Source organism: Streptomyces cyslabdanicus, assembly GCF_052663305.1.
This window is the reverse complement of sequence record NZ_JBQRUW010000003.1, coordinates 1-57,671: the sequence shown is the minus strand read 5'-3', so window position 1 is coordinate 57,671 and position 57,671 is coordinate 1. Positions and strand designations below refer to the sequence as shown.

Below are 57,671 nucleotides of genomic sequence, written 5' to 3'. Positions count from 1 at the left end.
AAACCGGCCTCAGGTCGAGTCGCCCAGACCGGTCAGAACCGTCTGCGCGCGCCGCAGCGCGTCCGGCCCGGCGTCCAGGTCCGGGGTGATGCCGTGGCCGTCCACGGCGTGCCCGCCGGGGGTGCGGTAGTGCCCGACCGTGAGCTCGGCGACCGCGCCGTCCGGCAGCAGGCTCGGCATCTGCACCGAACCCTTGCCGAAGGTGCGGGAGCCCACGACCACCGCGCGGCCGCGGTCCTGGAGGGCGCCGGTGAGCAGTTCGGCCGCGCTCATCGTGCCGCCGTCGACGAGCACGACCAGGGGCCGGGTGGTGTCGCCGCCGGAGCCGGCATGCAGGGCGCGCTGGTCGCCGTCGACGTCGTAGGTGGCGACCAGGCCGCCGTCGAGGAAGACGGAGGCGGTGGTGACGGCCTCGGCGACCAGACCGCCGGAGTTGCCGCGCAGGTCGAGGACCATCCCACCGGCGGCCGGGGACCGGCGTACGGCGGTGCGGACCTCCTCGCCCACGCCCTTCGAGAACGCCGCGATCCTGACGACGGTCACACCGTCCGCCGACCGCTGTACCGTGACCGGGTCCGTCGACAGGCGGGCCCGGCGCAGCGACTGCGTCCACACGCGCCGGCCGCGTTGCAGGCCCAGGGCGACGGTGGTGCCGGCGGGCGCGTCGTCGGCGTCGCCCCGCAGCAGCGCGACCACGTCGGTGACCGGCAGCCCGTCGGTCCGCTCGCCGTCGACGCTGCGCAGCCGGTCGCCCGGGCGGATACCGGCGGCCGCCGCGGGCGAGCCCGCCCGGACCTTCGCCACCTCGACCCGGCCGTCCCGCCGACGCCGCGCCGACAGTCCGACGCCGGTGTACTGGCCGTCCAGGGCCTCCTGGAACTCCTCGTACTCGCCCCGGGAGTAGACGGCGCCCCAGCGGTCACCGCTGCGGCTGACGGCGCGTTCGGCGGCCTGCAGGGGGGACTCGCCGTCGGCCACGGCCTCGGCCGCCGCCCGGGTCACTTCCTCGGACCGGCCCACCGGCTGCACCGAACGGGCCTCGTCCTCCTGGGACTTGAGGTCGTCGTGGCCGGGCAGGGAGCCCGTCGCGGCGCCCGCCACCAGCACGCTCGCGAAGACCAATGTCAGGGCAGCCCCGGCGCGACCGCGGCGGGGCTGACGAAACAGGTCACGGCCTGACATGGCGGTGAGTCTAGGACAACGCCCCGAGGTCGCACGGTTGCTCGACCGTACGACCTCTTTGGCGTGCGTCACACCTTCAGGTACTTGCGCAGCGCGAAGAACGCGGCCAACGCCGGCATCAGCACACTTGTCGCGAGGATGAGCGGCAGCTTCGTCAGCACCGCGTCCCAGCCGATGAAGCTGATCAGATTCAGTTTCTGCGACAGGGCGAGACCGTGGTCGATGATGAAGTACCGCGCGGTCACCAGGAATCCGCAGGCGACTCCGCCTCCGATCACGCCGGCGACCGCCGCCTCCATGATGAACGGCGCCTGGATGTAGAAGCCGGAGGCGCCCACCAGGCGCATGATCCCGGTCTCACGCCTGCGGCTGAACGCCGAGACGCGCACGGTGTTGACGATCAGCATCAGCGCGACGACCAGCATCAGCGACATCACCGCGCGCGCGGCCCAGTTCATGCCGTTCAGCAGCCCGAAGAGGTTGTCCAGGATGCCCTTCTGGTCCTGCACGGACTGCACCCCGTCACGCCCGTTGAAGGCGCTCGCGATGACCTTGTACTGCTCCGGGTTCTTCAGCTTGATCCGGTACGACTCCTGCATCTGGTCCGGCGTGATGGTGCTGGCCAGCGGCGTGTCGCCGAACTGCTCCTTGTAGTGCTTGTACGCCTCGTCCTGGGACTCGTAGGTGACCTTCTGCACCACCGACATCTTGTTCAGGTCGGCGGTGATCGTCTTCTTCTGGTCCTCGGTGACCGCGCCCTTGGCGCAGTTGGGGTCGCTCTGCGCGTTGCTCTTGTTGCAGAGGTAGATCGAGACGTTGACCTTGTCGTACCAGTAGCCCTTCATCTGATTGACCTGGTCGCTCATCAGGAGCGACCCGCCGAACAGGGCGAGCGACAAGGCGACGGAGACGATGACGGCGAAGGTCATCGTCAGGTTGCGACGAAGACCGACACCGATCTCCGACAGGACGAACTGGGCGCGCATGGCGTCTGGTCAAGCCTTTCCGTCGTGGACTGGTCAGTGCTGGTAGCCGTAGACGCCGCGCGCCTGGTCGCGGACGAGGCGGCCCTTCTCCAGCTCGATGACGCGCTTGCGCATCTGGTCCACGATGTTCTGGTCGTGGGTCGCCATCACCACGGTGGTGCCCGTCCGGTTGATGCGGTCGAGCAGCTTCATGATGCCGACGGAGGTCTGCGGGTCGAGGTTGCCGGTGGGCTCGTCGCAGATGAGCAGCTTGGGCCGGTTGACGAAGGCGCGCGCGATGGCGACGCGCTGCTGCTCACCACCGGACAGCTCGCCGGGCCTGCGGTCCTCCTTGCCACCGAGCCCGACGAGGTCGAGCACCTGCGGCACGGACTTGCGGATCTCGCCCTTGGACTTGCCGATGACCTCCTGGGCGAAGGCGACGTTCTCGGCGACCGTCTTGTTGGGCAGGAGGCGGAAGTCCTGGAAGACCGTGCCCAACTGGCGGCGGATCTGCGGGACCTTCCAGTTGGAGACGCGTGCGAGGTCCTTGCCCAGGACGTGCACCTGACCGTGGCTGCACCGCTCCTCGCGGAGGATCAGCCGCAGGAAGGTGGACTTTCCGGAGCCGGAGGAGCCCACAAGGAACACGAACTCGCCCTTCTCCACCTCCAGGGAGACATCCCTGAGGGCCGGATGGGTCTGCTTGGGGTAGACCTTGGAGACATTGTCGAATCGGATCACGGATGCACCACGGATCGCCGGGGGTAGATGAGCGTGACCATACGCGAACCGGGTAGGGGCGCGCAGTCGCCGGTTGGGTTTGCGTAGGGGTTGTGTGTTTTTGTACGGGGCATATTCTCGCGGAGTTGATACGGAACCCACGCTTGCGGAGCGACCCGCGCGCCGTTCAGGCGAACCTGGCATGGTGGGAAGGGAACGTTCGCGCGCGCGTGGGCGTTGACTGAGTAGAACCGGTGCAAGGAGGGCGAGCGCATGACGTACGACCGGCTGGTGTGCGCGAACTGTGCGGCGCCCGTGAGCGAGGGCCGGTGCCCCGTGTGCCGTGCGAACCGCGAGCGCCTTCAGCAGGAGAACTTCTTCGCGGGCCTGAACCCGCTGGCGCTGATCGCGCTGCTGGTGGTGCTGATCGGCGCGCTGGCGCTGCTGGCCCACCAGACGGTGTAGGGCGCCCCCGAGGACTACGCGGACGACACGCAGGGGGCCCGGAGCTTGCCGCTCCGGGCCCCCTGGTCATTCACTCACCCGTACGCCGCGCACTGGACGCCGCGTACCGTGCGTGTACCGGTCGCCACGCTCAGGCAGCGGCGCCGCCGCGGCCCTCCATCAGACGCGGCAGGAACCGGAAACCGATACCGCCGGCGATCATCGTGGCGGCGCCGATCAGCAGGAACGTGGTCTCCGCGGCACCGGTCTCGGCGAGCTCCTTGCCGTTGCCCTGCGCGGACGGGTTGCTGTCCGCGCCGGTCTCGGTCAGGGCCGAGGAGCCCTCCTCCTGCGGGACGGTGTTGTTGCCACCGTTGGGGGTGGTGCCACTGTTGCCACCGCCGTTGTTGCCGGCGTTGCCGCCACCGTTACCGCCGGTGTTGCCCGAGTGGTCGCCGCCGCCCGGGTTGCCCGAGTTGCCGCCGCCCGGGTTGCCCGGAGTGCTGCCGCCGCCACCGGGGTTGCCCGGGGTGCTGCCACCGTCGCCCGGGTCGCCCGGGGTGCTGCCACCGTCGCCCGGGTCGCCCGGAGTGCTGCCACCGTCACCGGGGTCGCCCGGAGTGCTGCCACCGTCACCGGGGTCGCCGTTGTCGTCTCCGCCACCGGGGTTGCCCGGGTCGGGGCAGTCCGGGCCGGCACCGATGTCGCAGGGGTCGCCGTTGTCGTCGCCGCCCTCGTCGCCGCCCTGGTTACCGTTGTCATCGTCGCCGGCCAGCGACACGTTCGCCTTGATGCCGGTGCCGCCGATGCCGGCGTTGACACCGAGGTCGAGGGCCGAGGCCGCGCCCGCGGCGGTCAGCGAGGCGCCGGCTGCGATCACGGCGCCGGCCGCGATACGCGCGACACGAACCCGCGTCTTCTTCGTCATATGGTTGCTACCCCCAGTAGCTGAATCGTCTTCGAGCGGCGCGTGGGGCCGTGATCAACGGGGGTCGTTGGCGCAGTTGCAGATCCCCCCGGTTCACATGCGCCCCAGAAATGCGCATGCCACGTTTTACCCTTCCCGCTTTTCAGGGGACCGTCAAGGTCGTTGCGGGCGTGATGTCCAACTGTGCCTTGTTTGCACATGGTTGGAGTCTGTGAGTGTGACGTAAAACCCGGACATCGCCCAACAGAAAAGGCAACTACCGCTGCAGGAGCGGTAGTTGCCTTGTCGACAAAGAGTCGGCTGCTGGTTTCCCGGGCTGCTACTTGCCCTGGTCCTGCTGCTTGCGCCAGCGAATACCGGCCTCCAGGAACCCGTCGATCTCACCGTTGAACACGGCCTCGGGGTTGCCGACCTCGTGCTCGGTGCGCAGGTCCTTGACCATCTGGTACGGGTGCAGGACGTAGGAACGCATCTGGTTGCCCCAGGAGTTGCCGCCGTCGCCCTTGAGGGCGTCCATCTTGGCCTGCTCCTCCTGGCGGCGCCGCTCGAGCAGCTTGGCCTGGAGGACGTTCATGGCCGTGGCCTTGTTCTGGATCTGCGAGCGCTCGTTCTGGCAGGAGACGACGATGCCGGTGGGGATGTGGGTGATGCGCACCGCGGAGTCGGTGGTGTTCACGCCCTGGCCGCCGGGTCCGGAGGACCGGTAGACGTCGATACGCAGTTCGGACTCGTCGATGTCGACGTGGTCGGACTGCTCGACGACGGGCAGGATCTCGACACCGGCGAAGGAGGTCTGGCGGCGCCCCTGGTTGTCGAAGGGGGAGATGCGCACCAGGCGGTGGGTGCCCTGCTCGACGGAGAGGGTGCCGTAGGCGTAGGGGACCTGCACGGCGAAGGTGGTCGACTTGATGCCGGCCTCTTCGGCGTACGACGTCTCGTAGATCTCGGTCTTGTAGCCGTGCTGCTCGGCCCAGCGCAGGTACATGCGCTGAAGCCGCTCGGCGAAGTCGGCGGCGTCGACGCCGCCGGCCTCGGCCCGGATGTTCACGAGCGCCTCGCGGGAGTCGTACTCCCCGGAGAGCAGCGTCCGGACCTCCATCTCGTCCAGCGCCTTCTTGACGTCGGCCAGCTCGGCCTCGGCCTCGGCGCGGGTGTCCGGGTCGTCCTCGGCCTCGGCGAGCTCGAAGAGCACGTCGAGATCGTCGATCCTGCCGCGCAGGGCCTCCGCCTTCCTGACCTCCGCCTGGAGGTGGGAGAGGCGGCTGGTGATCTTCTGCGCCTCGTCCGGGTTGTCCCACAGCGAGGGCGCGGCCGCCTGCTCCTCGAGCACGGCGATGTCTGCCCTCAACTTGTCGAGGTCCAGAACGGCCTCGATCGACTCCATGGTCGAGGAGAGGGACTTCAGCTCTTCGGATACATCGACGACTGCCACGCAACCAGCGTAACGGCTCCGCCAACCGACAAACGCCGCACTCCCCTGCCCTCCCGAGGCACACCGCCCCCTCACGCCCCACCAGGTACCGGGCGCCCCGCCCACTGGGCCCCCACACGCCGGTCGCACCCGCTCACTCATAGGGCCGGCGCCGCCGCGCACGGTGGTGACGGCGGCTTCGACGACCGCGAGGGCGCGCGGCCGGGGCGTCGAGGATCACGTCGAGCTGGTCGCGGGTCGGTCTGCGACGCCGTTCGCTGCTGTCCTTCGTCATCGCGACCAGGCGATCTGAGGGTGCCGGCGAGGCGGGTGGGTTTCGCTGCGGCTGAAATGTGGTCATTCGTGTGGCGGAGTGCGGTGCGCGTCGGCTTGTGTGAACAGGCCGCGCCCGATTGTCTGCGTCACGTCAGCCAGCATGTCCGCTGTCAGCCAGGTTGTCCGCTGGCGGGCGGCTACTTCGGGAGTTACCGTGCGCGCACGAAGCCTGTCTGTCGCAGCCGCAACCGCTGCTCTCGTCCTGGCCCAGCAGGGCCTCGCCGTCGCGGCGGACGACCCCAGCACCACAGTCACGTTCGCCGTCACCTCCGGCGCATTGACGCTGTCGGTACCGGCCAGCGCCGACCTCGGCTCGGGAGCGCCCGGCACCGAGATCAGCGCGCCGATCGGTCCCGTGACCGTCAGCGACAACCGCGCCCTCGCCTCGGCCTCCTGGGTGGTGACCGCGACGGAGACGGACTTCACGAGCGGTACGTCGACGATTCCCGCCACCAGCGCTGCCTATGCGGCCGGGACGGTGACGACGACCGGTGTCATCACCATCACCACAACGGACGTGACGCTGAGCAACTCCGAACAGACGGTAGTCACCGGGACCGAAGGTGTCGGAGACAACACCGCGACCTGGAACCCGACAGTCACCGTCAACGTGCCCCCCGGCGCCATCAGCGGGCTCTACACCGGAACGCTGACCCAGTCCGTTGCCTGACAGAACGAAGAGGGCGCGCCGGTACTGGGTCCTCCTGCTGGTGCTGGCCTTCGTGCAGGCGGCCGGGGTGACGCCGGCGGCGGGGCACGGGGCGCCCGGGGCGCCCGCCCCCCAGGACCCGGCTGCGGGCAGGACCATCGGTATCAAGCTGCTCGACGCTCCGGAAAGCCGCCGTGCCGATCCCAGGGCGCACACCTACATCGTCGACCACGTCGCGCCCGGCTCGACCATCGAGCGGCGGGTGGAGGTCACCAACGAGTCGTCCACACCGATGCACGTCAACGTCTACGCCGCGGCGGCCACCATCGCGAAGGGTGGGTTCACCTTCGCGCCGGGGCGCACTCCCAACGAGCTGACCGGCTGGACGTCACTCGACAGGGCGGGCCTTGAGCTGGCGGCCTCCGGAAAGGCGCGGGTGCGCGCCACCATCCGGGTGCCCAGGGACGCCGCCGCCGGGGAGCGGTACGGCGTCATCTGGGCGCAGACGGGCGCCCCCGCGGACCGCTCGCACAACATGACGATGCTGGCCCGGGTGGGCGTCCGCATGTACATCGACGTCGGTCCCGGCGGTGAGCCACCCTCGGACTTCAGGATCGAGCGGCTCCATCCGACCCGAGCCCGCGACGGGCGGGGGGAGGTTCGCGCCCGGATCCACAACACGGGGGGCCGTGCCCTGGACATCAGGGGGGCACTCTCCCTCTCCGACGGGCCGGGCGGACTGCGCGCCGGACCGTTCTCGGCCAAGACGGGCACCACACTGGCTCCGGGCGACCTCGCGGAGGCGGTCGTCCCGCTGGACGCACGGCTGCCGGACGGCCCGTGGACCGTGGCGTTCACGCTCAGAAGCGGCCTGGTCGAGCACACCACGCGCGCCGTCATCACCTTCCCGGCGACTCCCGGTAGCGCCGGAGCGGTCGCCGCGTCGACCGCCCGGCAAGGGCACTTCCCCACCCCTGTGGTCGCCGGGCTCTCAGCCCTCGTCCTCACCGGTCTGTGCCTTCTGCTCTCCCGGTTCCTCCGGCGCCGGCCATGACCGTCGTGTCGTATGCGCGAACCCCCTCGCGAAAGCGTAAAGTGATCTTCTTGTCACGATGAGTGACTACGGCTTGTTATCGACGGTTTGGAAGCGGAGATGTCGATGTTCAGGCAGGGGAGAGGGCGGGCCGGAGCAAGCCGCGACACGGGAGGTGGGGGCGGCATGTCTCGATTGCGGCTGAGGGTGCGGGCCCGCAGGACGGGGACGGTCATGACGGCCAGGCTGGCCGTCCTGGCGACCGTCCTGGCCACAGCCTGGACCGGCACGGTTCAGCGCGCCTACGTCGCCCAGGTCGACGACGAGCCGGTGCCGGTGATCGGCACCACCACCACGGGCCTCACCGAACCCAGTGGCACCGCCACCACTGACCCCGGCGGCACCGACAGCGCCGACAGCACCGGCAGTACCGGCCTCACCTTCACGGTCCTCCCCGTCAGGCGACCCTCCCTGACCATCACCAAGAGTCACGCGGGCACCTTCACCCGGGGCGAGGACGGCGTGTACACCATCACTGTGGGTAACGCCCCCGCGGCCGGCCCGACCCATGGCACCACGGTCACCGTCCACGACATCCTCCCCGCAGGTCTTCGGGCCGACAGGATCACCGGCGGGGGTTGGCACTGCGTTCCGGCCACCCTCACCTGTACACGCCGCGACGTCCTGCCGGCCGGACACCGCTACCCGCCCGTCACCGTGAAGGTCGACGTCTCCTGCAACGCCCGTGCACGGGTCACCAACACCGCTACCGTCACTGGAGGCGGTGACACCACCACCCACACCGCCCACGACACCACCACGATCAAGAACCACGGGCACCACCGTGACGGCCACGACGGGCGTCATGACCGCTGCTATCGCCACGACCACTGAGGCCGGTGGGAAGCCGGGGGAATCACGGAGACGCCGACTGCCCCGGCACCCCCGACGTCCCGTCCGCCCCATCCCCCGACGACGCCCACCACACCCCCGCCCCGAGCACGCCGGCGACCACCACTCCCGCGATCCCCAACGTCACCCTGCGCCGCCGCGCGGCGGCGCGATGACGCGCGGCCGAACCGGGCCGCGGCGCCCCGACCGCCCGCGGCACCCGCGCCGTCCCCCGCGCGCCCCCCGCCAGCTCGTCCGGCGCCGGCACCCGCATCGACGTGTGCGTGTCCCGGTTGGAGTCCGGCCTCGCCCCGGGCACCAACGGGACCGCTCCCCGTCGCCGTACCCGCTCCCCGGCCCCGACCTCAGACCCGGCCCCGGCCGATTCCGCTGCCCGGCCGGACAACGACTCCCCCGGTTCCGGCTCCTGCTCCGGCTCCGCACCCGGCTCGTCCACATCCAGCGGCGGCATCCCCACGAGCATCGGCTGGAGCTCTCTGAGCCGGGCTCCCAGCTCCGAGGCCCGCAGCCGCGACGCCGGTGCCTTGGCCAGGCACTGCACGATCAGCCGCCACAGCTCGTCCGGGATGCCCGGCAGCGGCGCCACCGTCTCCGTGACGTGCCGGCGCAGCACCGCGCCCGGATGTCCGCCGCCGAACGGGGTGAAGCCCGCCAGCAGCTCGTACAGGACCGTGGCCAGCGCGTAGATGTCCACGGCGGCCCGCGGGGGCAGCCCCTCCACGATCTCCGGCGCGAGATAGTCCGGCGTACCGATGATCTTCGTCGCCCGGGTCCGCTTCGGCGAGTCGATGAGTTTGGCCACACCGAAGTCGGTCAGCAGCGCCGGATGCGCACCGCCGGGGCCCAGCGGCCCCTCCATGTCCAGCAGCACGTTCTCCGGCTTGACGTCCCGGTGCACGACCCCGGCCGCGTGCGCCGCGGCGAGCCCGTCCGCCACGTCGGCCACGATCGCCACGGCCGCCTCGGGCGCCAGCCGCCGCTCCCGCTCCAGCCGGGTGCGCAGGTCCGTACCGCGGACCAGGTCCATGACGAGGGCCAGGTCGTTGCCGTCGACCACCAGGTCCCGGACGGAGACCACGTTCGGGTGCTCCAGACCCAGCAGCGCCGTCCGCTCCTGTACGAAGCGGCCCACGAGTTCCTGGTCGGACGCGAGGTCCTCGCGCAGCAGCTTGACGGCGACGGGGCCGTCGGGTCCTTCGCCGAGCCACACCGTGCCGGCGCTGCCCCGCCCCAGGATCTGGTTCGCGGTGTACCGGCTGCCGATCTTCCGTGCCAAGACTGCTCCTACAGACGCGTGTTGCCGACAAAGCTACGCGTCCGGCGAGCCAACCCTCACCACGGAGCCGGAATTCACCCGCCGGCTGTCGACAAATCCCCAGAACCGCGTCTAGTTGCCACTGCCGCTGCCACCGCCCAGTTCCTTGACCCAGTCGCTCACGGCGCCGGCCCAGGAGCTCAGCTGGTGCCAGTAGCTCTCGCCGTCCCCGATCCAGCGGTGCAGCGGCGTCAGATCCCAGATGAGCCAGCCGGCCACCACCAGGATGATGATCGTGAACAGGCAGCCCTTGAGGCAGCCGAGCCCGGGGATCTTCATCGGGTTCGCGCTCCGCTGCCGCGGCGGCCTCGGCTCGCGTGCCGGCTGCCGGGGCTCCGGCCGGGCGGGCGGCGCGTACCGCTGCGGCTGTTGCTGCTGATAGCCGCGACCGGGCTGCGCCTGGGGACGCGGCTGGCGCTGCGGCTGCTGCTGGGGCCGGGCGACCTGCCGCTGGGGGCGGCGGCGCAGCGGGTCCTCGCCGGGGTCCAGGTACTGGACCTGCGTCTGCTCGTTGCGGTCGCGGGCGGCGCGCAGCTGGTTCTGCCAGGGGTGCGGCTGCTCGGGCTGCTGGTCCCCGTACGGCCCGCCGCCGGCGCCGTTCATGTCGCCCGGCGCTCCCTGCGGCATCGGCGGCATCACGCGCGTGGAGTCGGCGCCGCCGTGCGCGGGCAGCACCGTGGTCGGATCGGCCGCGCCGGGCGGGCCGGAGTGCGGCAGGACGCTGGTCGCGGCGTTCGGGTCGTACGACGCGGCGCCCTGCGGCAGCACCTGTGTGGGGTCGGCGGCGCCGGGGACGTCGGGGGCGGGCACGGTCGCGGGCGCCGGGTCGGGCATCAGCAGCGCCCCCACGGCCTCCGCCGCGGCGATCTGCGCGGGGTTCGCGTGCACGCCCACACCGTCGGCGACGACGCGCAGCCCCCGGGCGAGGTTCTCGGCACTGGGCCGCTCGTCGGGGTTCTTGCTCAGGCAGCGCTCGATGACCGTCCACAGCGGGTCGGGGACGGTGGACGGGCGGCGCGGTTCGGCGCTCAGGTGCTGGTGCAGGACCTCGAGCGCCGAGCCGCCGGAGAACGGCGGCCGGCCGGTGACCAGCTCGTACAGCAGGATCCCGGCGCCGTAGACGTCGACCGCGGAGGTCTGCGGCCGGCCCTCGGCGGACTCGGGCGCGACGTACGCGGGCGTGCCGACGAACTCGTGGGTGCGGGTGAGTCCCGGGGAGTCGGCCAGACGGGCGATGCCGAAGTCGGTCAGCATCGGGTGCATCTGCCCGCCGTCCTGCTTCAGCAGGACGTTGGCCGGCTTCAGGTCGCGGTGCACGACCCCGTCGGCGTGGCTCGCGGTGAGCGCGTCGGCGATCTGGGCGGTGAGCAACGCGGCGGCCACGGGCGTGAGGGGGCCGTTCTCCCTCAGGTAGCGGTGCAGGTCGGGGCCGTCGACGAGGTCCATGACCAGCGCCAGCAGATCGCCCTCGACCACCAGGTCGCGCACCCGCACGATGTTCGGATGGGTCAGCCGGAGCAGGACGGACCGCTCCCGCAGGAACCGCATCACGATGTCGGAGTCGTTCGCCAGCTCCTCCTTGAGGACCTTGATGGCGACGGTCTCCCCGGGCTGCCCGGGCACGGCTGCCTCCGCGCCCGCCGCCTCCCTCTGGCGGGCTCGCCAGACGGTCCCGGTGGCACCGCGTCCGAGCGGCTCCTCCAGGAGGTACTTGCTGCCTACCGGCCGCACGTCATGCGCTCCCTGTTGCTTGCGTAGCTTGCGTTGCTTGCGTTGCTTGCCTGAAGTTGCTTGCCTGCGTGAACCCGAGCTTCCGGGGCGTCCCGCGGGTGCCGGGACCCGCCACGCGGGTGTTCCGACCCACTTTAGTTTGCCGCCCCCCGTGGCGCCGGACGGTCGAGCTGCCGCGCCCGGTCCCGCGCCCGGTGCCGTCCGCCCGCGCCGCGCCGGCTCCGTCCACGGCGACGTACGCACGGGCCTCCGTACATGTTCGATGGAAAGACGCTCGGCTCGGGTCGCTTGGTTGCCCGGTACGGACGTGAACGATCTCAAGCAGGCATCGAACGGACATCCGCCGAGCATCGGCCGGGAACTTTTGCGGGCAGAGCCGACCAATCAAGATCACTTGCCGGTGGGTGGCGGGCGCGGTGTCGGTGGCAGGTGCGAGGATGCCTCCAGAACTGGCCGACGTGCTCGTCCGGCGATGGGGGAAAGTCCGCGGTGGGGGACCGCGGGGCGGTTTCGCCCCACGCCGGTCGCGGGCGCCCGCGCAGAAGGGACCGCTGACGGCGATGCAGATCCGGCTGACCGTCGTAGATCCGCAGGGCCCGCCCTCCCCCACGGTCTCGGCCTCGCAGGAGCAGGCCGGCCACCCACCGGCGCGGAACCGCTCCGCGCGCTGCGACGTGCTGGTCACGGCGCCCGCCGGCACCGCCCTGGCCGCGGTGGCCGCGGCGCTGGCCGCGACGGTCTGCGGCGAGGGGACCTCGGCGTCCGAGCGGGGCGGCCGGGAGCGGGGCGCGTCCGGCGGCCGGGAACCGGGGACGGGTCCCGTGGTGCTGTGCGCGGGCGCGGAGCGGCTGGACGCCCAGCGCTGCACACTCGGCGAGCCCCCGCTGCTCGACGGCGCGGTGCTGTCCCTGGGCGCCCCCGCCGACCCCGAGCCGCACCCCGAACTCGACGACGCCCCGACCCAGCTGCACGTGGTCGCGGGACCGGACGCGGGCGGGGTGCACCTGCTGCACGGCGGGCAGATCACGGTCGGCCGTTCCGCCGACGCCGACGTGCCGCTGGACGACCCCGACGTCTCGCGCGTGCACTGCGCGGTGACGGTCGCCCCCGACGGCGGCGTCTCGGTCGCCGACCTGGGCTCCACCAACGGCACGGTGCTGGACGGCAGCCCCGTCGGGTCCCGCCCGGTCCGCTTCGCCCCGGGGGCGCTGCTGCGCATCGGCGAGTCGGCCCTGCGCCTGACACCGGCCGCGGGACCGGACGCCCGCGTACGCACGACACCCGACGGGGAGGGCCATGTGCGGCTCCCCTCCGAGGGCGCGCCCGCCACCACGGCCACCTCCCCCGACACCTCCTCCGCTCCCGCCCCCGCACATGAGCGCGTACAGGACGGCGCGGGCGACGGCCACGGCAGCGGTGCGCGCGGCGCGGACCCGCACGCGTACGGCGATGCCACGGGCCCGACCGTGACCCACCGGGGAACACTCGCGCCGCACCCACCGGGAACCCGGGCGTCCGGATCCGCAGAAGCCTCCGCGGCCCCCGCGGTCCCCGCGCAGGCCGGCGTGGACCGGACCGAGAGCGGCGACGGGGCTCCCGGCACGACGCCCGCGCCGGTGTCCTTCGCCATCACGGCCGACGGCGGCACCGGCGTACCGCAGGTCCTGCGGCGGCGCGGCGGGCTCGGCGCGTGGGCGCGGCGGCTGACCGGCGGGCGCGGCGAACAGGGGGCCGACCGGCGCGGGACGTACGACGGCACGGCGGCGGACGTGCGCGCGCAGGACGCGCCCGCGTGGCGCACCGCGCCGCAGCTGCCGGACACCTGGCCGGACCCGGCGGCGCTGCTGCTCGCGGCCCTGGGCCCGGGACCGCGACTGTGGGAGCGCGGGCCGGGGCACCCGGAGGCGCTCACCGTGCGGCTCGGCACGGCCGACCGGCCGGCCCCCGACGGTTCGGGGCTGCTGCCCGCGGTCCCGGTCACCGCCGACCTGCGCGAGGTGGGGGCACTGGGCCTGGCCGGACCGCGCGCCCGCCTGTCCGGGCTGGCCCGCGCGGTGCTCGCCCAGCTCGCCGCGGCGCACTCCCCGGACGCGCTCGAGATCGTGCTGGTCAGCGCCGATGGCGCCCGCCCGCTGGAGGAGCGCACCGCCGAGTGGTCCTGGCTCGGCTGGCTGCCCCACGTCCGCCCGGCCCACGGCCAGGACTGCCGCCTCCTGCTCGCCTACGACCGCGAGCAGGCCGCGGCCCGCACGGACGAACTCCTCCGGCGCGTCGAGGACCGCACGGCGGACCACCCGGGCGGCGCCCCCGCTTCCGGGACGCGCCCCGCGACCGGCGACCACCGGGCCCAGGACGCGCGCGACGACGCCCGGTCTCCCTTCTGGGTGCGGGACGAGAACCCGGTGGACGAGCCGGGCTTCGCCGGGCCGTACACGGTGGTGGTCGTGGACGGCGACCCGGGCGGCGCGACGGTGCGCGAGGCGGTGGCACGCCTGGCGCACGAGGGCCCCCGGGCCGGGATACACGTCGTGTGTCTCGCCGAGACGACACCCGCCTCGCCCGCGTCCCCGGTCACGGACACCTACGAGGCGGCGTGCGCGGGGTCGCCGGCGTTCGGGGCGTGCGGAGCCGTCGCCCTGCTCAGCGGCGACGTGGCGACGGCGCTGCGGCTGATGCGCGTCGCGGGACACCCGGCCGCGGCGCACCGGGACAGCGGATCCGAGCGGTTCCGGCGGCGCGCGGACGCCCTGCGCGCTCCGCGCGCCGACGCACCCGCCCAGGCCCCGGCGGCGCGGGCCCCGCACCGCACCCCCATATCCCCCGGCACCGTCGCCGTCGTCGACGCGGTGTCCCTCGCCTGGGCCGAGCGGTTCGCGCGGGCCCTGGCTCCCCTGCGGACGGACGGGCCCGGAGCGAACCGGCCGGCCCGGGTGTCGGCGCCCCTGCCCCTGTCGGCGCGGTTGCTCGACGAGCTGGGGCTCGCGCGGGCCACCCCGGCCTCGCTCCAGGCCCGCTGGGCGGACGCGGCCGACGACACGGCGGCCCTGGGCGGGCGCGCCGGGGCGATACTGGGCGCCGGTCCGCGCGGGCCGGTCTGCGCCGACCTCGTGGCCGACGGACCGCATCTGCTGATCGAGGGGCCCGCGGGCAGCGGCCGTACGGAACTGCTGCGCTCCGTCGTCGCCTCGCTCGCCGCCGCCGAGCGGCCCGACCGCCTCGGCATCGTGCTGGTGGACGGCCGGGACGGCACCGGCGCGGGCGGCGGGCACGGCGACGGCCTGCGGGTCTGCACGGACGTGCCGCACGTGACCACCCACCTCACCGCCAACGACCCCGTCCGCATGCGGGAGTTCGCCCAGTCGCTGAGCGCCGAGCTGAAACGCCGGGCCGAACTGGTCGGGCTGACGGACTTCACCGAGTGGCACACCCGACGCGAGGTCTCCGGCCGCCTCGTCTCCCCCCGCACACCGTCGCCTTCCGGCACGCCCGGCCCGACCACCCCGACCACCCCGACCTACGCGGCCCCGGCCGGCCCGGGCGCGGCAGCCGGCGCCGACACCGCGCGCGCCCCGCAGCGGACGACGGCGACCCGCGGCACCTTCGAGCCGGGACGCACCCCCACGGGCCCCGCGGGCGCGAGCACGGCCCACCCGGGCGTACCCGGCGCGCGGACGAGCGGCGCGGGCACACCCGGCGCGGACGCGGCCCGCGCCGCCCAGCGCACGGCGACCGCCCATGGCGCGTTCGCCCCGGGGCACACCGGCACGGGCCCGGCCGGCCCGGGCGCCGGGGGCGCCGTCGGCACCGGTGACGTGGGGGATCTCGACAGCCCGCCCAGTTCGACGATGCGGCTGCGGCCCGCCGCCGCCCGCCGGCAGGCCGCCACCGCGCCGCCGCTGCCCCGGCTGGTGGTCGTCGTCGACGACCTGGACGCGCTGGTCTCGCCCTCGCTCGGGTCGCCCGGCCGGCCCTCGGCCGGGTCGGTGATCCGCGCGCTGGAGGCGGTGGCCAGGGAGGGCGAGCGGCTCGGCGTCCACCTGGTGGCGGCCACCACGCCCGGCGGCCGTACGGCGCAGACCGAACCGGCGCGCCGGGCCGCGCTGCGGGTCACACTGGACGCACCGGCCCCGGGACCGGACGAGCCGGCGCCCGGACGCGGGCGGCTGGCCTGTCCGGACGGCCGCGTGACGGCGTTCCAGGGCGGTCGCGTCACCGGCCGCATCCCCCGCACCGCGACGCAGCGCCCCACGGTCGTGCCGCTGGAGTGGCACCGCATGGGCGACCCTCCCACCCGGCGCTCGGTACGGGAGTTGGGCAACGGGCCGACCGATCTCGCCCTGCTGGCAAGCGCGTTGGAGCGCGCGGCGCGGGAGGTGTCGGCGGCCCGCGTTCCCTCGTTGCTGTGACCGGTCCCGCTGCCGTGATCGACATCTGACGCGGAGTCACGACGTGGTCACGATCGCCCGGTTGACGCCGTGGGCGCTCTTGCCGACTCCCGGACCCCGGCGTACACCAGAGCCCACGGGACAGCGTTCGGACGTTCGACGAGGAACGGAGAACGGGGCAGTCATGCGCAGCACGAGCAGCACCCTCCTCAGTCACCGGGCCGCGAGGACCGCGGCGGCCGTCGCCGTGGGGGCACTGGCCCTCTCCCTCACCGCGTGCGGCGGCACAAGCGACAACAAGAAGAGCGGCGACGACCACAGCGGCGGCGGGGCCACGGAGAGCGCCGCCTCCGTCACCCTCCCCAAGCTGGACGGCGCGACGCTGGAGGTCGCCGCCGTCTGGACCGGCGGCGAGCAGAAGAACTTCAAACAGGTCCTCGCCGAGTTCGAGAAGCGCACCGGCGCCAAGGTCACCTTCGTCCCCGCCCAGGACCCGATCATCAACTTCCTCGGCTCCAAGATCGCGGGCGGCCAGCCGCCGGACGTGGCGCTGCTCCCGCAGCCGGGGGCCATCAAGCAGGCCGTGGAGAAGAAGTGGGCCAAGCCCCTCGGCCAGGAAGCCCAGGAGCAGCTCACCAAGAACTACTCGCAGGGCTGGCAGGACCTCGGCAAGGTCGACGGCACGCAGTACGCCGCCTATTACAAGGCCGCGAACAAGTCGCTGATCTGGTACAACGCCAAGGTCTTCGAGAACGCGGGGGCGAGTGAACCCAAGACCTGGAAAGACCTGCTGAGCGCCGCGCAGCAGGTCTACGACTCCGGGGTCACCCCGTTCTCCGTCGGCGGCGCCGACGGCTGGACCCTCACCGACTGGTTCGAGAACGTCTATCTCTCCCAGGCCGGGCCGGAGAAGTACGACCAGCTCACCGACCACAAGATCAAGTGGACGGACCCGTCCGTCAAGGACGCGCTCACCACGCTCGCCCAGATCTGGTCCAAGAAGGACTACGTCGCGGGCGGCCCGACCGGCGCGCTGCAGACCGAGTTCCCGGCCTCCGTCACCCAGACCTTCACCGGCGGCGACCAGCCGAAGGCCGGCATGGTCTACGAGGGCGACTTCGTGCAGGTCAACATCGGTGAGACCAAGGCGAAGGTGGGCACGGACGCGAAGGTGTTCCCGTTCCCGGCCGTGGGCTCCACCGCGCCGGTGGTCTCCGGCGGCGACGCGGCCGTGATCCTGAAGGACTCCGAGGCGGCCCAGGCCCTGGTCACCTTCCTGGCCTCGCCGGACGCGGCGACGATCCAGGCGAAGCTCGGCGGCTACCTGTCCCCGAACAAGAACGTGCCGAACTCCGCGTATCCGAACGAGGTGCAGCGCACGATCGCCCAGGCGCTGATCGCGTCGGGCGACTCCTTCCGCTTCGACATGTCCGACCAGGCCCCGCAGGCCTTCGGGGGCACGCCCGGCAAGGGTGAGTGGCAGGACCTCCAGGACTTCCTGAAGAACCCCTCGGACGTGGCGGGCACCCAGGCCAGGCTGGAGAAGGACGCGGCGGCGGCGTACGGCGGCGGGAGCTGATCCCGCGATGGCGCCGGCCACGGCGGCGGGAGCCTCGACGGGCCCCGCCGCGCCCCGTCGTCGCAAGAGCGTGACCGGCACCCGCAGGACCGTGGCGGCCCTGTTCCTGCTGCCCGCCCTGGTGCTGCTCGGCGCGCTCGTGGTCTACCCCATCGGGTACTCGCTCGTCCGCAGCTTCTCCAACGCCTCCGGCGACGGCTTCGCCGGGTTCGACAACTACAAGGCCCTGTTCACCGACGACGGCATCCGCACCGCGCTGAAGAACAACGTCATCTGGATGGTGTTCGCGCCGACGGTCGCCACCGCGCTCGGTCTGGTCTTCGCGGTGCTGACCGAACGGGTGCGCTGGGGAACGGCGTTCAAGCTGGTCGTCTTCATGCCGATGGCGATCTCCATGCTGGCGGCCGGGATCATCTTCCGGCTGGTGTACGACCAGGACCCGGACCGCGGCGTCGCCAACGCGGTGTGGGTCGGGGTGCACGACACGTTCGCGCAGTCCTCGGCGTTCCCGAAGGCCCACCCGGGCCGCGACTCGCCGCTCAAGCCGGACCAGGGCGGTTTCCTCACCGCCGACCCGGTCCACACCGGGCAGTCGGTCACGCTCCCCCTGGTCGGAGTGGCCCCCGACCAGATGCCGAAGAGCGCCGAGCAGGCCGTCCAGGCCACGCCGGAGCCGGGGAAGATCACCGGCACCACCTGGCAGGACTTCACGCGCGGCAAGGGCGTCGGGAGGCTCAGCGTGGTCGACCCGAGCGAGCCGGGCTATGCCGGGATGCGGATCGAGGCGGTGAAGGGCGGCACGGTGGTGGCATCCACGAAGGCCGCCGACGACGGCACGTTCACCCTGCCGGCGTCCGCCGACGGCGCACTGCTCCGGCTCCCGGCGAGCAACTTCAAGGCGCCGTACAACGGCGTGAACTGGCTGGGCCCGTCGCTGGTCACCCCGGCCGTCATCGGGGCGTACGTGTGGATGTGGGCCGGGTTCGCGATGGTGCTGATCGCCGCCGGCCTCGCGGCGGTGCCCCGGGAACTGCTGGAGGCGGCCCGGGTCGACGGCGCGAACGAGTGGCAGGTGTTCCGGAGGGTCACCGTGCCCCTGCTGGCCCCCGTGCTCGCGGTCGTCGCCGTCACCCTGATGATCAACGTGCTGAAGATCTTCGACCTGGTCTACATCATCGCCCCGGGCTCCTCCCAGGCCGATGCCGACGTCCTGGCCCTGGAGCTGTACCGCAAGGGCTTCTCGGAGGGGCAGCCGGGCATCGCCAGCGCCATCTCGGTGTTCCTTCTGGTGCTGGTGATCCCGGTGATGTTGTTCAACTTGCGCAGGCTGCGGCGGGAGGTGCGGCGATGACGACGGAAGCCGGGACTCCGCCGAAGACGGTGCCCGTCCCCCGGGCCGTACGGGCGAAACCGTCCCTGGGTTCGCGGCTGGCGCAGGCCGTCAGCGGCGGCGTGCTCCGCGTGTTCCTGATCGTGGTGGGCCTGTTCTGGCTGGTCCCGACGATCGGTCTGCTGCTGTCCTCGCTGCGCTCGCCGACGGACATGAGCGCGAGCGGCTGGTGGTCGGTGCTCGGCAAGCCCTCGCAGCTCACCTTCGACAGCTACCAGAAGCTGTTGGAGAACAGCGACATCACCAACTCCCTGCTGAACACCGTGCTGATCACGGTCCCGGCCACCGTCCTGGTGGTCCTGGTCGGCTCGCTGGCGGGCTACGCCTTCGCGTGGATGGAGTTCCCCGGCCGGGACTGGTGGTTCCTGGCCGTGGTCGGACTGCTGGTCGTGCCGGTGCAGGTGGCGCTCATCCCGATCGCCGAACTCTTCGGCAAGCTGGGCCTGTTCGGCACGATCTTCGGGGTGGTCCTGTTCCACACGGGCTTCGGCCTGCCGTTCGCGGTGTTCCTGCTGCGGAACTTCTTCGCGGAGATCCCCCGCGAGCTGCTGGAGGCGGCCCGCCTCGACGGCGCCGGTGAACTGCGGCTGTTCGCCCGCGTGGTGCTGCCGCTGGGCGGGCCCGCGATCGCGAGCCTGGGCATCTTCCAGTTCCTGTGGGTGTGGAACGACATGCTGGTCGCGCTGGTGTTCACCAAGTCCGGCACGCAGCCGATCACCGTCGCCCTCCAGACCCAGGTACGCCAGTTCGGCAACAACATCGACGTACTGGCGCCCGGGGCGTTCATCTCCATGGTGATCCCGCTGGCCGTGTTCTTCGCCTTCCAGCGGCAGTTCGTCTCGGGTGTGATGGCGGGCGCGGTCAAGTAAGCACACGGTAAGACGTTTCGGGGCGGACCGGCGCCGGCCCGCCCACCGCCGGCTCGCCGTCCCCCGGATGCCTCAGCGGGCCGTGACCGACCCGCTCCACCGGCCGTTCCCGGGCAGAACGCCCGTGTCGGCCCTTGGATGCCCCCTTGCCCAGGTTCAGTGTCAACGTCCCCGCGCACCGGGTCCCGGCGTACCCGCGCGCATGCCTGGAGGCGTGCCGCCGCCGTTACCGCACCCTCGGCCTGTGGCCGGCGCTGCGCATCGGGTACATCGGGCTGCGATACGCCCTGGTCAGGCTGGGCCCGCACCGCGCGATCCGGGTACTGCGACTGGTGGCGGCCCTGTGCCACCGGACGGTCGGACCGGCCGTCCGGCCGCTGCGCGTCCTGCGCGCCACGGCGCTACGGATCGCCGCGCTGCGGGCCACTGCGCTACGGGTCGCCACGCTGCGGGTCCGGTCACGCACGGGGTGGCCGAGCCGGTCGCCGTCCTCCCCTGCCGTCCGGTGTCGTCGCAGGTCGCGCCCCCGAGCCGAAGCCCGCTCGGGTCCGTGTCCCCATCCGCGGCCGCCAGGCCGTTACCCAGAGCCGTTGAACACCGTTTGCTCTTTCGCGAGTCCGTCTGCCCACGGCGGACCGGATCGCCGCCACCGGCCACCGCCGCGCCGTTCTCCTTCGTCCGGTTGTGGCTGTCGACGGAATTGGTGAGTCCTCAAGGGGAACCCGAGTCGGACACTCACCGTCTTCCGGACGGGACACCAAGTCCCTCTTAACGGGAGATTACCGACTATCCCTACTATTCCCGCTCGTGGATACCATGCATCTGCACCCCGACCATGCCACCGACGTCAGCGTCGTCGTGATCGGTTACAACGACGTCACCCACATGGCCGACGCTGTGCGCTCGGCTCTCGCGCAGGGCCCCTCCGTCAGCCAGGTCGTCGCCGTCGACGACTGCTCGACGGACGGCACCTTCGAGCTGCTCGAACGCCTGGCCGCGACCGAACCGAGAGTGCGGGTGATCCGGCGCGAGGACAACAGCGGCGGCTGCGGCACCCCGCGCAACACCGGCATCGACGCGGTGACGACGCCGTACGTGATGTTCCTCGACAGCGACGACGTACTGCCGCCGGGCGCGGTGAACGCGCTGGTCGCCGCCGCCCGGGAGGAGCGGGCCGAGGTCGTGAGCGGCCTGTGCGTGCGCCGTGAGCTGCCCTCCGGGCGCGAGGTGCCCTGGCAGCGCAAGCTCTACGGCGAGGGCGCCGTCCTCACCCGCCCCGCGCGGCTCACGCGTCTGGTGCACGACACCCTGTGCGTCAACAAGCTGTACCGCACCGACTTCCTGCGCGAGCACGCGATCCGCTTCCCGGACGGGCACTACCCCTACGAGGACTTCGTGTTCAGCGCGCGCCTACTGGCCGCCGAACCCCGCCTGGCCCTCATCCCCGACCAGGTGTACGTGTGGAACGTGCGCCGGTCCGCCGGACATCTGTCGATCTCGCTGGACCGCGCGCACATCGAGAACTGGCGGGCCCGCACCGAGGCGAGCAGGACGGCGTACGACATCCTGCTGAACGCCGGGCAGAAGGAGCTCGCGCGGGCGGCACGCGCCAAGTTCCTCGACCACGAACTGCGCATGTACGCCCGTGAGTTGAGCCTGCGCGACGCGGAGTACCGGCGCGCCTGGTGGGAGCACACGCGGCAGTTCCTCGGCGAGTACGACGCGGCCGACTGGGCCGTCAACCCGACGGCCGCCGGGCGGCTCCTCGGACGGGTGATCCTCGCGTCGCCCGAGCCGCGCGACCTGCCGCGCCTGAAGGAGCTCGCCGCCCGCCCGGCCCGCCTGTGCCCGCCCTACGCCCGAGGCAGGGACGGCACCCCCGTATGGGCCGAGGACCTCCCCCAGATCAGCCTGGAGCCCTACCTGGTCCGGCCGGTCCACGTCCTGCCCCTGGCCGTGGACGCGGAACTGCACCCTCACGCGGGCAGCAGCGTGCTGCGGCTGCGCCTGCACGACCTGTACGGCAGGGTGGCGGCCGCCGGACCCGAGGCACTGGAGGTGGCGTGGCGTCACCGTGAGGGCGGGCGCACGGCCCAGCAGGTCACCGTCCCGCTCACGCCGGCGACGGAGGGCACCTGGTCGGCCGAGACGGGCGTGGACCTCGCGAGGCTGGGGGCCGGCACCTGGGACCTGCGGCTTCGGGTGTGCTTCGCCGACGGCACGAGCCGCGACATGACGGCGCACGCGCGCGCGGGCGCCGGCCTGCTGCGCCGCCGCGCCGTGCCGAGCGTGCGCTACGGCGCCCTGCTGGTCCAGCCCTACGCCACGCATTCCGGCGCGCTGGCGCTGCGGCTGGCGATGGGGCTGCACGGGGTGACGTCCATACTGCGTGGCAGACTGCGCCGTCTGTTCCACCGGGCCGCGTCACAATGAGCACGCGACCCGCATCCGCACGACGACCTGGGCCAACTGACGAGGAGACGCCCGCATGACCTGGCTGATCACCGGCGGCGCCGGCTACATCGGAGCGCACGTCGTCCACGCGATGACCGAAGCGGGCGAGCGGGTGGTGGTGTACGACGACCTGTCCACCGGCATCTCCGAGCGCGTCCCGCGGGACGTCCCGGTGGTCGTGGGCTCCACGCTGGACGGCGACCGGGTGGCGCGCATCCTCGCCGAACACGACGTGACCGGTGTCGTCCACCTGGCGGCGAAGAAGCAGGTGGGCGAGTCGGTGGACCTGCCCCTGCACTACTACCGGGAGAACGTCGAGGGTCTGCGCGTCCTGCTGGAGGCGGTGACGGCGGCCGGGGTCGGGGCCTTCGTGTTCTCCTCCTCGGCGGCCGTGTACGGCATGCCGGACGTGAACCTGGTCACGGAGGAGACGCCGTGCGTGCCGATGTCGCCGTACGGCGAGACGAAACTGGCCGGTGAGTGGCTGGTGCGTGCGACCGGCCGGGCGACGGGCCTGTCCACGGCGTCCCTGCGGTACTTCAACGTGGCGGGCGCGGCGAGCCCGGAGCTGGCGGACCTCGGTGTCTCCAACCTGGTCCCGATGGTTTTCGAACAGCTGACCGAGCACGCGCCCCCGCGCATCTTCGGGGACGACTACCCCACGCCGGACGGCACCTGCATCCGTGACTACATCCACGTGGCCGACCTCGCGGAGGCCCACGTGGCCGCGGCTCGCGCCCTGTCCTCTTCTTCTGGTTCTTCCGGTTCTTCCGGTTCTTCCGGCTCCCCCGGCCGCGACCTCACCCTGAACATCGGCCGCGGCGAGGGGGTCTCGGTGCGCGAGATGATCGACACGATCAACGCCGTCACCGGCTACGACACCCCGCCCACGGTCACCTCCCGCCGCCCCGGCGACCCCGCCCGCGTCGTCGCCTCCGTCGACCGCGTCGCCAGGGAACTCGGCTGGAAGGCCCGGCGCGACCTCCACGACATGATCACGTCGGCCTGGCAGGGCTGGCTCCACCACCACCCGGAAGCGGCCCACACCTGACCGGTCCGGCTTCCGGCTTTCGCTCATCCGTTCGCCCTGCCGTGGTCCGGTAGAACTCGGCTGCCGTGACGGTGGCGGGGACGCCGAGTTCGGCGGCGACCGCGATGATCGCGGTGGCACCGACGGCGAGGTCGGCTTGGCCGTCGGTGGTGAAGAACGGCGCGATGAACGTCTCGTGGTGGGCTCGGGCCTCGTCTGCGGTGTGCCGGCCGAGGAACGTCCGGATGTACCGCACCGTGGTGTCGGGTTCGTCGTGGATGACCTGCAGGGCGCGCCGGTGGGCTCGTACGACGGCCTGGACCGCGGGGTCGTCCGGGTGGACGCGGGTGGGATCGACGGCCAGGCCCACGGTGGGGATCCGGAAGTGGTCGCCGACCCAGGCCAGGACGCGCCAGCCGTACTCGGCGGCTATCGCCTCCGGTGCCATGGTGCTGCCGACGAAGGCGGCGTCGATCGAGCCCTCGTGCAGCCGGCGCAGGTCCATGCCGTAGTCGCCGGGCGGGCGGACGACGGTGTGGATGTCGCGGTCCGGGTCGAGGCCGGCCTGACGCAGCACGATCCGGGCGAAGCACCCGGGTGGGGTGCGCGGGGCGTGCACCGCCAGCCGTCGGCCGGCCAGATCGGCCAGGGAGGTCGGGCCGGGGCGGGCGAGGAACCAGAACAGCGGGCGGTGGGTGTCGACATGGAGTGCGACCCAGGGGATGCCGTCGACCAGTCGGGACAGCAGTGCCCTGCCGAGTCCGATGGTGGCGCCCTGGCGCAGCCGTTCCACGTCCCAGGAGCAGCCGTCGTGCAGCGCGACGTGGACGTCCTCGTCGGCGTAGTAGCCCTGCTGGTCGGCGATGTACGCGACCAGTTCCTCGTGCAGGCCCCGCCCGACGTAGGCGAGATCGATCGTGTGCATGAGCACTCACCTTGATCGGGGGATCAGTCCATGGACATCCCGCCGTTGACCGCGGCCGTGGTACCGGTCATGAAGGCGTTGTCCTCGCCGGCGTAGAACGCGACGGCCTGGGCGACGTCGTCCGGGTGTGCCAGACGGCCCACAGGAGTGGCGGCCACCTGCCGCCGCTTGTACTCCTCGTCGAGCACACCCGCCATCCGGGTGTCCTCCACCGGGCCGGGCTCGACGATGTTGACGGTGATGCCCCGAGGGCCCAGTTCCTGGGCGAGGTACCGGGCGAACTGCGTCAGCGCCGCCTTGGCCGTGCCCAGTGCGATCATGCCCTCGCGTGGGCGGCGGCTGAGGCCGGTGCCGAGATAGACGATGCGTCCCCAGCCCTGTCGGGTCATGGCGGGCAGGACGGCTTTGGTGACCGTGAACGCCGCACGCATCTCGTCGTCGAGCTTGCCGCCCAGTTCTGCCCACGTCATGTCCTGGAACGGCTTGATCACATACGGGGTGAGCGCGTTGTGCACGAGCACGTCGACGTCTCCCCACGCCGCCCGGACCTGCTCACTCATCCCCTCGACCGCCGCCGCCTCGCGCACGTCGGCCTGCACCGCCATGGCCTGGCCGCCTGCGGCCTCGATGCCGGCGACGACCTCCTCGGCCGCCTTGGTGTTGCGGAGGTAGTTGACCACTACACGCTTTCCTCGCGCGGCGAGAAGGCGCGCCGTGGCCGCACCGATTCCGCTGCCGGCCCCTGTCACCAGTGCCACCCTGCCGCCATCTCCAGTCACGGACCCACCTCCTGCCGGCGCCGGCATACAACCGCGTCCACACGCTGCTCCGCGTTCCACGGCTTCCCGTACTTATGCCGTCAAAGAGCTTTGATCGCCTCGGTCGTCGCCCGGGTGAGGGCGGCCAGGTAGCCCTTGGGGAGCTTCGGTGTGCGGATGACGACCGCGCGCCAGTACAGCGGGCCCGAGATCAGGTCGAGGGCCAGGTCGAGGTCCAGACCGGGCCGGATCTCGCCACGGTGCTCGGCCGCCGCCAGGATGCTGCTGGCCACGCTCTCCTGGCCGTCCCGCAGCGCCTTCTGCATGGCCTCGGCGATGTCCGGGTTGCGGGCCGCCTCCGCCTGGAGGTCGGGGATGATCTGCGAGGCCACGGGGTGGCGCAGGGCCCGGGAGGTCACCTCGTAGAGCAGCCGCAGGTCGCCCTCCAGGGAGCCGGTGTCCGGCGCGGGCAGGCCCTGCACGGCGAGCGCCGAGACGATGTCCAGCACCAGATGCAGCTTGGAGCGCCACCGGCGGTAGACGGCCGTCTTGCCGACGCCCGCGCGCCGCGCGATCCCCTCGATGGACATCCGCGCGTAGCCGACGGACGCCAGTTCCTCGAAGACCGCGGCCCGGATCGCCTCCGTCACATCCTCGCGGAGCACTGCCGCTCCGGCGGGGACCCGGCGGCGGGGGCTCGTCTGGGGCTCGTCGGCGTTCGTCGTCATGGGCCCCAGCATAGGGCGTTACGACGAAACGGTTGCGTTGCGACGTCACTTCGCCGTACGCTCGCGTTGCGACGATACGGTGCCGTTCCGACGTAAGAGAACGTGAAGAGAACCGTAAGGAAACGAGCGGCGACGACAAGCCGGACGCCCGCACCCCCTCCCCCCGAGCGAAAGCAGCGGATGTGAGCCAGGTCCTCCACACACCGCCTCCCACCCCGGCCCCGGCCGAGGACGGCCTCGCGGCGCTCGCCGCCCGCCACGGCCTGTCGGTCAGCGGCGCCCGCCCCTCCCTGCCCGAGTACGTCCGCCAGCTGTGGGCGCGGCGCCACTTCATCAGCGCCTTCGCCACCGCCAAGCTCACCGCCCAGTACAGCGAGGCGAAGCTCGGCCAGCTCTGGCAGGTCGCCAACCCGCTGCTGAACGCGGCGGTGTACTACTTCATCTTCGGCGTCCTCATCGGCACCAGCCGCGGCGTGGCGGACTACATCCCGTTCCTGGTGACGGGCGTGTTCATCTGGACGTTCACCCAGAACTCGATCATGGCGGGCACCCGGGCGATCTCCGGCAACCTCGGCCTGGTGCGGGCCCTGCACTTCCCGCGGGCCGCGCTGCCGGTCTCCTTCGCGCTCCAGCAGCTCCAGCAGCTGCTGTTCTCGATGGTCGCCCTCGTGGCGATCCTGCTCGGCTTCGGCATGACGCCCGGCCTGTCGTGGGTACTGGCCTTCCCGGTACTGCTGCTCCAGTTCGTGTTCAACGCCGGCGTCTCCATGATCATGGCCCGGATGGGCGCCAAGACGCCGGACATCGCCCAGCTGATGCCGTTCCTGCTGCGCACCTGGATGTACGTCTCGGGCGTGATGTGGAGCATCGACAAGACGCTGAACCACAGCAGCATGCCGCACGTGCTGAAGGTGCTGCTCCAGTCCAATCCCGCCGCCGTCTACATCGACCTGATGCGCTTCGCGCTGATCGACAGCTTCAAGGCGCACCAGCTCCCCCACCACGTGTGGGCGTTCGCGGTGGGCTGGGCCCTGCTCGCCGGGGTCGGCGGCTTCATCTACTTCTGGAAGGCTGAGGAGACGTACGGCCGTGGCTGAGCTGAACACCGACAAGATTCCCACCGTCGTCGCCGACGGGGTCGACATCGTCTACCGGGTCAACGGCACCGGTTCCGGCCGAGGTTCGGCGACCGCCGCCCTCAACCGGATCCTGCGCCGCGAGAAGGCCGAGAAGGCGGCCGGCGTACGCCGGGTGCACGCGGTCAAGAAGGTCTCGTTCGTCGCCTACAAGGGCGAGGCCATCGGCCTGATCGGCACCAACGGCTCCGGCAAGTCCACCCTGCTCAAGGCGGTCGCCGGACTCCTGCCCGTGGAGAACGGCAGGATCTACACCGACGGTCAGCCCTCGCTGCTCGGTGTGAACGCGGCGCTGATGAACGACCTGACCGGCGAGCGCAACGTCCTCCTCGGCGGACTGGCCATGGGCATGTCCCGCGAGCAGGTCAAGGAGCGCTACCAGGACATCGTCGACTTCTCCGGCATCAACGAGAAGGGCGACTTCATCACGCTCCCGATGCGCACCTACTCCTCCGGCATGGCCGCCCGGCTGCGCTTCTCCATCGCCGCCGCCAAGGACCACGACGTCCTGCTGATCGACGAGGCGCTGGCCACGGGTGACCGTTCCTTCCAGCGCCGCTCGGAGCAGCGGATCCGCGAGCTGCGGGCCCGGGCCGGCACGGTGTTCCTGGTCAGCCACAGCAACGCCTCCATCCGCGACACCTGCGAGCGCGTCCTGTGGCTGGAGCGCGGCGAACTGCGCATGGACGGCCCCACCGAGGAGGTCCTCGAGGCCTACGAGGCCTTCACGGGCGGCCCCGACAAGAAGAAGGCCAAGAGCTAGTGCCGCGGCGGGCAACGTTTGCCCGTGAAGGAGCGGCGTCCGGTGCGTGCTCTCGGTGTGCCGGCCGGAAGTCCTCGTACTGGATGTACTCGGGCTTTCGGCCGGTGCGGCGAGAGGGCGTGCCGGGCGTCGCGACGGGGCGAACGTTGCCTGTCGCGGCACTAGTGCCGCGGCGGGCGACGTTCGCCCGTCAAGGAGCGGCGTCCGGTGCGTGCGCCCGTCCCGCGTCCGGCGTGCCGGTCAGGGGGTGACCGCGTACAGGACCTGGCCGTCGGGGCCGCGGGTCACCACGCGCAGTTCGCGGTCGCGGCGAGGCCTGCTCCCGTCCACGACCCAGCGCACGTCATAGGTACGCAGGATGTCCCTGCGCACGCCCTCCGGGGTGCGGCGCGTGTAGTAGCGCCGCACCGCCCACTCGCGCCGCGACTCGTCCGGCAGGAAGAAGTCCGGGTAGCCGGGGGCGACGGTGTAGGCGCCGTAGGCCGGGATCAGCCGGGAGGGCAGGTCCCGGGCCATGACCACGTCCCCGTACTTCACGTACGGGGTGATCCAGTGGTACCCGGTCCACGGCGGGGTGTAGTCGGCCGCGAGCACGTCCGGCAGCGCCGCGCCCCCGACGGCGTACCCGAGCACCCCCGCCTGGGCCCACGCGCCCAGGGCCAGCGCGCCGCCCAGCATCCACGCCCAGCGGGTGCGCACGGCCCGCCGGCCGCCCTGCACCACCTCCAGCGCGGCGGCGAGCTGGGCCGGGACGAGGGCGGCGGGCAGGGTCCGGCCCCAGGCGTAGTGGCCCGTGCCGAAGCCCACCGCGCACACCAGCACGCCCAGCAGACAGAAGATCACCAGCGGGTCCCGCCGGTCGCGCCGCCACCGCAGGACCAGCGCGGCGACTCCGAGCAGGGCCAGCCAGTAGCGGCCGACGAAGCGTGCGTAGAGGGCCCGGTGCACCTCCTCCAGATCGCGTCCGGCCGAGAGCAGGGCGAAGAAGTCGTAGTACGGCCACAGCCACAGCACCAGCAGGCCCAGGGCCGCCCCGGCGGCGAGCCGCGGCCACAGGGCCCGCGGGGGCCGGTGCGCGAGCACCGCGGCGAGACCGCCGAGCGTGGCGACGAATCCGGTGAACTGATGGCACAGCAGGATCAGCGCCCACAGCGCCCCGAGGCCCAGCCACACCTCCCACCCGGCCGCCGCGCGCAGCGCCCTGGTGAGCCACGCCCAGTAGTGGAAGGCGAGGCCGAAGGCGAACACGCTGGGGTACGACACCGTCAGCGCCAGGGAGTTGAGGGAGAGGAAGCCGCTCCAGTTGATGAGCTCCGTACCCCACAGGAGAACCAGGCTCAGGGCGGCCAGGGCGGGCGCGGCCCGGTGCGCGCTCAGCGTCCTGACGTACCGCCACACGCCCGTCGCGAGCAGCGTGAGCCCGGTGAGCGCGGCGAGCCGCAGCACGACGAACACCGACAGGCCGCTCATCCGGGCGGCGCAGCCGAGCAGCACCATCCACGGCGAGTAGTACGGGCTCGGGGTGACGGCGTCGACCAGCGGATTGCCGGGGTGGAACAGGCTGTGGCGCAGCCTCTGCACGGTCGCCGCGTGCATGCCCAGGTCGCCGGCCCAGGGCAGCCGGACGATGACCAGGAGCAGCAGGGCGGCGACCAACGCGGCGGCCACACCGGGCGCGTGGGCCCCTCCCGGGGCGGCCGTCGGCCGAGGGGCGACTGCGGGCGCTGACGGTACCTCAGGCGGCGCGGTGCGCATCGTGCCGGAAGAGCCGGGTGCGACTACCGAGGGAGTTCACGCGGCAACTTTATACGAATGATCCCGTTCCGCCGGAAAGGATAAATTCGGCGTGCGGCGTTTCCTGGACCGGGGCGACTCCTGGATGGGGGCATTCCCGAACCGGGGCGTTCCCGGCCCAGGGCGGGAAGACGGCATGGACGACATGAGGGCGCCCCGGACCGGAAAGGTCCGGGGCGCCCTCGGGTACGGGTCGGCCTCCCGCGGTTACGAGTGCGTCCGCAGCAGCGTGCGCATCGTCCGCATCGCCACCGACAGGTTGGCCAGATCGAACGCGTCGGAGCTGCGGATCTCCTCGAGCGTGGCCCGCGCCCGGGACAGGATCGCCCCGTTCTTCTGCTCCCACACCTTGAAGCGCTGCTCCGGCGTGGCGGTGCCGTTGCCCGCGGCCAGCACGTCCGCGGTCAGCGCCGCGTGCGCCGCGTACAGGTCCTCGCGGATCGCCGCACGGGCCATGGACTGCCACCGGTCGGCGCGCGGCAGCTCGATGATGCGGTCCATCAGCTGGGCGATGTGCAGGCGGTCGGCGAGGTCGTAGTACACCTCGGCGACGTCCATCGGGTCCTTGCCCATGCGGTCGGCCACCGAGACGATGTCGAGCGCCGGGAAGGCGGAGGAGAACCCGGCCACGCGCGTGGCCAGCTCGTCCGGGACGCCGGCGCCGGACAGCTCGTCGTAGACCTGCTGGTACCACTCCAGGTCCGCGCCCTTGAGCAGCTTGGGCAGCTCTGCCCACACCTGCCCGACCCGCTCGGAGAAGAACTCCACGGTCTCGGCGAGCTCCAGCGGCTGCGGCCGGTTGTTCAGCAGCCAGCGCGTGCCGCGCTCGACCAGGCGGCGCGAGTGCAGACGGATCCGGGTCTGGACATCGGCCTCGACCTTGTTGTCCAGTGCCTCGACCGCGTCCCACACCGGCGCCGAGCGGAAGATCGTGCGGGCCACCGTCTGCGCCCTGACGATCTCCTCCAGCGACGCGCCGGTCTCCTCCCGCAGGCGGTGCAGATACGTCGTACCGCCCGTGTTGACCGTGTCGTTGACCAGGACGGTCGTCGTGATCTCACGGCGCAGCGGGTGGTTGTCGATCCGCTCGGTGAACTGCTCGCGCAGCGCGGTCGGGAAGTAGGTGTGCAGCAGGCCGCGCAGGTACGGGTCGTCCGGCAGCGAGGTGTGCAGCAGCTCCTCGGCGACCGTGATCTTCGTGTAGGCCAGCAGGACGGCCGTCTCCGGACCGGTCAGGCCGTGCCCGGCGGTCAGCCGCTCACGGATCTGCCGGTCGGTGGGCAGGAACTCCAGCGCCCGGTCCAGATGGCCCTCGCGCACCAGGTGCTTCATGAAGCGCTGCTGGGCGTGGAGCATGTCCTTGGACTGGGCGAGCGCGTTGGCGATCGCGGTGTTCTGCGCGTAGTTGGTGCGCAGCACCAGCGCGCCGACCTCGTCGGTCATCTCGGCGAGCAGCTTGTTGCGCTGCTTGACGGTCATGTCGCCGTCCGCGACCAGGCCGTTGAGCAGGACCTTGATGTTCACCTCGTGGTCGGAGGTGTCCACGCCGGCGCTGTTGTCGATGGCGTCGGTGTTGATCCGGGCGCCCTGCATGGCGCACTCGATCCGGCCGAGCTGGGTGAAGCCCAGGTTGCCGCCCTCGCCGACGACCTGGACCCGCAGGTCGCGGCCGTCGACGCGGATGGCGTCGTTGGCCTTGTCGCCGACGTCGGCGTGGGACTCGGTGGACGCCTTGACGTAGGTGCCGATGCCGCCGTTCCACAGCAGGTCCACCGGGGCCCTGAGGATCGCCCGCATCAGGTCGGCCGGGGTCATCTTGGTGATGCCGGGCTCGATGCCGAGGGCCTCGCGGATGTGCGCGTTGACCGGGATCGACTTGGCCGTACGCGGGAACACGCCGCCGCCCGCCGAGATCAGCTCGGCGTTGTAGTCCGCCCACGAGGAGCGCGGCAGCTCGAACAGGCGGCGGCGCTCGGCGTAGGAGACGGCCGCGTCCGGTTCGGGGTCGATGAAGATGTGCCGGTGGTCGAAGGCGGCGACCAGCCGGATGTGCTCGCTGAGCAGCATGCCGTTGCCGAACACGTCACCGGACATGTCGCCGATGCCGACGGCCGTGAAGTCCTGGGTCTGGGAGTCCACGCCCAGCTCCCGGAAGTGCCGCTTGACCGACTCCCAGGCGCCGCGGGCGGTGATGCCCATGCCCTTGTGGTCGTAGCCCGCCGAGCCGCCGGAGGCGAAGGCGTCGCCGAGCCAGAAGTCGTACGACTGGGCGACCTCGTTGGCGATGTCCGAGAAGCGCGCCGTGCCCTTGTCGGCGGCGACCACCAGGTAGGTGTCGTCGCCGTCGTGCCGCACGACGTCCTGCGGGGGCACGACCTCGCCGGCGACCATGTTGTCGGTGATGTCGAGCAGCGCCGAGATGAAGGTCTTGTAGCTGGCGACACCCTCCGCCATCCAGGCGTCCCGGTCCACGCTCGGGTCGGGCAGCTGCTTGGCGACGAAACCGCCCTTGGCGCCGACCGGCACGATGACGGTGTTCTTCACCATCTGCGCCTTGACCAGGCCGAGGATCTCGGTGCGGAAGTCCTCGCGCCGGTCGGACCAGCGCAGACCACCGCGGGCGACCTTGCCGAAGCGCAGGTGCACGCCCTCCACACGCGGCGAGTACACCCAGATCTCGTACGCCGGGCGCGGCGCGGGCAGGTCCGGGATGGCCTGCGGGTCGAACTTCATGGAGACGTACTCGTGCGGCCCGCCGCCCCGCGCCTCCTGGAAGAAGTTGGTGCGCAGGGTCGCCTTGATGACGGTGAGGAAGGACCGCAGGATCCGGTCCTCGTCGAGGGAGGCCACCTGGTCCAGGGCCGCGTCGACCTCTTCCAGCAGCGCGTCCACCAGCTCGTGCCCGGCGCGCTGGCGCTCCGGCGACATCCGCGCCTCGAACAGGGAGACCAGCAGCCGGGTGGTGTGGACGTTGTTGCGGAGGGTGTCCTCCATGTAGTCCTGGCTGAAGGTCGAGCCCGCCTGGCGCAGGTACTTGGCGTAGGCGCGCAGCACCATCGCCTGGCGCCAGGTCAGCCCGGCGCCCAGCACCAGGGCGTTGAACCCGTCGTTCTCGGCCTTGCCCGTCCAGGCGGCGGCGAAGGCGTCCTGGACGCGCTCACGGGCGTCGTCGCCGAGGTGGTCGCCGGCGCCGGACTCCTTCGGCATCCGCAGACCGAAGTCGTAGACCCAGGCCGTCGTACGGTCCGCGCAGCGCAGTTCGTACGGCCGCTCGTCGGTGACCTCGACGCCGAGCCGGCTGAGCACCGGCAGCACGGCGGACAGGGAGACCGAGCCGCCCTTCTGGTAGATCTTGAACCGGCGCTCCTCGGGGGCGGCGCCCACCGGCTCGTACAGGCTCAGCGCGAAGGTCCTGTCCTCGTTCAGCTGCTCGAGGTGGCACAGGTCGGCGACCGCCGCGCGCGGGGTGTGGTCGGCCTTGTAGCCCTCGGGGAAGGCGCCCGAGTAGCGGCGCAGCAGCTCCGCGGCGCGCTCCTCGCCGAGTTCGGCGGTCAGCGCCTCGGAGAAGGCGTCCGTCCAGGAGCGGGCGGCCTCGACCAGGCGGGCCTCGATGCGCTCCTTGTCGCCGTCGGACAGCTGGGGCAGCTCGGTGCCCTGCGGCACGCGGACGACGAAGTGCAGCCGGGAGAGCACCGACTCGGTGTTCCAGGCCGTGAAGTCGACGCTGGTGCCGCCCAGCTCCTCCTTCAGGATGTCGATGATCCGCAGGCGCACGCCGGTGGTGTAGCGGTCGCGCGGAAGGTACACGAGGGCCGAGTAGTAGCGGCCGTACTCGTCCTGGCGCAGGTACAGGCGCAGCCGGCGGCGCTCCTGGAGGTACAGCACGGAGGTGGCGATCGCCTGGAGCTCGCCGACCGGGGTCTGGAAGAGCTCGTCGCGCGGGTAGGTCTCCAGGATCTGGAGCAGGTCGCGCCCGTCGTGGCTGTGGGGCGAGAAGCCGGCGCGCTCGAGGACCTCTTCGACCTTGCGGCGGATGACCGGCACCCGGCGCACGGACTCGGTGTAGGCGGCTGACGAGAACAGGCCGAGGAAACGGCGCTCGCCGATGACCTCGCCCTTGTCGTTGAACTTCTTGACGCCCACGTAGTCCAGGTAGGACGGCCGGTGGACGGTGGCCCGGCTGTTGGCCTTGGTCAGCACCAGCAGCTTGTGCTCGCGCGCCTTGGCGCGGGCGTCGGCGGGCAGCCGCTCGAAGGACGGGCTGACCGGGTGGCTGTCGTCGCCGGCGTGCGGCGGGTCCGCGCGCAGTATGCCCAGACCGGTGCCGGCCACGGCGGCCAGGGAGTCGTCGTCGCGCAGCCGGTACTCGCGGTAGCCGAGGAAGGTGAAGTGGTCGTCGGACAGCCAGCGCAGCAGCTCACGGGCCTCCTCGACGTCCTGCGTGCGCAGCTCGCCGGGCACCGGCTCGGCGGGCAGCTCCTCGGCGAGCCGGGTCGCCGCCTGGCGCATCTTCTCCCAGTCCTCGACGGCCTCGCGGACGTCGGACAGCACGCGCACCAGGTCGGCGGTGATCTGCTTCAGGTCGGCCCGGTCGGTCTCGCGGTCGGTCTCGACGTGGATCCAGGACTCGATGTGCGCGTCGTGCGGCAGCTCCTCGCCGGGGGCCGCGCTGGGCAGCACCTCGATGAGCTTGCCGGTGACGTCACGGCGCACCACGAACTGCGGGTGGATCACGACGTGGATGCCGCGGCCCTGGCGGGTCAGCTCGTTCGTCACGGAGTCCACGAGGAAGGGCATGTCGTCGGTGACGACCTCGACGACGGAGTGGCTGCACGTCCAGCCGTTCTCCTCGACGGTCGGGGTGTGGACCCGGACGTTGGCCGTGCCCTGCGGGCGGTTCTCGGCCAGGCGGTAGTGGGAGTAGGCGGTGCCGAAGACGTCGACCGGGTCACGGTCGGCGAGGTCCTCCGGGGCGGTGTGCAGGTAGAAACGCTGGAGGAACGCGAGCACGGACTCCCGGTCCGGCATGCCCTCGCCCGTCGACCCGGTCGGGATGTGTCCCCCGAGCGGACTGTTCTCAGCTACCCGGGCGGCCCTCTCGAGCAGCTCGGCCTTGGCTTCGTCCAGCTTGGTCTGCATTGTCCTCTGGCTCCTGTCGCGCGCCGTTGCGTGACGTAGAAGGAAGTACGGTCTCTTCCTCTCCGGCGTGACGCCGCGGCCCGGAATGTCCGGTGTGCTTCGACGCTATGCCGGAAAGTGAGATGAGCGGGGGGATATCAGCCATCTTCGACGCGTCCGGCGGGTGTGACGCTGCTCTCCACCGCGTCCGTACCCGTGTCCGTACCCGTGGATGACGTGGCGTCCTCGGGGCCGCCGGGGCCCCTTCCCGCCCGCGAGGACCAGCGACCGCCGCCCGGACACGGATGCGGTCCGTGCTCACCGGGCGCACAACGGAGGCGGCGGCGCCCCCGCGAACTATCGCGCTGATCACCCCACCAGGCTATCGCTCCTCACCGGGGGCCCGTCATGAGCCGTATGTGTACAAAACCGGGGGTGGAAGTTTGACGTTCTGCACAGGGGTGGTGGCGGTGAAGGCGGCGTATGGCTCCGCCGCGCGCGCCGCTCGCCCGGCCCTCACCCGGCCAGCCGCTGGGCCTCCGCGACCGCCTCCCGAAGGGTGTCCACCACCGGCACGCCCGCCTTCTCCAGGCTGGCCCGGCTGTGCGAACCGCCGGTGTAGAGCACCGCCCGCGCCCCGACGTGCAGTGCGGCCACCGCGTCGTCCGCCGCGTCCCCGATCACCACCGTGCGCACGGGGTTCACCCGGTCGGACAGCGCGCCGAGGTGACGCACCATGTGTTCGGCCTTGCTGCCGCCGGAACGTCCCGTCCGCCCGTCCACCCGGAGGAAGTGCGGCTCGATGCCGAAGCCCCGCACCAGCGGGACGAGGTCCTCGTGCCCGTACATGCTGAGGATCGACTGGCTGTGCCCGGCCGACGTCCATCCGGTGAGCAGCTCCACGGCACCCTCGGTCAGGGCGCATCTGGATCGGTGCTCGGAGTAGTACTGGTGGAAGACGCCGTCCATCGTGTCCCACTCGGCCTCGGTGGGCAGCCGGCCCAGCAGGCGCTCGTAGAACTTCGGGATCGGCACGCAGTACAGCGCGCGGTACTGCTCCAGTGTGATCGGCTCCAGGTCCAGCTCGGCGAAGGCCGCGTTCGTCGCGCCGATGACCGCGTCGTTGTCGTGGAACAGCGTGCCGTTCCAGTCCCAGACGATGTGCGTCCCTGACTGATTCCCCATACCGGAAACGTACCCGCCGCCACTGACAATCAGGACAACGGCAGGTCACGGACCGCGGTGCGGGCGCGGACCGCGGGCTTCAGCCGTCGAGCCCGACGAGGTTCGTGATCTCCTGCGTGGCGTACCAGAGCAGCTCGTGGTCCTCGGCCCCGTCCACGACGAACTGGGCGTCGTCGTCGCCCGCGTCCGCCGCCCCCAGGGCCTCGGCCGCGGCGGTCACGTCCGCCTCCGCGTCACCGGCGTCGACGTGCACGGCTGCCGCCTTGGCCAGCCGCACCGGCCCGGCCACCCGCACCTCGCCGAGCGCCGCCGGGTCGAGCCCGCGGTCGGGGTCGGCCGTCGCCGCGCTGTCGGGTACGTCCACGGCGACCACCACGCGGCGCCGCGGTGCGCCCGGGTCCAGCGCCAGCAGCCGCAGCGAGGCGAGCGCGGCCCGGTTCAGCGCGGCGTACTCCAGCTCCTCGATGTCGTCGGAGAGGTACCACTCGCGCAGGGCGGGCGTCACGGCGTACGCGGTGAGTGCCCCTGCCCCCAGTTCGCCCGCCTTGTGCGCCTCGGCGAGGCCCGAGAGGGTCAGGGGGACGTAGACACGCATGGCAGGCCGCTTTCGTGGTCGGAGGGCTCGCCGCCCGGACGGCCTTCAGGATACGTGCGGGAGCCCCCTTTCGAGTCCCCGGTCACCGCTGCGACACGTCCACCGCGCGCCCCTCGACTCACCCGGTCCGCCCCAGCTCCCGCACGGCTCACGCCCTTCTCGATCACACGAACAGGTGAACTCGTCCACGGTCCGACGCGCACCGCGGCTTCCTTGCCGCGGCGCCCTCGGCCCCGTACAAGAGCCCCAGCAGGAAGTTACTGCCCGGTACGAACCGGTGCCCTGGGTCGACCCATGCCCTCGGCCCCGCGACCGACCACCCGGCGGCCACGCCGGACAACGACATCGAACGGGGACTCATGCACAAGATCATGACCAGGACCCAGCGCCGCCCTGGCACCCGCCCGCCCGGCCGCCGCGACCCACGCCGCCCCGGCGGCTGCCCACCCCGCACCCCAGGAGGAACCCTCCCCCGCACAGCCGATGACAACCCCCCGCCCCGCAACAACCCCACGCCCCCGGCAGACCGCCCCCGCGACACCCGCCCCCCGTCCGTCCCACTCGTGGGCACAGCCGCCGGGACCGCCCCTGGACGTACCGCGGGCGTGGCCGCAGCCCGGCGGATGGCCGCCTACAGGTCCGAGCCGGGCGGCCACACGGGCGCCGCGGGCGCGGCGGGGGTCAGCACCGATGAGGTCGCCCACGCGGCGGGCATCGGGGCTGCCCGCGCCCAGGACGCCGTGCGGGCGGCTTCGCTGCCCGTGGCCACCGATCTGTTCGCCGAACGGCTGCTCGCCGTTCTCAGCGGGCAGCGGCCCGTGCACTGGATGCTCCGGCACACCGCGGGCCGGGCCTACGACGAGCTCGCCTGGCTCGCCGAGCGCGGCGCTCTGCGGACCCGCGGCGCCCGCCCCGTCGTGCGCGACATCGGCTACTACGAGCCCCGCCCGGGCGCCGTGGAGGCCTTCGCCCGCATCGGCGCGGGCGACCAGCTGCGCGCGATGGCGTTCCGCCTGGAACAGGGCCGGGACCGGCGCTGGCGCTGTACGGCGGTGGAACTGGGCGGCCCCCGGATGCCCCACATCGACGACGACCTGCCCTGACGACCAGCAGCCGCGGCGACGACCTGCTCCGACGACGAGCTGCCGTGACCGCCGGCGACGGCGCAAGGCGAAGGGCCGGGCACCCGAGGGTGCCCGGCCCTTCCCTGTCCGCTGCCGGCTCTCTCAGAGAGCGCCGGTCACTTCTTGCGGCGGCGGCCCGCCTTGGCCTGCTTGCGCCGCTCCGCGCGCGTGAGACCGTCGGCCTCCGAACGCACGGGCTCGCCGTCCGCGGCGAACTCGCCCTCGACGACGCCGCCCTCGCCGTCCACAGTCGGCGCCGAGAAGTGCAGGTCACGCCGCTGCGGGGCGTCCAGCCCCTTGGCCCGGATCTCCGGACGCGCGCCGGCCTGCGCCGGAACCGCCTCGTGCTTCTCCAGGTCGGCCACCGGCTTCGTGTCCTCGACCGGCACCTCCTCGACCTGCTGCTCGACCTGGACCTCCAGGTTGAACAGGTAGCCGACGGACTCCTCCTTGATGCCCTCCATCATCGCGGTGAACATGTCGAAGCCCTCGCGCTGGTACTCGACCAGCGGGTCCTTCTGCGCCATCGCGCGCAGGCCGATGCCCTCCTGGAGGTAGTCCATCTCGTAGAGGTGCTCGCGCCACTTGCGGTCCAGCACCGACAGGACCACCCGGCGCTCCAGCTCACGCATGATCTCGGAGCCGAGCTGCGTCTCGCGGGCCTCGTACTGCTCGCGGATGTCGTCCTTGATGGACTCGCTGATGAACTCGGCCGTCAGACCAGCGCGGTCCCCGGCCGCCTCCTCCAGCTCCTCGATGGTGACCTTCACCGGGTAGAGCTGCTTGAAGGCGCCCCACAGCCGGTCGAGGTCCCAGTCCTCCGGGAAGCCCTCGGCGGTCTCCGCCCCCACGTACGCGTCGATGGTGTCGTCCATGAAGTGCTGCACCTGCTCCTGGAGGTCCTCGCCCTCCAGGACGCGGCGCCGCTCGCCGTAGATGACCTCGCGCTGCCGGTTGAGCACCTCGTCGTACTTCAGGACGTTCTTGCGCGTCTCGAAGTTCTGCTGCTCGACCTGCGACTGGGCGGACGCGATCGCGCGCGTGACCATCTTGTTCTCGATCGGCACGTCGTCCGGGACGTTCGCCATCGACATCACGCGCTCGACCATCTGCGCCTTGAACAGACGCATCAGGTCGTCGCCGAGCGAGAGGTAGAAGCGGGACTCGCCCGGGTCGCCCTGACGGCCGCTACGGCCGCGCAGTTGGTTGTCGATACGACGCGACTCGTGCCGCTCGGTGCCGAGCACGTACAGGCCGCCGATCCTCTCGACCTCGTCCTTCTCGGCCTTGACCGCCTCCTCGGCGCGCTGCAGCGCCTCCGGCAGGGCCCCGGCCCACTCCTCGATGTGCTCCTCGGGGTCGAGGCCGCGCTGGCGCAGCTCCGCCTCGGCGAGGTCCTCGGGGTTGCCGCCGAGCTTGATGTCCGTACCGCGGCCGGCCATGTTCGTCGCCACCGTCACCGCGCCCCTGCGGCCGGCCTGGGCGACGATCGACGCCTCACGCTCATGGTGCTTGGCGTTGAGCACCTCGTGCTGGATGCCGCGCTTGCTGAGCTGCTGCGAGAGGTACTCGGACTTCTCGACCGAGGTGGTGCCAACGAGGATCGGCTGGCCCTTCTCGTGCTTCTCGGCGATGTCGTCGACGACCGCCTCGAACTTGGCGACCTCGGTGCGGTAGATCAGGTCCGCCTGGTCCTTGCGGACCATCGGCCTGTTGGTCGGGATCGGGACCACGCCGAGCTTGTAGATCTGGTGGAACTCGGCGGCCTCGGTCATCGCCGTACCGGTCATGCCGGAGAGCTTGCTGTAGAGGCGGAAGAAGTTCTGCAGGGTGATCGTGGCGAGCGTCTGGTTCTCGTCCTTGATGTCCACCCCTTCCTTCGCCTCGATCGCCTGGTGCATGCCCTCGTTGTAGCGGCGGCCGGCGAGGATACGACCGGTGTGCTCGTCGACGATCATGACCTCGCCGTCGATGACGACGTAGTCCTTGTCGCGCTTGAAGAGCTCCTTGGCCTTGATGGCGTTGTTCAGGTAGCCCACGAGCGGGGTGTTCACCGACTCGTAGAGGTTGTCGATGCCCAGCCAGTCCTCGACCTTGGAGACACCGGCCTCGTGGATGGCGACCGTGCGCTTCTTCTCGTCGATGTCGTAGTCGCCGGTCTCCTCGACGCCCTTGAGCGGGTTGCCCGCCTCGCCCTTCTTCAGGCGGGTGACCAGCTTGGCGAAGTCGCCGTACCACTTGGTGGCCTGGTCGGCCGGGCCGGAGATGATCAGCGGCGTACGGGCCTCGTCGACGAGGATGGAGTCGACCTCGTCGACGATCGCGAAGTTGTGGCCGCGCTGGACGAGCTCGTCCTTGGACCACGCCATGTTGTCGCGCAGGTAGTCGAAACCGAACTCGTTGTTTGTGCCGTAGGTGATGTCGCACTCGTATTGCTCGCGGCGCTGGGCCGGCGTCATGTTGGCGAGGATGCAGCCGACACTCAGGCCCAGGAACCTGTGGACGCGGCCCATCATCTCCGAGTCGCGCTCGGCCAGGTAGTCGTTGACCGTGATGATGTGGACGCCGTCGCCCGAGATCGCGTTCAGATAGGCGGGAAGCGTGCCGACCAGGGTCTTGCCCTCGCCGGTCTTCATCTCGGCGACATAACCCAGGTGCAGGGCGGCGCCGCCCATCATCTGCACGTCGTAGTGCCGCTGTCCGAGGACGCGCTTGGCCGCCTCGCGCACCGTGGCGAACGCCTCGGGCAGCAGGTCGTCCAGGCTCTCGCCGTCGGCGTAGCGCTGCTTGTACTCGTCGGTGAGGGCACGCAGATCGGCGTCGGAGAGGGCGACGAAGTCTTCTTCGATGGAGTTGACCTGGCCCGCGATGCGGTGCAGCTTGCGCAGGATCTTGCCTTCGCCTGCACGCATGATCTTCGAGAGGACGGACACGGGGGTTGGTCTCCTTGCCGGTCGGGCCTGGGACGGTTTCCATTGACGTACTGAGCAACGGCCATCGTATGCGAGGACACGGCCGAGCCGGGAGGGCCTGCCGCAAGGCCACCCGTCCGCAGCTTCGCGGGGCCTCTACGGGAACAACGTCCGGGGGTCGCGGATGGTGCCGTGTCGTGGAGATGATTTGCGCGAATTGTGATCACTCCCTCACGCACCGGGAGACACCGCCGCCTCCTCACCCTCGGGAAAGGGATGGCATCCCTCGCGGCCCCCGAGCAGAATCGGGCGATGGAACCCGTCACCCTCACCACCGACCGACTGCTCCTGCGCACGCTCGGCCCCCAGGACACGGACGCGGTGTACGCGGCCGTGCAGGACCCCGACATCCGGCGCTGGCTCTCCCAGCTTCCATCGCCCTACCTGCCGGAGCACGCGCGGAGCTTCGTCGAGGACATGGTCCCCGTGGGCTGGGCCAACGGTTCGATGTTCACCTTCGGCCTCTTCCTCCCCGGCTCCGGCGGGGGCCTCGTGGGCACGCTCGGCATAACGATGCGATCGCTGGGCGAGGCCGAGATGGGCTACTGGGCCGCCAAGGAGCACCGCGGCAACGGCTACGTGACCGAGGCCTCCCTCACCGTCGCCCGCTGGGCCTTCACCCACCTCGCCGTCGACCGTCTGGAGTGGCGCGCCGAGGTCGGCAACCACGCCTCCCGCGCGGTCGCCGAACGGGTCGGCTTCACCGTGGAGGGCGTCCTGCGCTCGGGGCTCAACAACAAGGGAGTACGGCGGGACTGCTGGGTGGGCTCCCTGCTGCCGTCCGACCTGAGCCTGCCCTCGGCGGCGCCCTACCTGCCCGCGCAGATCTAGGGTCAGCCGGCTCCGGGGTCTGCCGGCTCCGGGGTCTGCCGGCTCCGGGGTCCGTCGACTCCGGGGTCCGTCGGCGAAAGCCCAGCTCAGCCCGGGTTGTCGGTGCCGCCCTCTATCGTGCGGTGGCATGACCTTGCTCCCGCGCCCCAGCACCGACCTCTCGGCGGACGAAGCCCGTCGCATCGCCCTGCGTGCCCAGGGTTTCCTCGGCGCACCCGACCGGCGGTCCGGTGTGCGCGGCGTCCTGCGGCACCTCGGCGCGGTCCAGCTCGACACCATCTCGGTGCTCGCCCGCTCCCACGAGCTCGTGCCCTACGCCCGCCTGGGCGCCGTGGGTCGCAGGACCGTCGAGCGGGCCTACTGGACGGCCGCGTCCATCGGCACGCCGCCGGCCCGCCCACACGCGTTCGAGTACTGGTCGCACGCCGCCTGCATCCTGCCCATCGAGGAGTGGCCCCACTTCGCCTTCCGCCGCCGCGCCTACCGCAACCGCCCGCACTGGAACCACGAGCTGCCCGACGGGGCGTACGACCAGGTCGTCAAGCAGTTGCACGCCGAGGGCCCGCTGACGGCGACGGAGCTGGGCGGGGCCAAGAAGACCAGCGAGTGGTGGGACTGGTCGGGCACCAAGGTCGCCGTCGAGCGCGCCCTGATGTACGGCGAGGTGGTCTGCGTCGAGCGCCGGGGCTGGAAGCGGGTGTACGACCTCGCCGAGCGCGCCGTCCCCGAGGAGCTGCTGCACGACGAGCTGGACGACACCGAGTGCCTGCGCCGGCTGGTCCGCCTGGCCGGCCAGTCCCTGGGCGTGGGCACCCGCGCGGACATCGCGGACTACCACCGTCTGAAGGGCGAGCAGGTCGACGCGGTGATCGGTGACTCCGGGCTGGTCCCGGTCACGGTCGAGGGCTGGTCCAAGCCGGCCTGGGCGGACCCGGAGGCGCTGGCGGCACCCCCGCGCGGCCGGCATCGCACCACGCTGCTGTCCCCGTTCGACTCGCTGGTCTGGGAGCGGGCGCGCACCGAGCGGATCTTCGGCTTCACCCACCGCCTGGAGGCCTACGTCCCCAAGCCCAAGCGGGTCCACGGCTACTTCGCGATGCCCGTGCTCGCCGGCGGCCACCTGGTCGGCCGGGTGGACCCCGCCCGGGAGGGCCGCACCCTCGTGGCCAAGCAGGTCACCCTGGACGACGTCCGGTCCGTACCCGCCGTCGCCCAGGCGCTCGTCGAGGCGGCGAGCTGGGTGGACTGCACGGACGTACGCGTGGAACGGGTGGACGCGCCCGAGCTGCGCGAGCCCCTCGTGCTGGAGCTCTCCCGCGCCGTCGGCTGACCTTAGGGGCCGCCCGGTGAGCCCCTACCGGATCTCGAGGATCTTCTCCCGCATCGCGTAGACCACGGCCTCCATCCTGGAGTGCAGCTGAAGCTTCTCCAGGATGTTGCGGACGTGGTTCTTCACGGTGTTCTCGGAGATGAACAGCTCCTTGGCGATGTCCTTGTTGTTCATCCCCGTGGCGACGAGCTTGAGGACCTCCAGCTCACGGTCGGTCAGCCGGGGGGCGGGGACGAGTCGGCGCTCGTCGGTCCGCTGGATCATCGACTTGAACTCGGTGAGCAGTTTCGACGCCATGGAGGGGCTGATCTGCGACTGCCCGTCGGCGACGGCGCGGATGGCGGTGGCCACCTCGTCCGTGGAGATCTCCTTGAGGAGGTAGCCGGTGGCGCCGGCCTTGATCGCCTCGTAGAGGTCGGCCTCCTCGTCGCTGATCGTCAGCATGATGATCTTGGCGCTGGGTGCGACCTCCTTGATGGACGTGCACGCCTCGATCCCGCCGCGCTTGGGCATGCGGACATCCATCAGCACGATGTCGGGCAGCAGGTCCGCGGCCTTGTCGACGGCTTCGGCCCCGTCGCCCGCCTCGCCGACCACCTGGATGTCCTCCTCGGCGGCCAGCACGATCTCCAGGCCGCGGCGGAAGAGGGCGTGGTCGTCCACGACAAGGACTCTGATCGGCTCCTTGCGCGCGGTGTCCGCCCCCGGTCCCACGCCGACGACGCCACCGTCGGCGTCCTCGTCCCGCATCGGTCCGAAGCTGTCCGCCATCGTTGTTCCTCCCCCTGAGGCTGTGGCCCGGTCTGTGGTGCGGTCTGTGGTGCGGTGGCCAACCCAAGGCAACAGCCCATCCGTTGGGCCGTTGCGGCCATGATTCCATGCCTGGCCGACACTGCGGTGACCAAGCGGCGCGCGAAGGGGGCGCACACCGGTGCCCCTGGGGGCGCACACCGCGCTCCAGGGGCACCGTCGCAGCTGTTGTCGTCGGCCGGGTGGGCTCAACCGCCCAGTGTTCCGCCTGCCTCGGGCGCCTGAGTGACCATCGTGTCCGTCCTGAGGTGGATCACTCCGTAGTCATAGGCATGTCGCCGGTAGACGACGCTGGGTTCCTTGGTCTCGGAGTCGACGAAGAGGTAGAAGTCGTGCCCGACCAGTTCCATCTCGTAGAGAGCCTGGTCGAGGGTCATCGGGGAGGCCACGTGCGTCTTCTCGCGGACCACGAGGGGTCCGTCCCCCTGCACCTCCAGCGAGCCGACCTTCTTGGTGGGCACCTGGCCCGCGTCCGCTTCCGTCGCGGTCTGACCGCTGCCGTTCAGGGTCGCCGCGCCGGGGACGTGGTCGGGGACCTCGGCGGCCGGGATCCGGCGCGCGCCACGCCGCGAGAAACGCTTGTCGTGCTGCTTGCGCAGCCGGGCGCCGAGCTTCTCCGCCGCCAGGTCGAGGGCGGCGTACGGATCACTGGCCGCTGCCTCCGCCCGGATCACCGGACCGCGGGAACGGAGGGTGATCTCCACCCGGTCGCAGCGGTCGGCCTGTCGGGGGTTGGGCTCCTTGGACACCTCGACGTCGAGGCTGATCACCTTGCCATCGAGCTTCTGGATCTTCTCCAGGTTCAGCTTCTCGGCCACGTGCTTGCGGAACCGCTCGGGCACCTCGGTCTTGCGGCCCTTGACGACGATGTCCACGCAGAACTCCGTTCCCGGATCGCTCCGCTCCGACGGCGGAGCATCTCCCTTGTGCACCCGGTTCCGGTGAGCTCCGGAACCTCGGACTCGGTGACGTCCACCTCCTCCTCCCCCGCGGGCGAGATCTCCACCCGGCCGGTACGGGTGATGGCGAAAACCCGCAGCACGGCATTCGGATATAGCGGGGACGGCCTGCGCCTTTCCCTCACAACCCGAACATATCTCGCCCGGACGGATGACGTCACCCTCTACTGCGGCGTACCTCCGTTCAGGTGAATTGACCCGCTCATTACCTGCAACGATGCAGGTTCTCAGTCAGTTCCGGTCCTATTCCGAAGGAATCCGGAGAGGCCGCGACGACCGCCGCGCAGACCACATCTCCGGCGCCGTACTCTGCCGCCCTTTCCGGTGGGCCATACATCGAGTTCCCCTCCTTCTGCCTCGGTCCCGACTTCCGTTCCCTCATCCCTTCCCGGACCCGCGCCGTGTACACGGCCGTCGTCACCGCCCGCGCCGCCTCCGTCAACGAGGCCCCCGTCGTCATGACGTCGTCGACCAGCACCACCGGACCGCCCAGCAGCAGCCGCGCCCCGCCCGCGGCCACCTCCAGCGCGCCTGCCACGTTCTCCAGCCGCTGCCGGGAGGTCAACCCCGACTGGTCCGCCACGGCACGCCGCTGGCGCAGCACGGCCAGGGCCCGGGCCGGCGTCCCGGACCGCCGCAGCCCAGCAGCCGCCGCGAGCGCGATCCGCCGCCCGGGATCGTGCCCCCTGGCCCGCACCGCCCGCCGCGCGGACGGCACCGGGACGAGCAGCACGGCCCCACCGGCCACCCCGGCTCCCGCTTCCGCTCCCGCCGCGGCCGCGAGCAGACCCGCCCGTACCGCGCCCGCCAGCGCCGCGCCGAGCGGGTGTGCCAGCGCCAGTGCGCCCCGCTCCTTGTGGGCGAGCAGGGCCGCCCGCGCCGCGTCCGCGTACGGCGCCGCCGCGTACACCGCCGGCAGTCCGGCCGGCTCCGGCACCGGTCGCACCCGCCGTGGTTCCCTGCGGCTCAGGGCGGCACGGCACCGAGGACAGAGCGCCGTGCGAGGCCTGCCACAGCCTCCGCACTCGGTCGGCAGCACCAGGTCGGTGAGGTCCTGCCAGCACCTGCGCATGCCTCTACTGTGCCGACGGCGCACCGTCCCGGCCAGCCCTGTGGACAACGCCCTGTGGACAACTCCCGCCACCGCCCCCGAGGCTTCCCCCACACGGGCGAGCGAGGGGTGTCTCGGCCTGATCGGGGAGCGCCAGGTGCCCAGCCGGTCGAGAGGGTCGAGAGGGAGGGGCGCTCAGCCCGGGTAGACGGGCGCCATCCCGTCCTTGACCACCTTCTGCCACTGCGCTCCGGACGGGAGCCGGACGATCCCGTCCTCCGAGGAGTACGCCACCAGCGGCGACCCGTCGTCCTCGGACGCGGCGATCGACTGCACCCCCGTGAGCGCGGCCGGCGGCGGGCCCTCCGGCGTGGAACCGTCGACCTGGACGTACCGCATCGTCTGCACGCCCCCCTGTTCCCGCCCCGCCACCACGAGCCGGCTGTCGCCGGCCCACGACATGGCGGTGACGTCCTCCAGCTCAGGGGCCGCCGACCGTAGATCGAGCACCGACACCGCCGGCCGGTCCCCGGCCTTCTTGTCGCGGTCGTCGCGGTCGTCGCGCCCGCCACGCTCGTCGCGCTGGATCCGCCCGATGAGCAGGGATTTGCTGTCGTTCTCCGCCTTGACCACCAGAGCGATCCGCACCCCGTCGGCGGCCACCCGCACCGCGTCGACACGCCCCTTCAGACCGGGGACCTGCACATCGAGCGGCTTGCCCCCGCCCTGCTCCAGCATCACCAGCCGCGGCCGGGCGGGATCGCGGTCGGCCACCCACAGGTCACCGCGCGCGTCCCAGCTCGGTGCCGTCAGCCGGTCGCCCTCGGTCTTGCCCTGGCTCACCAGCACCGGCGCGTCGAGCGCACCACCCGGCACGAGCGAGCCCACGAACAGCGACCTGCGGTCGTAGCCGACACCGGCCGCGGTGTGCTCGTCCCACGACACCGCCGCGGAGCTGAGCTTCTGGGTGCCCTCGCCCAGCGCCCCCGGCACGGGTTCGGCGCTCGAGGGGGCGTCGCCGCCGGCGATCCGCACCAGCCGCTGCTTGTCGTCGACGAAGTACAGGTAGTCGGGCCGCTTCACCGACCCGCGCGTGGCGGCCCTCTCGGCTTGGGCGTCTCCGAGCGAGCACAGGATGTCGCCGTCGGGGCGCTGGAACGTGACGGTGTCCACAGTCGGGGTCAGGCTCTGCAGCGTGAACAGCAGTTGGGTCGCCATCTCCCGGCACTTCTCGCGCCCGACCCCGGAGGCCTTCTCGTTCAGCGGCACCGTCAGCCGGTTCTGGTCGTCGGGCGTCAGCGAGGTGACCCCGTGGCGCAGCGCCGTCCCGGCCGGGAAGCTCGAACTGACCGCCGGCTCGAGCCACCGTGTGGGCCCGCTCAGCAGGGAGCGCACCACCTGAGTCATCGCGTCCACGCGCCGGCGCACGAAGACGGGATCGGCGACGGCGGTCGCAGCCCCCGTCGCGTCCGCCCAGGTGTTGGAGGAGAAGTAGTACTTGTTGACGGACGTGTAGTTGCGCTGGAAGTCCGACTGGCCCATGACGACGCCCTGCGGCAGCACGTCGATGCGCCACTGCCCGCTCTTCTTGTCCCGCGTCAGATGAACCGGCTGGCTGTAGTGGCCGCTCATCGGGGTGTACGACTGCTGCGCGTCCACCCGGGCCACCTTGCTGCCCGTCAGGGTGAACGCGTAGTCGTCGGTGCGGTCGTGTCCCACGGTGCGGTCGACCTGGATGTCCGGGCCGCCCGCGAGCACGGTCGTGGACTGCTCCGGACGCCAGTTCCCCGACGCCTCCGCCGTCAGATACTGACGCGCCGTCGCATACTGCGGATCGTCACTGGTCAGAGCCTCCAGGAAGCCCTGCACGATCTCCGCGGGCACGGCGTCCGGCCGGGGCGGCATGGCGAACACCTGCAGCTGGCTGTCCTGGCGCGGGGTGGACTCCACGTCCCGCAGATCCCCGTTGTCCGGCATCGAGGCGCACCCCGCCAGCAGGACGACCCCACAAGCGGCGTACGCCACCGCGCGCACCGGCCGCCGCACACCCCTCACGCGGTCAGCGCCCACGAAATGCCTCCCCTTGCTGTGTCACGTCCAGCGGCCCGGCTTCCGCCCCGGCCGCGGCGTCCGCCGGCTCGTCCCCCGCCGCGTCCACGGCGGACACGGTCTGCTGCCGTCGCTCGCCCGCGGCCGGCCGGGGCACCACACGCGCCCCGTTGCCGGGCAGCGCCGTCGGATCGGCCGTCGGGGCCACCGCCACCGGGCGGGACGCGATCGGGTCCCGCGACGACGCGATCCGCTCACCCGTCGCCTGCATCGGTACGGTGGCACGCTTCCCGCTCGGCAGACCGGCGTCGTCGAGCCCGCGGTTGCGGCGCGAGTCCTTCGGCTCCAAGGGGACGGGTGAGCCCCGCAGCGGCTCGTCCGCGGTCCTCGGCAGTGTCAGCCGGAACTGCGAGCCGCCACCCGGCTCGCCCCACGCCTGAAGCCAGCCACCGTGCAGCCGGGCGTCCTCCAGGGCGATCGACAGCCCCAGACCGGTACCGCCCGTGGTCCGGGCACGCGCCGGATCCGCCCGCCAGAAGCGGCTGAACACACGGGTCGCCTCGCCCGGCTTGAGCCCGACGCCGTAGTCGCGCACGGCGACCGCGACCGCGCCGCCCGCCGCGGCGAGCTTGACGACGACGTCCCTGCCCTCGCCGTGCTCCACGGCGTTGACGACCAGATTGCGCAGGACGCGCTCCACACGCCGGGTGTCGGCCTCCGCCACGATCGGCTGCTGGTCGCCGACGACCCGTATCCGCGTGCCCTTGCGCTCGGCGAGCGGCTCCGCGCCGCTGACGACCCGGTACACGACCTCCCTGAGGTCGATCGGCTCGGCCTCCAGCGCCGCCGCGCCCGCGTCGAATCGGCTGATCTCCAGCAGGTCCGCGAGCAGCGACTCGAACCGGTCGAGCTGGTCGGCGAGCAGTTCCGCCGAGCGGGCGGTGACCGGGTCGAAGTCCTCGCGCGCCTCGTGGATGACGTCGGCCGCCATCCGCACGGTCGTCAACGGCGTACGCAGCTCGTGCGAGACGTCGGAGACGAACCGGCGCTGCATCCGCGACAGCTCCTCCAGCTGCTGGATCTTCAGCTGAAGGTTCTGCGCCATCTTGTTGAAGGCCTCGCCGAGCCGCGCGATGTCGTCCTCGCCGGTGACCTTCATGCGCTCCTGGAGCCGCCCGGCCGACAGCCGCTCGGCGATCCCGGCGGCCATCCGCACCGGTGTGACGACCTGTCGCACCACCAGCCAGGCGATGGCTCCGAGGAGGACGACGACAAAGAGGCCGGCCGTCGCCAGCGTGCCCTTGACCAGGCTCAGCGACTTCTCCTCCTGGGTGAGCGGGAAGAGGTAGTACAGCTGGTACGGATCCCCGTTGGGATCGTTGACCTGCTTGCCGATGACCAGTGCGGGCTGGGAGCCCTTGTCGCCGCCCTGGTAGACGATGCGCGCGTAACTCTGGGCGGCCACCATGCTGTTGTTGACCCGGGCGCGCAGCTCCTCCGGAACGCTCGCCGTCCAATCCACGCCGCCGGAAACGCGCGGACCGCGTCCGCCCCCGCTGTCGTCGCCGGCGGGCAGCGTGACCACGTCGAAGGCACCCTGGCCGCCGCTGGACAGCGACGACACCAGGTCGCTCATCCACTGGATGACGTTCTGCGAGGAGTGGCCGTCCGTGACGGAGGCGTCGTCGCCGGGGGCGGTCGCCGTCTCGTCGGCCCGCTGCTTGGCCGCCGCGAAACCGCCGGTGGCCTGGCTCTGCGAGGCCTTCACCTTCGCGTCGAGCAGTCCGTTGCGCACCTGCCCGATGACGACGAAACCGAGCAGCAGGACGACACCCAGGGACATCAGCAGGGTGGTGGCGACGACCCTCAGCTGGATGTTGCGTCGCCACAGCCGCATCACGGGCAGCAGCGGCCTGCGCACCCAGCGCAGGAAGAGACGCAGGACCGGGCTGCCCTGGACGCCGCCGTTCAGCAGCCCGCCCTCCAGAAGGCGTCCCCAGCGGGATCCGGCGGTCGTCCGGCCGACAGGCCGCCCCGTGCCGGCCCCGGTGCCCCCGGGCGCCGAAGCGGCGCTGTCCCCCGACACGTCAGCTCGGTCCGGCCTTGTAACCGACACCGCGGACGGTCACCACGATCTCCGGCTTCTCCGGGTCCTTCTCGACCTTGGAGCGCAGCCGCTGGACGTGCACGTTCACCAGACGGGTGTCGGCCGCGTGCCGGTAGCCCCAGACCTGCTCGAGCAGCACCTCGCGGGTGAACACCTGCCACGGCTTGCGGGCCAGGGCGACCAGCAGGTCGAACTCCAGCGGCGTCAGCGCGATCGACTGCCCGTCCCGCTTCACGGAGTGCCCCGCGACATCGATGACCAGGTCACCGATGGCGAGCTGCTCCGGCGCGGGCTCCTCCGACCTGCGCAGCCGCGCCCGGATACGGGCCACGAGCTCCTTCGGCTTGAACGGCTTCACGATGTAGTCGTCGGCACCGGACTCCAGGCCCACGACGACGTCCACCGTGTCGCTCTTGGCCGTCAGCATCACGATCGGCACCCCGGACTCCGCCCTGATCAGGCGGCACACCTCGATGCCGTCGCGACCGGGCAGCATCAGGTCGAGCAGGACCAGATCGGGTTTGGCCTCACGGAAAGCGGCAAGCGCCTTGTCCCCGTCGGCCACGAAAGACGGCTCGAAACCTTCACCACGCAGCACGATCCCGAGCATCTCGGCCAGTGCGGTGTCGTCGTCGACGACAAGGACTCGTCCCTTCATAAACGACATCATCCCATTCTCGTAACGGTGGCGAAGATCCAGGTGAGACAGCTCACTGGCCTGTGACGATAGTCGTACGGGGCCGTCACTGTCTGCCTGCGGTCCCCGAACGGGGTGCCGACGCTCAGTCTGTCGTGGCCCCCCGCGACCTGGCGCACAAGTCTGCCAGGCCCTTGGCGGTCACCGGCGAGACGGCGCCCTCCTCGGTGACGATCGCCGTCACCAGTTCCGGCGGGGTCACGTCGAACGCCGGGTTGTAGGCCTGCGTGCCCAGCGGCGCGACCGGCAGACCGCCGCCGGCCCCCGTGACCTGGACCTGGGGCGCGACGAACTCGGTCACCTCGTAGCCCGGTCGCTGCTCGACCTCGATCGCCGCACCGTCCGGAGTTTCCGGGTCCACCGTCGTGACCGGCGCCACCACGATGAACGGCACGTGGTGGTAGCGCGCGAGCACCGCCAGCGGATAGCTGCCCACCTTGTTCGCCACCGAGCCGTCGGCGGCGATGCGGTCCGCGCCGATCAGCACGGCGTCCACCTCGCCGGCCGCGAACAGCGAGCCCGCCGCGTTGTCGGTGAGCAGGGTGTACGACATGTCGTTGCGGGCCGCCTCGTACGCCGTCAGACGGGCGCCCTGGAGCAACGGCCGGGTCTCGTCGACCCACAGCCGCCGCAGCCGCCCCGCGCGATGCGCCGCGAGCGCCACCGCGAACGCCGTGCCCTCCCCTCCCGACACCAGCGAACCGCTGTTGCAGTGGGTGAGGACGCGGTGCCCACCGCCGGGCAGCAGCTCGTCCAGCAGCGCCAGCCCGTGCTCGGCCATCCGGGCGCTGGCCCGGGCGTCCTCCCGGTGCAGCTGCCGCGCCGCCGCCAGCGCCGCCGACGCGGCCTGCCCGGAGTCCCCGGTCCTGGCGAGCGCCGCCTGGTGGGCGGACAGTGCCCGGCGCACACCGAGGGAGAGGTTCACTGCCGTGGGCCGTGCGGCCGCCAGCGCGGTCGCGGCCTCGTCCACGTCGAAGCCGCGCGCGGCGGCGAGCGCGACGCCGTACGCCCCGGCGATGCCCAGCAGCGGCGCCCCGCGCACGGCCAGCGACCGGATCGCCTCCACCAGCGCGGGCGCGTCCGTGCACACCAGCTCGACCTCCTCGGCGGGAAGCCGGGTCTGGTCGAGGAGGACCAGTACCGGGCCCTCGGGCGGCTCTTCCCAGCGGATCGCGGAGGTCCCGGCCGCCCGGTCGTCCTCGCGGGTCTGCGCGTACAGATCAGCCATGCCGTCAGTCTGCCCCTTGTCCCGCGAACAATTGAAGGTACGCAGCCGCCACCACCGCCGGTCGCCCGAAGACCACCCCATGGCACGATGGCTGCCAACCTGCCGCCGCGACGGCGGACGGGCACCGTGAAGGAGCGACGATGACAGACACTCCGGGCTGGGCCTCGCCCGGATCCGCCCCGTCCGACGGACAGGAGACCGGTACGTCCGGACCTGCCGACGCCGCCGGCCGCCCCGACGCCGCAGCACCCGCGGGTCCGTCGGGCGAGCAGCCGCAGGGCCCCGGCGTGAAGTGGTCCAAGGAGCAGCCGCCGCCGGGCCAGTGGTCCGCGCCCACGGGAGCCCCCACCCCCGGCCAGGCACCACCGCCGCCCGCCGGCCCCGGCTGGGGCGGACAGCAGCCCCCGGCCGGCTACGGCCCTGGCGGTCACGGCCCCGGCGGCTACGGCCCGTACGGCGGCCCTGCCTACGGCGGTCCCGGCGGCTACGGCGGCTGGGGTGCCGGCTGGGGCGGCCCGCCCCCCGCGGCCAAGCCCGGCGTGATCCCGCTGCGCCCGCTGGGCGTGGGCGAGATCCTCGACGGCACGGTGTCCACCATGCGCACCCACTGGCGCACCGTCCTGGGCATCACCCTGGCCGTCGCGGTCTTCGCACAGATCATCGTCATCCTGCTGCAACGCCTGGTCATCGACAGCACCACGAGCAACCAGGTCCTCAGCGACCCGAACGCCACCCCCGGCGAACTCGGCCGCGCCATGGGCGACGTCATGCTCAGCTCCGGCGCCGTCCTCGTCGTCTCCTTGATCGCCACCGTGATCGCCACCGCGCTGCTCACCACGGTCACCAGCCGTGCGGTCCTCGGCAAGCCGGTCACCACCGCCGAGGCCTGGCGGGACGCCCGCCCCCAGGTGCTCAAGCTGTTCGGGCTGGTCTTGCTGCTGCTGTTCATCTGCCTCGGCGTCATCGCCGTCGGCGCGCTGCCCGGCATCGTCGTCGCCGTCACGGCGTCGTCCCTGGGCGGCATAGCACTGGCCGTCCTGGGCGGCCTGGTCGCCTGCGTACCCGCCCTGTGGCTGGCGATCCGCTTCTCGCTCGCCTCGCCGGCCCTGATGCTGGAGAAGCAGGGCATCGTCAAGTCGATGAGCCGCTCCGCCAAGCTGATCCGCGGCTCCTGGTGGCGCGTCTTCGGCATCCAGTTGCTGGCGGTGATCATCGCGTTCCTGGTCTCCGCGGTCATCGCCATTCCCTTCCTCGCCCTCGCCATGGCCTTCGGCGGTGGCGGTATGTCCGCCTTCCTCAGCGGCACCCCGAACATCGGCTGGGCCTACCTGATCATCACCGGGATCGGGTCCGTGATCGGCTCCACGGTCACCTTCCCGATCACGGCAGGCGTCACCGTGCTGCTCTACGTCGACCAGCGCATCCGCCGGGAGGCACTCGACCTCGACCTGGCCCGGGCCGCGGGCGTCCAGGGCTACGGCTCCGACGCACCACCCTCCGGGAGCTGATGCCGTGAGCCCGGCGGGGGGAGTTCTCACAGCACTGCCGGCGTTCTCACACGCCGTGGACAAAGCCCTGCGGACCGCGCTGCACGTCCGCGGCGCGGTCCTGGCACAGTCGCGCTCCGGAGCCGAGCCGCCGGTGACCGTCCCCCGGGATCCGGCGCGGGAGGTGGCCCGGCGTGAGCTGTCCAAGCCGATGTACCACGAGCACGACCCTGGCCTGCTGCAACGCGCCCTGAACGCCTTCTGGGAGTGGCTCGGCAAGCTGTTCGGCTCCGCCGCGGTCGCCACCCCGGGCGGGAGCATCGGACTGGTCGTCGTCATCGTGGCCGTCCTCGCCGTGCTCGGGGCCCTGTGGTGGCGCCTCGGCACCCCGCGCCGCGCACCCACCTCCTCCACCACCTTGTTCGACGACCGCCCCCGCAGCGCCGCCGAACACCGCGCCGCCGCCGAGGCGCACGCCGCCCAGGGCCACTGGAACCAGGCCGTCCAGGAACGCATGCGCGCCATCGTCCGCTCCCTGGAGGAACGAGCCCTGCTCGACATACGGCCCGGCCGCACCGCCGACGAGGCCGCCGCCGAGGCCGGCCGGGCCCTCCCCGCGCACTCCGACCGACTGCGCGCCGCTGCCCGGGACTTCGACGCCGTCACATACGGCGGCCGCAGCGCGACCGAAGCGGCGTACCACCGCATCACCGAACTCGACCACGACCTGGAACGCACCAGGCCCCAGCTCACCGACACCGGCCAGGACAGGACCCCGGCCGGGCACCAGGGAGCCGCCGGATGACCACCGAGGCCACGCTCCCGCCCACCTCCGTCTCGCGCACCGGCCGCCAGGTGTGGACCCGCACGCGCGGGATCCTGCTCGCCCTCGTCCTCCTGCTCGCCGCCGCCGTCGCGATCGCCGCGGTCCAGTCGGGCGAGCGGCACGGCCGCCTGGACCCACGCTCCGCGGACCCCTACGGCAGCCGTGCCATCGCCGCGCTCCTCGCCGACCACGGCGTGTCCACGCGGGTGGTCACCACGCTCGACCAGGCACGCGCCGCAGCCGGTCCGGACACCACCCTGCTGATCGCCGTCCCCGACCTGCTGACGGACCGGCAGCAGTCCCGGCTGCGCACGACGATCGACGCCTCCGGGGGACGTACCGTCCTCGTCGCCCCCGACTTTCCCTCCGTCAGCGGCCTGGCCCCCGGTGTCACCGCGGCTCGCGCGCCCAGTTTCGACACCGCCCTCTCCCCCGGCTGCTCCCTGCCCGCCGCCCGCCGCGCCGGCACCGCGGACACCGGCGGCGGCATCCGCTACGCCACCACCGCCAAAACCGCCGACGCCTGCTACCCCAGCGACGGCCTGCCGACCCTGCTGCGCGTCCCGCAGACCACCAAGGGCGGCGACACCGTCGTCCTCGGCACCCCCGACATCCTCTACAACAACCGCCTCGCCAAGCAGGGCAACGCCTCGCTCGCCCTGCAACTCCTCGGCTCCCGCCCCCATCTGGTCTGGTACCTCCCCTCGCTCTCCGACGCGTCGGCTCACGACACCGGCGACCGCCGCTTCTTCGATCTGCTCCCCTCGGGCTGGGCCTGGGGCACCCTGCAGCTCTTCGTCGCCGCGGCCCTGGCCGCCCTGTGGCGGGCACGCCGGCTCGGCCCCCTCGTGCCCGAAAGACTCCCCGTGGCGATCCGCGCCTCCGAAACCGTCGAAGGCCGCGCCCGCCTCTACCGCAAGGCGAACGCGCGCGACCGCGCCGCCTCCGCTCTTCGCTCCACCACGCGCACCCGCCTGGCTCCCCTCGTCGGCATCCCCGTCACCCAGGCGCACACGCCCGAGGCCCTGCTCCCCGCCCTGTCCGCCCACCTCCACGGCGGCGGACAGTCCCTGCACGACCTGCTTTTCGGCCCGCCGCCCGGCGACGACGCGGCCCTCGTCTCCCTCGCCGACCGACTCGACGCCCTCGAAAGAGAGGTACGCCGTCCATGATGGACCCGACCACTGACATCGCCGGGCGCACCGAGGACACCGGCGACGCCCGGTCGTCCCTGGAAGCCCTGCGCGCCGAGATCGCCAAGGCCGTGGTCGGCCAGGATCCCGCGGTGACCGGTCTCGTCGTCGCCCTCCTCTGCCGCGGACACGTCCTCCTCGAAGGCGTCCCCGGTGTGGCGAAGACCCTGCTCGTCCGCACGCTCGCCGCCGCGCTCGACATCGACACCAAGCGCGTCCAGTTCACCCCCGACCTGATGCCGAGCGACGTGACGGGCTCGCTGGTCTACGACGCCCGCACCGCCGAGTTCTCCTTCCAGCCCGGCCCGGTCTTCACCAACCTCCTCCTCGCCGACGAGATCAACCGCACCCCGCCCAAGACCCAGTCGTCGCTGCTGGAGGCCATGGAGGAGCGCCAGGTCACCGTCGACGGCACCCCGCGCCCGCTCCCCGAGCCCTTCCTCGTCGTCGCCACCCAGAACCCGGTCGAGTACGAGGGCACCTACCCCCTCCCCGAGGCGCAGCTGGACCGCTTCCTGCTCAAGCTGACGATCCCGCTGCCCTCCCGCCAGGACGAGATCGACGTCCTCACCCGCCACGCCGAGGGCTTCGACCCGCGCGACCTGCGCGCCGCCGGTGTACGCCCGGTGGCCGGACGCGCCGACCTGGACGCCGCCCGCGCCGCGATCGCCGAGACGACCGTCTCCCCCGAGATCACGGCCTATGTCGTCGACATCTGCCGGGCGACGCGGGAATCACCGTCCCTGGCCCTGGGCGTCTCCCCACGCGGAGCGACGGCACTGCTGTCGACGTCCCGCGCCTGGGCCTGGCTGACCGGCCGCGACTACGTCATCCCCGACGACGTCAAGGCACTGGCCCTGTCCACACTGCGTCACCGCGTGCAGCTGCGCCCGGAGGCCGAGATGGAAGGCGTGACCGCGGATTCCGTGATCAACGCGATCCTCGCTCACGTGCCGGTCCCCCGCTGATGGCCCTCACCGGACGCGCCGCGCTCCTCGCGGCCCTCGGCTCGCTCCCCGTCGGCATCTGGGACCCGGGTTGGACGGGGATCCTCGCCGTGAACGCCCCCCTGGCCGTGGCCTGCGCCTGCGACTACGCCCTGGCGGCGCCGGTGCGGCGTCTCGGCCTGACCCGCTCCGGAGACACCTCCGTGCGCCTGGGCGACAGCGCCGACGTCACCCTCACGGTCACCAACCCCTCAGGCCGCCCGTTGCGCGCCCGGCTCCGTGACGCCTGGCCCCCCAGCAGCTGGCAGCCGGGCACCGAGACGGCGGCCTCCCGGCATCGCCTGACCGTGCCGCCCGGCGAACGCCGCCGTGTCACCACGCGCCTGCGCCCCACCCGCCGCGGCGACCGCGAGGCGGACCGCGTGACCATCCGCTCCTATGGCCCCCTCGGGCTCTTCGCCCGCCAGGGCACCCACAAGGTCCCCTGGACGGTACGCGTGCTGCCCCCGTTCGCCAGCCGCAAGCACCTGCCCTCGAAGCTCGCCCGGCTGCGGGAACTCGACGGCCGCACCAGTGTGCTCATCCGCGGAGAGGGAACGGAGTTCGACAGCCTGCGCGAGTACGTCCCGGGCGACGACACCCGCTCCATCGACTGGCGCGCCACGGCCCGGCAGTCCACGGTCGCCGTCCGCACCTGGCGCCCCGAACGCGACCGGCACATCCTGCTCGTCCTGGACACGGGCCGCACCTCCGCGGGCCGTGTGGACGACGCCCCGCGTCTGGACGCCTCCCTGGACGCCGCCCTGCTCCTCGCGGCTCTCGCCTCCCGCGCCGGCGACCGCGTCGACCTGCTGGCCTACGACCGCCGGGTTCGCGCCCTCGTCCAGGGCCGCTCCGCGAAAGATGTCCTGCCGTCCCTGGTGGACGCCCTGGCGACGCTGGAACCCGAACTCGTCGAGACGGATGCCCGTGGCCTTACCGCCACAGCGCTGCGTACGGCACCGCGCCGCTCGCTGATCGTGCTGCTCACCAGTCTGGACGCAGCGCCCGTCGAGGAGGGCCTGCTGCCCGTGCTCCCTCAACTCACCCAGCGCCATACGGTCCTGGTGGCCTCGGTGGCGGATCCGCTGGTGACACGGATGGCCACGTCCCGCGGAAACGTGGACGCGGTTTACGAAGCCGCCGCCGCGGCCCAGGCGCAGACCGAGCGCCACCGCACCGCGGAGCAACTCCGCCGCCACGGCGTCACCGTCGTCGACGCCACCCCGGACGATGTGGCGCCGGCGCTGGCGGACGCGTACCTGGCGCTGAAGACAGCGGGAAGGCTTTGAAAGACGGACGACGGACACGAGGGCGGAGGGCCCGGAACGCAGAAAGCCCCCGTGCCATTGGCACGGGGGCTTTCTCACAATTTGTTCGGCGGCGTCCTACTCTCCCACAGGGTCCCCCCTGCAGTACCATCGGCGCTGTGAGGCTTAGCTTCCGGGTTCGGAATGTAACCGGGCGTTTCCCTCACGCTATGACCACCGAAACACTATGAAACTGTCAACCGCACCATGCGTGACCTGCATGGGGTTGTTCGTGGTTTCAGAACCAACACAGTGGACGCGAGCAACTGAGGACAAGCCCTCGGCCTATTAGTACCGGTCACCTCCACACCTCACGGTGCTTCCAGATCCGGCCTATCAACCCAGTCGTCTACTGGGAGCCTTACCCCATCAA

General features: G+C 71.9%; 42 protein-coding genes and 2 rRNA genes. 20 read left to right on the top strand and 24 right to left on the bottom strand.

What is annotated here, in order from left to right:
• Positions 1 to 9: 9 nt before the first annotated feature.
• From ACTYVM_RS02425 to ftsE, 3 genes are all read right to left on the bottom strand, one after another.
• On the bottom strand, positions 10 to 1,182 hold the full coding sequence (locus ACTYVM_RS02425; RefSeq protein WP_445524292.1) for a S41 family peptidase: 1,173 nt from the start codon (positions 1,180 to 1,182) through the stop codon (positions 10 to 12).
• A 68-nt stretch (positions 1,183 to 1,250) separates the two neighbouring features.
• Positions 1,251 to 2,168 carry a permease-like cell division protein FtsX gene (gene ftsX / locus ACTYVM_RS02420; RefSeq protein WP_445524291.1) on the bottom strand — a complete coding sequence of 306 codons (918 nt, stop codon included), beginning with the start codon at positions 2,166 to 2,168 and terminating at the stop codon, positions 1,251 to 1,253.
• Between the two features lie 33 nt (positions 2,169 to 2,201).
• Positions 2,202 to 2,891 (bottom strand): cell division ATP-binding protein FtsE, encoded by a 690-nt coding sequence (gene ftsE / locus ACTYVM_RS02415; RefSeq protein ID WP_225078664.1) that lies wholly within the window; start codon positions 2,889 to 2,891, stop codon positions 2,202 to 2,204.
• Between the two features lie 252 nt (positions 2,892 to 3,143).
• Here ftsE and ACTYVM_RS02410 point away from each other — a divergent pair, with 252 nt between their 5' ends.
• Positions 3,144 to 3,335, top strand: a complete 192-nt coding sequence (locus tag ACTYVM_RS02410; protein WP_445524290.1) for a hypothetical protein — start codon at positions 3,144 to 3,146, stop codon at positions 3,333 to 3,335.
• Between the two features lie 130 nt (positions 3,336 to 3,465).
• Here ACTYVM_RS02410 and ACTYVM_RS02405 read toward each other — a convergent pair whose 3' ends face one another.
• Both ACTYVM_RS02405 and prfB read right to left on the bottom strand, forming a co-directional pair.
• Positions 3,466 to 4,242, bottom strand: coding sequence for an LPXTG cell wall anchor domain-containing protein (locus ACTYVM_RS02405; protein WP_445524289.1), 777 nt, complete (start codon positions 4,240 to 4,242; stop codon positions 3,466 to 3,468).
• A gap of 319 nt (positions 4,243 to 4,561) precedes the next feature.
• Positions 4,562 to 5,674 (bottom strand): peptide chain release factor 2, encoded by a 1,113-nt coding sequence (gene prfB / locus ACTYVM_RS02400; protein ID WP_445524288.1) that lies wholly within the window; start codon positions 5,672 to 5,674, stop codon positions 4,562 to 4,564.
• Positions 5,675 to 6,089: 415 nt separating this feature from the next.
• On the opposite strand from prfB, the gene ACTYVM_RS02395 reads away from it, so the two are divergent.
• The 3 genes from ACTYVM_RS02395 to ACTYVM_RS02385 all read left to right on the top strand — a co-directional run bounded on the left by ACTYVM_RS02395 (position 6,090) and on the right by ACTYVM_RS02385 (position 8,565).
• Positions 6,090 to 6,659, top strand: a complete 570-nt coding sequence (locus tag ACTYVM_RS02395) for a hypothetical protein (RefSeq protein WP_445524287.1) — start codon at positions 6,090 to 6,092, stop codon at positions 6,657 to 6,659.
• Positions 6,652 to 7,692 carry a COG1361 family protein gene (locus ACTYVM_RS02390; protein WP_445524286.1) on the top strand — a complete coding sequence of 347 codons (1,041 nt, stop codon included), beginning with the start codon at positions 6,652 to 6,654 and terminating at the stop codon, positions 7,690 to 7,692. Before ACTYVM_RS02395 ends, ACTYVM_RS02390 begins: the two co-directional genes overlap by 8 nt.
• A 213-nt stretch (positions 7,693 to 7,905) precedes the next feature.
• Positions 7,906 to 8,565 (top strand): hypothetical protein, encoded by a 660-nt coding sequence (locus tag ACTYVM_RS02385; RefSeq protein ID WP_445524285.1) that lies wholly within the window; start codon positions 7,906 to 7,908, stop codon positions 8,563 to 8,565.
• 22 nt (positions 8,566 to 8,587) lie between these two features.
• Here the strand turns inward: ACTYVM_RS02385 and ACTYVM_RS02380 are convergent, their stop codons facing one another.
• Together ACTYVM_RS02380 and ACTYVM_RS02375 are read right to left on the bottom strand one after the other, a co-directional pair.
• The gene (locus ACTYVM_RS02380) at positions 8,588 to 9,859 is read right to left on the bottom strand and encodes a serine/threonine-protein kinase (protein WP_445524284.1); all 1,272 of its coding nucleotides are present in this window, start codon (positions 9,857 to 9,859) and stop codon (positions 8,588 to 8,590) included.
• Positions 9,860 to 9,970: 111 nt separating this feature from the next.
• Entirely contained in the window at positions 9,971 to 11,629 is a 1,659-nt protein-coding gene (locus ACTYVM_RS02375) for a serine/threonine-protein kinase (protein ID WP_445524283.1), read from the bottom strand.
• Between the two features lie 560 nt (positions 11,630 to 12,189).
• On the opposite strand from ACTYVM_RS02375, the gene ACTYVM_RS02370 reads away from it, so the two are divergent.
• The 6 genes from ACTYVM_RS02370 to galE all read left to right on the top strand — a co-directional run bounded on the left by ACTYVM_RS02370 (position 12,190) and on the right by galE (position 23,357).
• Positions 12,190 to 16,035, top strand: a complete 3,846-nt coding sequence (locus tag ACTYVM_RS02370; protein ID WP_445524477.1) for an FHA domain-containing protein — start codon at positions 12,190 to 12,192, stop codon at positions 16,033 to 16,035.
• A gap of 163 nt (positions 16,036 to 16,198) precedes the next feature.
• Complete coding sequence (locus ACTYVM_RS02365; protein ID WP_445524282.1) at positions 16,199 to 17,593, top strand: ABC transporter substrate-binding protein; 1,395 nt, start codon at positions 16,199 to 16,201, stop codon at positions 17,591 to 17,593.
• Between the two features lie 7 nt (positions 17,594 to 17,600).
• Positions 17,601 to 18,944, top strand: a complete 1,344-nt coding sequence (locus tag ACTYVM_RS02360) for a carbohydrate ABC transporter permease (RefSeq protein ID WP_445524281.1) — start codon at positions 17,601 to 17,603, stop codon at positions 18,942 to 18,944.
• A complete protein-coding gene (locus tag ACTYVM_RS02355; protein WP_445524280.1) occupies positions 18,941 to 19,852 on the top strand; it encodes a carbohydrate ABC transporter permease in 912 nt (303 codons plus the stop codon). The genes ACTYVM_RS02360 and ACTYVM_RS02355 overlap by 4 nt, the downstream gene beginning before the upstream one ends.
• Positions 19,853 to 20,668: 816 nt before the next feature.
• A complete protein-coding gene (locus tag ACTYVM_RS02350; RefSeq protein ID WP_445524476.1) occupies positions 20,669 to 22,285 on the top strand; it encodes a glycosyltransferase family 2 protein in 1,617 nt (538 codons plus the stop codon).
• Positions 22,286 to 22,340: 55 nt separating this feature from the next.
• Positions 22,341 to 23,357, top strand: coding sequence for a UDP-glucose 4-epimerase GalE (gene galE / locus ACTYVM_RS02345; RefSeq protein WP_445524279.1), 1,017 nt, complete (start codon positions 22,341 to 22,343; stop codon positions 23,355 to 23,357).
• Here galE and ACTYVM_RS02340 read toward each other — a convergent pair.
• From ACTYVM_RS02340 to ACTYVM_RS02330, 3 genes are read right to left on the bottom strand one after another with little or no spacing between them, the layout of a single operon-like run.
• Positions 23,302 to 24,261: an ABC transporter substrate-binding protein gene (locus ACTYVM_RS02340; protein WP_445524278.1), complete on the bottom strand. Its 960-nt coding sequence runs from the start codon at positions 24,259 to 24,261 to the stop codon at positions 23,302 to 23,304. The genes galE and ACTYVM_RS02340 overlap by 56 nt on opposite strands.
• 23 nt (positions 24,262 to 24,284) lie before the next feature.
• Complete coding sequence (locus tag ACTYVM_RS02335; protein ID WP_445524277.1) at positions 24,285 to 25,067, bottom strand: SDR family NAD(P)-dependent oxidoreductase; 783 nt, start codon at positions 25,065 to 25,067, stop codon at positions 24,285 to 24,287.
• A gap of 53 nt (positions 25,068 to 25,120) precedes the next feature.
• Entirely contained in the window at positions 25,121 to 25,747 is a 627-nt protein-coding gene (locus ACTYVM_RS02330; RefSeq protein ID WP_445524276.1) for a TetR/AcrR family transcriptional regulator, read from the bottom strand.
• A gap of 182 nt (positions 25,748 to 25,929) precedes the next feature.
• Here ACTYVM_RS02330 and ACTYVM_RS02325 point away from each other — a divergent pair, with 182 nt between their 5' ends.
• On the top strand, positions 25,930 to 26,844 hold the full coding sequence (locus tag ACTYVM_RS02325; RefSeq protein ID WP_445524275.1) for an ABC transporter permease: 915 nt from the start codon (positions 25,930 to 25,932) through the stop codon (positions 26,842 to 26,844).
• On the top strand, positions 26,837 to 27,646 hold the full coding sequence (locus tag ACTYVM_RS02320) for an ABC transporter ATP-binding protein (RefSeq protein WP_400033993.1): 810 nt from the start codon (positions 26,837 to 26,839) through the stop codon (positions 27,644 to 27,646). Before ACTYVM_RS02325 ends, ACTYVM_RS02320 begins: the two co-directional genes overlap by 8 nt.
• 240 nt (positions 27,647 to 27,886) lie before the next feature.
• On the opposite strand, the gene ACTYVM_RS02315 is transcribed toward ACTYVM_RS02320, so the two are convergent.
• From ACTYVM_RS02315 to ACTYVM_RS02300, 4 genes are all read right to left on the bottom strand, one after another.
• Positions 27,887 to 29,401: a DUF2339 domain-containing protein gene (locus tag ACTYVM_RS02315; protein ID WP_445524274.1), complete on the bottom strand. Its 1,515-nt coding sequence runs from the start codon at positions 29,399 to 29,401 to the stop codon at positions 27,887 to 27,889.
• A 246-nt stretch (positions 29,402 to 29,647) separates the two neighbouring features.
• Positions 29,648 to 34,579, bottom strand: coding sequence for an NAD-glutamate dehydrogenase (locus ACTYVM_RS02310; RefSeq protein WP_445524273.1), 4,932 nt, complete (start codon positions 34,577 to 34,579; stop codon positions 29,648 to 29,650).
• Between the two features lie 495 nt (positions 34,580 to 35,074).
• On the bottom strand, positions 35,075 to 35,743 hold the full coding sequence (locus ACTYVM_RS02305) for an HAD family hydrolase (RefSeq protein ID WP_445524272.1): 669 nt from the start codon (positions 35,741 to 35,743) through the stop codon (positions 35,075 to 35,077).
• A gap of 79 nt (positions 35,744 to 35,822) precedes the next feature.
• Positions 35,823 to 36,338 (bottom strand): DUF6912 family protein, encoded by a 516-nt coding sequence (locus ACTYVM_RS02300; RefSeq protein ID WP_445524271.1) that lies wholly within the window; start codon positions 36,336 to 36,338, stop codon positions 35,823 to 35,825.
• A gap of 605 nt (positions 36,339 to 36,943) precedes the next feature.
• Here ACTYVM_RS02300 and ACTYVM_RS02295 point away from each other — a divergent pair.
• Positions 36,944 to 37,441 carry an Rv3235 family protein gene (locus ACTYVM_RS02295; RefSeq protein WP_445524270.1) on the top strand — a complete coding sequence of 166 codons (498 nt, stop codon included), beginning with the start codon at positions 36,944 to 36,946 and terminating at the stop codon, positions 37,439 to 37,441.
• Positions 37,442 to 37,578: 137 nt separating this feature from the next.
• Here the strand turns inward: ACTYVM_RS02295 and secA are convergent, their stop codons facing one another.
• The gene (gene secA / locus ACTYVM_RS02290; protein ID WP_445524269.1) at positions 37,579 to 40,395 is read right to left on the bottom strand and encodes a preprotein translocase subunit SecA; all 2,817 of its coding nucleotides are present in this window, start codon (positions 40,393 to 40,395) and stop codon (positions 37,579 to 37,581) included.
• Between the two features lie 291 nt (positions 40,396 to 40,686).
• On the opposite strand from secA, the gene ACTYVM_RS02285 reads away from it, so the two are divergent.
• Both ACTYVM_RS02285 and ACTYVM_RS02280 read left to right on the top strand, forming a co-directional pair.
• Positions 40,687 to 41,265: a GNAT family N-acetyltransferase gene (locus tag ACTYVM_RS02285; RefSeq protein ID WP_445524268.1), complete on the top strand. Its 579-nt coding sequence runs from the start codon at positions 40,687 to 40,689 to the stop codon at positions 41,263 to 41,265.
• A 127-nt stretch (positions 41,266 to 41,392) separates the two neighbouring features.
• Positions 41,393 to 42,595 carry a winged helix-turn-helix domain-containing protein gene (locus ACTYVM_RS02280; protein ID WP_445524267.1) on the top strand — a complete coding sequence of 401 codons (1,203 nt, stop codon included), beginning with the start codon at positions 41,393 to 41,395 and terminating at the stop codon, positions 42,593 to 42,595.
• Positions 42,596 to 42,619: 24 nt separating this feature from the next.
• Here ACTYVM_RS02280 and ACTYVM_RS02275 read toward each other — a convergent pair whose 3' ends face one another.
• From ACTYVM_RS02275 to mtnA, 7 genes are all read right to left on the bottom strand, one after another.
• Positions 42,620 to 43,366, bottom strand: a complete 747-nt coding sequence (locus tag ACTYVM_RS02275; protein ID WP_400033975.1) for a response regulator — start codon at positions 43,364 to 43,366, stop codon at positions 42,620 to 42,622.
• A gap of 227 nt (positions 43,367 to 43,593) precedes the next feature.
• On the bottom strand, positions 43,594 to 44,280 hold the full coding sequence (hpf, locus tag ACTYVM_RS02270) for a ribosome hibernation-promoting factor, HPF/YfiA family (RefSeq protein WP_400033973.1): 687 nt from the start codon (positions 44,278 to 44,280) through the stop codon (positions 43,594 to 43,596).
• 289 nt (positions 44,281 to 44,569) lie between these two features.
• Positions 44,570 to 45,436 carry a ComF family protein gene (locus ACTYVM_RS02265; protein WP_445524266.1) on the bottom strand — a complete coding sequence of 289 codons (867 nt, stop codon included), beginning with the start codon at positions 45,434 to 45,436 and terminating at the stop codon, positions 44,570 to 44,572.
• A 174-nt stretch (positions 45,437 to 45,610) separates the two neighbouring features.
• Positions 45,611 to 47,485, bottom strand: a complete 1,875-nt coding sequence (locus ACTYVM_RS02260; RefSeq protein WP_445524265.1) for an LpqB family beta-propeller domain-containing protein — start codon at positions 47,483 to 47,485, stop codon at positions 45,611 to 45,613.
• Positions 47,475 to 49,550 (bottom strand): MtrAB system histidine kinase MtrB, encoded by a 2,076-nt coding sequence (mtrB, locus tag ACTYVM_RS02255; protein WP_445524264.1) that lies wholly within the window; start codon positions 49,548 to 49,550, stop codon positions 47,475 to 47,477. The genes ACTYVM_RS02260 and mtrB overlap by 11 nt, the downstream gene beginning before the upstream one ends.
• A gap of 1 nt (position 49,551) precedes the next feature.
• Positions 49,552 to 50,241: a two-component system response regulator MtrA gene (gene mtrA / locus ACTYVM_RS02250; protein ID WP_009188938.1), complete on the bottom strand. Its 690-nt coding sequence runs from the start codon at positions 50,239 to 50,241 to the stop codon at positions 49,552 to 49,554.
• Positions 50,242 to 50,353: 112 nt separating this feature from the next.
• Positions 50,354 to 51,496, bottom strand: coding sequence for an S-methyl-5-thioribose-1-phosphate isomerase (mtnA, locus tag ACTYVM_RS02245; RefSeq protein WP_445524263.1), 1,143 nt, complete (start codon positions 51,494 to 51,496; stop codon positions 50,354 to 50,356).
• Positions 51,497 to 51,636: 140 nt separating this feature from the next.
• On the opposite strand from mtnA, the gene ACTYVM_RS02240 reads away from it, so the two are divergent.
• The 5 genes from ACTYVM_RS02240 to ACTYVM_RS02220 are packed head-to-tail and all read left to right on the top strand — an operon-like array spanning position 51,637 to position 57,280.
• On the top strand, positions 51,637 to 53,004 hold the full coding sequence (locus ACTYVM_RS02240; protein WP_445524262.1) for a DUF7847 domain-containing protein: 1,368 nt from the start codon (positions 51,637 to 51,639) through the stop codon (positions 53,002 to 53,004).
• Between the two features lie 4 nt (positions 53,005 to 53,008).
• The gene (locus ACTYVM_RS02235) at positions 53,009 to 53,788 is read left to right on the top strand and encodes a DUF4129 domain-containing protein (RefSeq protein ID WP_445524261.1); all 780 of its coding nucleotides are present in this window, start codon (positions 53,009 to 53,011) and stop codon (positions 53,786 to 53,788) included.
• Positions 53,785 to 54,981 (top strand): DUF4350 domain-containing protein, encoded by a 1,197-nt coding sequence (locus tag ACTYVM_RS02230; protein ID WP_445524260.1) that lies wholly within the window; start codon positions 53,785 to 53,787, stop codon positions 54,979 to 54,981. The genes ACTYVM_RS02235 and ACTYVM_RS02230 overlap by 4 nt, the downstream gene beginning before the upstream one ends.
• The gene (locus ACTYVM_RS02225) at positions 54,981 to 55,970 is read left to right on the top strand and encodes an AAA family ATPase (protein WP_445524475.1); all 990 of its coding nucleotides are present in this window, start codon (positions 54,981 to 54,983) and stop codon (positions 55,968 to 55,970) included. The genes ACTYVM_RS02230 and ACTYVM_RS02225 overlap by 1 nt, the downstream gene beginning before the upstream one ends.
• On the top strand, positions 55,970 to 57,280 hold the full coding sequence (locus tag ACTYVM_RS02220) for a DUF58 domain-containing protein (protein ID WP_445524259.1): 1,311 nt from the start codon (positions 55,970 to 55,972) through the stop codon (positions 57,278 to 57,280). The genes ACTYVM_RS02225 and ACTYVM_RS02220 overlap by 1 nt, the downstream gene beginning before the upstream one ends.
• Before the next feature lie 83 nt (positions 57,281 to 57,363).
• On the opposite strand, the gene rrf is transcribed toward ACTYVM_RS02220, so the two are convergent.
• Both rrf and ACTYVM_RS02210 read right to left on the bottom strand, forming a co-directional pair.
• Positions 57,364 to 57,480: ribosomal RNA gene (gene rrf, locus ACTYVM_RS02215) — 5S ribosomal RNA — on the bottom strand.
• Positions 57,481 to 57,566: 86 nt separating this feature from the next.
• Positions 57,567 to 57,671, bottom strand: a 23S ribosomal RNA gene (locus ACTYVM_RS02210); the annotation flags it as partial.

Excerpts from the sequence above, each read along its gene's own strand:
- ACTYVM_RS02425 (WP_445524292.1), bottom strand. The coding sequence starts at position 1,182 with ATGTCAGGCCGTGACCTGTTTCGTCAGCCCCGCCGCGGTCGCGCCGGG.
- ftsX (WP_445524291.1), bottom strand. The coding sequence starts at position 2,168 with ATGCGCGCCCAGTTCGTCCTGTCGGAGATCGGTGTCGGTCTTCGTCGC.
- ACTYVM_RS02410 (WP_445524290.1), top strand. The coding sequence starts at position 3,144 with ATGACGTACGACCGGCTGGTGTGCGCGAACTGTGCGGCGCCCGTGAGC.
- ACTYVM_RS02405 (WP_445524289.1), bottom strand. The coding sequence starts at position 4,242 with ATGACGAAGAAGACGCGGGTTCGTGTCGCGCGTATCGCGGCCGGCGCC.
- ACTYVM_RS02395 (WP_445524287.1), top strand. The coding sequence starts at position 6,090 with ATGTCCGCTGTCAGCCAGGTTGTCCGCTGGCGGGCGGCTACTTCGGGA.
- ACTYVM_RS02385 (WP_445524285.1), top strand. The coding sequence starts at position 7,906 with ATGACGGCCAGGCTGGCCGTCCTGGCGACCGTCCTGGCCACAGCCTGG.
- ACTYVM_RS02370 (WP_445524477.1), top strand. The coding sequence starts at position 12,190 with ATGCAGATCCGGCTGACCGTCGTAGATCCGCAGGGCCCGCCCTCCCCC.
- ACTYVM_RS02365 (WP_445524282.1), top strand. The coding sequence starts at position 16,199 with ATGCGCAGCACGAGCAGCACCCTCCTCAGTCACCGGGCCGCGAGGACC.
- ACTYVM_RS02360 (WP_445524281.1), top strand. The coding sequence starts at position 17,601 with ATGGCGCCGGCCACGGCGGCGGGAGCCTCGACGGGCCCCGCCGCGCCC.
- ACTYVM_RS02355 (WP_445524280.1), top strand. The coding sequence starts at position 18,941 with ATGACGACGGAAGCCGGGACTCCGCCGAAGACGGTGCCCGTCCCCCGG.
- ACTYVM_RS02350 (WP_445524476.1), top strand. The coding sequence starts at position 20,669 with ATGCATCTGCACCCCGACCATGCCACCGACGTCAGCGTCGTCGTGATC.
- galE (WP_445524279.1), top strand. The coding sequence starts at position 22,341 with ATGACCTGGCTGATCACCGGCGGCGCCGGCTACATCGGAGCGCACGTC.
- ACTYVM_RS02340 (WP_445524278.1), bottom strand. The coding sequence starts at position 24,261 with ATGCACACGATCGATCTCGCCTACGTCGGGCGGGGCCTGCACGAGGAA.
- ACTYVM_RS02335 (WP_445524277.1), bottom strand. The coding sequence starts at position 25,067 with ATGCCGGCGCCGGCAGGAGGTGGGTCCGTGACTGGAGATGGCGGCAGG.
- ACTYVM_RS02330 (WP_445524276.1), bottom strand. The coding sequence starts at position 25,747 with ATGACGACGAACGCCGACGAGCCCCAGACGAGCCCCCGCCGCCGGGTC.
- ACTYVM_RS02315 (WP_445524274.1), bottom strand. The coding sequence starts at position 29,401 with ATGCGCACCGCGCCGCCTGAGGTACCGTCAGCGCCCGCAGTCGCCCCT.
- ACTYVM_RS02310 (WP_445524273.1), bottom strand. The coding sequence starts at position 34,579 with ATGCAGACCAAGCTGGACGAAGCCAAGGCCGAGCTGCTCGAGAGGGCC.
- ACTYVM_RS02305 (WP_445524272.1), bottom strand. The coding sequence starts at position 35,743 with ATGGGGAATCAGTCAGGGACGCACATCGTCTGGGACTGGAACGGCACG.
- ACTYVM_RS02300 (WP_445524271.1), bottom strand. The coding sequence starts at position 36,338 with ATGCGTGTCTACGTCCCCCTGACCCTCTCGGGCCTCGCCGAGGCGCAC.
- ACTYVM_RS02285 (WP_445524268.1), top strand. The coding sequence starts at position 40,687 with ATGGAACCCGTCACCCTCACCACCGACCGACTGCTCCTGCGCACGCTC.
- ACTYVM_RS02280 (WP_445524267.1), top strand. The coding sequence starts at position 41,393 with ATGACCTTGCTCCCGCGCCCCAGCACCGACCTCTCGGCGGACGAAGCC.
- ACTYVM_RS02275 (WP_400033975.1), bottom strand. The coding sequence starts at position 43,366 with ATGGCGGACAGCTTCGGACCGATGCGGGACGAGGACGCCGACGGTGGC.
- ACTYVM_RS02265 (WP_445524266.1), bottom strand. The coding sequence starts at position 45,436 with ATGCGCAGGTGCTGGCAGGACCTCACCGACCTGGTGCTGCCGACCGAG.
- mtrA (WP_009188938.1), bottom strand. The coding sequence starts at position 50,241 with ATGATGTCGTTTATGAAGGGACGAGTCCTTGTCGTCGACGACGACACC.
- mtnA (WP_445524263.1), bottom strand. The coding sequence starts at position 51,496 with ATGGCTGATCTGTACGCGCAGACCCGCGAGGACGACCGGGCGGCCGGG.
- ACTYVM_RS02240 (WP_445524262.1), top strand. The coding sequence starts at position 51,637 with ATGACAGACACTCCGGGCTGGGCCTCGCCCGGATCCGCCCCGTCCGAC.
- ACTYVM_RS02230 (WP_445524260.1), top strand. The coding sequence starts at position 53,785 with ATGACCACCGAGGCCACGCTCCCGCCCACCTCCGTCTCGCGCACCGGC.
- ACTYVM_RS02225 (WP_445524475.1), top strand. The coding sequence starts at position 54,981 with ATGGACCCGACCACTGACATCGCCGGGCGCACCGAGGACACCGGCGAC.
- ACTYVM_RS02220 (WP_445524259.1), top strand. The coding sequence starts at position 55,970 with ATGGCCCTCACCGGACGCGCCGCGCTCCTCGCGGCCCTCGGCTCGCTC.